At 45.4% G+C, this 46,156-nt stretch carries 43 protein-coding genes; 31 read left to right on the top strand and 12 right to left on the bottom strand.

What is annotated here, in order from left to right:
* Positions 1–215 precede the first annotated feature (215 nt).
* The 17 genes from ASV53_RS05080 (at position 216) to ASV53_RS05000 (ending at position 15,478) form a co-directional block, all read left to right on the top strand.
* On the top strand, positions 216–1,400 hold the full coding sequence (locus ASV53_RS05080; protein ID WP_094956330.1) for a phage protease: 1,185 nt from the start codon (positions 216–218) through the stop codon (positions 1,398–1,400).
* Positions 1,400–1,786, top strand: coding sequence for a hypothetical protein (locus ASV53_RS05075; protein ID WP_094956329.1), 387 nt, complete (start codon positions 1,400–1,402; stop codon positions 1,784–1,786). Before ASV53_RS05080 ends, ASV53_RS05075 begins: the two co-directional genes overlap by 1 nt.
* A gap of 46 nt (positions 1,787–1,832) precedes the next feature.
* The gene (locus ASV53_RS05070; protein ID WP_094956328.1) at positions 1,833–2,732 is read left to right on the top strand and encodes a Mu-like prophage major head subunit gpT family protein; all 900 of its coding nucleotides are present in this window, start codon (positions 1,833–1,835) and stop codon (positions 2,730–2,732) included.
* Positions 2,733–2,803: 71 nt separating this feature from the next.
* Entirely contained in the window at positions 2,804–3,265 is a 462-nt protein-coding gene (locus ASV53_RS05065) for an HI1506-related protein (protein ID WP_094956327.1), read from the top strand.
* Positions 3,266–3,270: 5 nt separating this feature from the next.
* Entirely contained in the window at positions 3,271–3,699 is a 429-nt protein-coding gene (locus ASV53_RS05060) for a gp436 family protein (RefSeq protein ID WP_094956332.1), read from the top strand.
* Positions 3,699–4,142: a phage tail terminator protein gene (locus ASV53_RS05055; RefSeq protein WP_094956326.1), complete on the top strand. Its 444-nt coding sequence runs from the start codon at positions 3,699–3,701 to the stop codon at positions 4,140–4,142. Before ASV53_RS05060 ends, ASV53_RS05055 begins: the two co-directional genes overlap by 1 nt.
* Complete coding sequence (locus ASV53_RS05050; protein ID WP_094956325.1) at positions 4,132–5,064, top strand: phage tail tube protein; 933 nt, start codon at positions 4,132–4,134, stop codon at positions 5,062–5,064. Before ASV53_RS05055 ends, ASV53_RS05050 begins: the two co-directional genes overlap by 11 nt.
* Before the next feature lie 57 nt (positions 5,065–5,121).
* Positions 5,122–5,454: a hypothetical protein gene (locus tag ASV53_RS05045; RefSeq protein WP_094956324.1), complete on the top strand. Its 333-nt coding sequence runs from the start codon at positions 5,122–5,124 to the stop codon at positions 5,452–5,454.
* Positions 5,370–5,798 (top strand): hypothetical protein, encoded by a 429-nt coding sequence (locus ASV53_RS25390; protein WP_189337827.1) that lies wholly within the window; start codon positions 5,370–5,372, stop codon positions 5,796–5,798. The genes ASV53_RS05045 and ASV53_RS25390 overlap by 85 nt, the downstream gene beginning before the upstream one ends.
* On the top strand, positions 5,791–8,733 hold the full coding sequence (locus tag ASV53_RS05035; protein ID WP_094956322.1) for a tape measure protein: 2,943 nt from the start codon (positions 5,791–5,793) through the stop codon (positions 8,731–8,733). The genes ASV53_RS25390 and ASV53_RS05035 overlap by 8 nt, the downstream gene beginning before the upstream one ends.
* 13 nt (positions 8,734–8,746) lie before the next feature.
* Entirely contained in the window at positions 8,747–9,589 is an 843-nt protein-coding gene (locus tag ASV53_RS05030) for a hypothetical protein (protein ID WP_094956321.1), read from the top strand.
* On the top strand, positions 9,589–10,491 hold the full coding sequence (locus tag ASV53_RS05025; RefSeq protein WP_094956320.1) for a hypothetical protein: 903 nt from the start codon (positions 9,589–9,591) through the stop codon (positions 10,489–10,491). Before ASV53_RS05030 ends, ASV53_RS05025 begins: the two co-directional genes overlap by 1 nt.
* Complete coding sequence (locus tag ASV53_RS05020; protein ID WP_094956319.1) at positions 10,488–12,131, top strand: hypothetical protein; 1,644 nt, start codon at positions 10,488–10,490, stop codon at positions 12,129–12,131. The genes ASV53_RS05025 and ASV53_RS05020 overlap by 4 nt, the downstream gene beginning before the upstream one ends.
* On the top strand, positions 12,118–12,867 hold the full coding sequence (locus ASV53_RS05015) for a phage BR0599 family protein (RefSeq protein ID WP_094956318.1): 750 nt from the start codon (positions 12,118–12,120) through the stop codon (positions 12,865–12,867). The genes ASV53_RS05020 and ASV53_RS05015 overlap by 14 nt, the downstream gene beginning before the upstream one ends.
* 36 nt (positions 12,868–12,903) lie before the next feature.
* Complete coding sequence (locus tag ASV53_RS05010) at positions 12,904–13,116, top strand: hypothetical protein (RefSeq protein ID WP_094956317.1); 213 nt, start codon at positions 12,904–12,906, stop codon at positions 13,114–13,116.
* The gene (locus ASV53_RS05005) at positions 13,097–13,303 is read left to right on the top strand and encodes a hypothetical protein (RefSeq protein WP_094956316.1); all 207 of its coding nucleotides are present in this window, start codon (positions 13,097–13,099) and stop codon (positions 13,301–13,303) included. Before ASV53_RS05010 ends, ASV53_RS05005 begins: the two co-directional genes overlap by 20 nt.
* Before the next feature lie 3 nt (positions 13,304–13,306).
* Positions 13,307–15,478, top strand: coding sequence for a phage tail protein (locus ASV53_RS05000; RefSeq protein ID WP_094956315.1), 2,172 nt, complete (start codon positions 13,307–13,309; stop codon positions 15,476–15,478).
* Positions 15,479–15,612: 134 nt separating this feature from the next.
* On the opposite strand, the gene ASV53_RS04995 is transcribed toward ASV53_RS05000, so the two are convergent.
* Positions 15,613–16,983 carry an MATE family efflux transporter gene (locus ASV53_RS04995; RefSeq protein WP_094956314.1) on the bottom strand — a complete coding sequence of 457 codons (1,371 nt, stop codon included), beginning with the start codon at positions 16,981–16,983 and terminating at the stop codon, positions 15,613–15,615.
* A gap of 177 nt (positions 16,984–17,160) precedes the next feature.
* Positions 17,161–18,987 carry a sensor domain-containing diguanylate cyclase gene (locus tag ASV53_RS04990; protein ID WP_094956313.1) on the bottom strand — a complete coding sequence of 609 codons (1,827 nt, stop codon included), beginning with the start codon at positions 18,985–18,987 and terminating at the stop codon, positions 17,161–17,163.
* Between the two features lie 237 nt (positions 18,988–19,224).
* On the opposite strand from ASV53_RS04990, the gene ASV53_RS04985 reads away from it, so the two are divergent.
* Positions 19,225–19,833 carry a riboflavin synthase gene (locus tag ASV53_RS04985; protein WP_062691146.1) on the top strand — a complete coding sequence of 203 codons (609 nt, stop codon included), beginning with the start codon at positions 19,225–19,227 and terminating at the stop codon, positions 19,831–19,833.
* An 87-nt stretch (positions 19,834–19,920) separates the two neighbouring features.
* On the opposite strand, the gene ASV53_RS04980 is transcribed toward ASV53_RS04985, so the two are convergent.
* From ASV53_RS04980 to hutC, 8 genes are all read right to left on the bottom strand, one after another.
* Positions 19,921–20,124 carry a CPXCG motif-containing cysteine-rich protein gene (locus ASV53_RS04980; RefSeq protein WP_062691128.1) on the bottom strand — a complete coding sequence of 68 codons (204 nt, stop codon included), beginning with the start codon at positions 20,122–20,124 and terminating at the stop codon, positions 19,921–19,923.
* A 483-nt stretch (positions 20,125–20,607) separates the two neighbouring features.
* Entirely contained in the window at positions 20,608–21,261 is a 654-nt protein-coding gene (hxpB, locus tag ASV53_RS04975; RefSeq protein ID WP_094956331.1) for a hexitol phosphatase HxpB, read from the bottom strand.
* Positions 21,262–21,351: 90 nt separating this feature from the next.
* Positions 21,352–22,218 (bottom strand): fructosamine kinase family protein, encoded by an 867-nt coding sequence (locus ASV53_RS04970; protein WP_094956312.1) that lies wholly within the window; start codon positions 22,216–22,218, stop codon positions 21,352–21,354.
* A gap of 296 nt (positions 22,219–22,514) precedes the next feature.
* The gene (gene hutH / locus ASV53_RS04965; protein ID WP_094956311.1) at positions 22,515–24,062 is read right to left on the bottom strand and encodes a histidine ammonia-lyase; all 1,548 of its coding nucleotides are present in this window, start codon (positions 24,060–24,062) and stop codon (positions 22,515–22,517) included.
* A 20-nt stretch (positions 24,063–24,082) separates the two neighbouring features.
* On the bottom strand, positions 24,083–25,786 hold the full coding sequence (gene hutU / locus ASV53_RS04960) for a urocanate hydratase (protein ID WP_094956310.1): 1,704 nt from the start codon (positions 25,784–25,786) through the stop codon (positions 24,083–24,085).
* A 232-nt stretch (positions 25,787–26,018) separates the two neighbouring features.
* Complete coding sequence (gene hutG, locus ASV53_RS04955; RefSeq protein ID WP_239928733.1) at positions 26,019–27,059, bottom strand: formimidoylglutamase; 1,041 nt, start codon at positions 27,057–27,059, stop codon at positions 26,019–26,021.
* On the bottom strand, positions 27,049–28,284 hold the full coding sequence (gene hutI / locus ASV53_RS04950; protein WP_094956308.1) for an imidazolonepropionase: 1,236 nt from the start codon (positions 28,282–28,284) through the stop codon (positions 27,049–27,051). The genes hutG and hutI overlap by 11 nt, the downstream gene beginning before the upstream one ends.
* A gap of 269 nt (positions 28,285–28,553) precedes the next feature.
* Positions 28,554–29,258: a histidine utilization transcriptional repressor HutC gene (hutC, locus tag ASV53_RS04945; protein WP_094956307.1), complete on the bottom strand. Its 705-nt coding sequence runs from the start codon at positions 29,256–29,258 to the stop codon at positions 28,554–28,556.
* Between the two features lie 228 nt (positions 29,259–29,486).
* On the opposite strand from hutC, the gene ASV53_RS04940 reads away from it, so the two are divergent.
* From ASV53_RS04940 to btuD, 13 genes are all read left to right on the top strand, one after another.
* The gene (locus tag ASV53_RS04940) at positions 29,487–29,873 is read left to right on the top strand and encodes a carboxymuconolactone decarboxylase family protein (protein WP_094956306.1); all 387 of its coding nucleotides are present in this window, start codon (positions 29,487–29,489) and stop codon (positions 29,871–29,873) included.
* A 70-nt stretch (positions 29,874–29,943) separates the two neighbouring features.
* Positions 29,944–30,336 carry a VF530 family DNA-binding protein gene (locus ASV53_RS04935; RefSeq protein ID WP_062691123.1) on the top strand — a complete coding sequence of 131 codons (393 nt, stop codon included), beginning with the start codon at positions 29,944–29,946 and terminating at the stop codon, positions 30,334–30,336.
* Positions 30,337–30,392: 56 nt separating this feature from the next.
* Positions 30,393–30,695 carry a N(4)-acetylcytidine aminohydrolase gene (gene yqfB, locus ASV53_RS04930; RefSeq protein WP_062691144.1) on the top strand — a complete coding sequence of 101 codons (303 nt, stop codon included), beginning with the start codon at positions 30,393–30,395 and terminating at the stop codon, positions 30,693–30,695.
* A gap of 188 nt (positions 30,696–30,883) precedes the next feature.
* Positions 30,884–32,812 carry a threonine--tRNA ligase gene (gene thrS, locus ASV53_RS04925; protein WP_062691122.1) on the top strand — a complete coding sequence of 643 codons (1,929 nt, stop codon included), beginning with the start codon at positions 30,884–30,886 and terminating at the stop codon, positions 32,810–32,812.
* Positions 32,813–32,815: 3 nt separating this feature from the next.
* On the top strand, positions 32,816–33,367 hold the full coding sequence (gene infC / locus ASV53_RS04920) for a translation initiation factor IF-3 (protein ID WP_083540973.1): 552 nt from the start codon (positions 32,816–32,818) through the stop codon (positions 33,365–33,367).
* A gap of 94 nt (positions 33,368–33,461) precedes the next feature.
* Positions 33,462–33,656 (top strand): 50S ribosomal protein L35, encoded by a 195-nt coding sequence (gene rpmI, locus ASV53_RS04915; protein WP_036832349.1) that lies wholly within the window; start codon positions 33,462–33,464, stop codon positions 33,654–33,656.
* Positions 33,657–33,699: 43 nt separating this feature from the next.
* Positions 33,700–34,053, top strand: a complete 354-nt coding sequence (rplT, locus tag ASV53_RS04910) for a 50S ribosomal protein L20 (RefSeq protein ID WP_048897216.1) — start codon at positions 33,700–33,702, stop codon at positions 34,051–34,053.
* Positions 34,054–34,342: 289 nt separating this feature from the next.
* Entirely contained in the window at positions 34,343–35,326 is a 984-nt protein-coding gene (gene pheS, locus ASV53_RS04905; protein WP_062691143.1) for a phenylalanine--tRNA ligase subunit alpha, read from the top strand.
* Between the two features lie 18 nt (positions 35,327–35,344).
* The gene (gene pheT / locus ASV53_RS04900; protein WP_094956305.1) at positions 35,345–37,732 is read left to right on the top strand and encodes a phenylalanine--tRNA ligase subunit beta; all 2,388 of its coding nucleotides are present in this window, start codon (positions 35,345–35,347) and stop codon (positions 37,730–37,732) included.
* 685 nt (positions 37,733–38,417) lie between these two features.
* On the top strand, positions 38,418–38,714 hold the full coding sequence (ihfA, locus tag ASV53_RS04895; RefSeq protein WP_094956304.1) for an integration host factor subunit alpha: 297 nt from the start codon (positions 38,418–38,420) through the stop codon (positions 38,712–38,714).
* 227 nt (positions 38,715–38,941) lie between these two features.
* A complete protein-coding gene (locus tag ASV53_RS04890) occupies positions 38,942–39,997 on the top strand; it encodes a succinylglutamate desuccinylase (RefSeq protein ID WP_094956303.1) in 1,056 nt (351 codons plus the stop codon).
* A 224-nt stretch (positions 39,998–40,221) separates the two neighbouring features.
* Positions 40,222–41,214 carry a vitamin B12 ABC transporter permease BtuC gene (gene btuC, locus ASV53_RS04885; protein ID WP_062691117.1) on the top strand — a complete coding sequence of 331 codons (993 nt, stop codon included), beginning with the start codon at positions 40,222–40,224 and terminating at the stop codon, positions 41,212–41,214.
* Positions 41,215–41,222: 8 nt separating this feature from the next.
* A complete protein-coding gene (gene btuD / locus ASV53_RS04880) occupies positions 41,223–41,987 on the top strand; it encodes a vitamin B12 ABC transporter ATP-binding protein BtuD (RefSeq protein ID WP_094956302.1) in 765 nt (254 codons plus the stop codon).
* Between the two features lie 104 nt (positions 41,988–42,091).
* Here the strand turns inward: btuD and ASV53_RS04875 are convergent, their stop codons facing one another.
* Both ASV53_RS04875 and ASV53_RS04870 read right to left on the bottom strand, forming a co-directional pair.
* Positions 42,092–43,780: a methyl-accepting chemotaxis protein gene (locus ASV53_RS04875; RefSeq protein ID WP_094956301.1), complete on the bottom strand. Its 1,689-nt coding sequence runs from the start codon at positions 43,778–43,780 to the stop codon at positions 42,092–42,094.
* Between the two features lie 210 nt (positions 43,781–43,990).
* Positions 43,991–45,649 (bottom strand): putative transporter, encoded by a 1,659-nt coding sequence (locus tag ASV53_RS04870; protein ID WP_094956300.1) that lies wholly within the window; start codon positions 45,647–45,649, stop codon positions 43,991–43,993.
* Positions 45,650–46,156 lie beyond the last annotated feature (507 nt).

The following is a 46,156-nucleotide window of genomic DNA, read 5'->3' as shown; positions in this document are numbered from 1 at the left end:
TTACATTGTAAATCAATTGTGAAACTCATTTTTTGAAGTAAGCAAGAATATTATATAACAGGCCATTAGTGTTGTTGAATTTGATCTCTTTCGTATTGAGCATTCAGATGTTTATTGTTTGAATTTAACAGCTTTTCCTGTATGGCTATGTATCTTCTTTATTTCCCGAACTTCTTCCACCACGCCCCCTAGGCAAATAGCGCCACACTGGCGCTATGAAAACATCAAAACGCACTCATATCGCTCAGGCAGTTTTATCTGCCAACCTTACTGGTAATCTTGCTGTACTAGTTGCTGACTTAAACCAGTCAGAAGACGGCTGGCATCAGCTGCTACCTGCGGGTAAATTCAAGGCCCGCGACGGTCGCCCCCACGATACCGCCGATGGCTATTGGCACCTTAATGCCGATATTGCCGCGCAGATGATAGCGGCCACCAAAGCCACAGCCCCCAAAGTCCTGATTGATTACGAACATCAAACCCTCAATACCGCAGAAAATGGTCAAAAGGCCATTGCATCAGGCTGGCTAAACAGTGACGTCGATATCGAGTGGCGTGAAGGGCAGGGTTTATATATTCGCCCCGACTGGACCAATACCGCTAAAGGCCATATTGACGCCAAAGAGTACGCCTTTCTTTCTGCTGTTTTCCCCTACAACAAACACGGTCACCCGTTACTGCTGCGCATGGCGGCTATTACCAATGATCCCGGTGTCGTCGGCATGGAATCACTGGCAGCCCTGTACGCAGAAAAGACAGCTGACTTCAATCTCAGATTGAATGCCCACACCGCCGATATCGGCACCGAAATTAACCTATACGGTCAAACGGAGGATCGTAATGTGAATGAACTACTGAAAAAACTGCTCGGTAAGTTAGGTATCACCCCAACAGAAGACACCTTAACCGAAGAGCAAGGGCAGGCCGCATTAACAGCCCTCGATGCCCTGCAAACCAAGGCGACCGAAAGCAAGAATCTGAAAACTCAGGTGGCAGCATTAACCGCAGATAAGGGCAAAGCTGTCGATCTAACTCAGTTCGTCACTATCGATGCCTATAACGGCGTGGTCGGTGAACTGGCTGTTTTAAAAGCGGGTACAGATTCAACAGGTATTGATTCCGTGATTAAAGCCGCGAAAGACAAAGGCCAGATTGTTGAAGCAGAAACCGACTACTTAAAACAGTTTGGTGAACAACAAGGCGTTGTTGCGTTGTCGGCAATGCTTGAAAAGCGCCCAGCCATTGCAGCCCTCACTTCGCAACAAACGGCAACCCAGCAAACACACATCTCTAAACAGACCAAGAACGATGACGATCTAACAGCAGAAGAGCTGGCAGTGCTCAAGGCATGTGATCTTGATAAAACCGCGTTCTTGGCAGCGAAAAAGGAAAACAGCTAATGGGAACAGCAAAACGAACGGGCACCCGTCGTGATTATCCGATCAAAGGCGGCCAGTACATTGGCGGTAATGCAGTGGTGATGTTGGCAGCAGGGCTAGCCATCGGTTTTGCCAGTGCCGCGCCTGCCAACATCTGTGCTGGTGTGTCGAACCTCGGTGTAGACAACACCACAGGTTTTGATGGTGAAACCCGTATTGGTGTCGAGGTTGGTGAGCATAAGTTTCTTAACAGCGGTGATATTGATAATGCCGATGTGGGTTCAGATGCCTTCTTTGTTGATGAAGGCAGCTTGTCCATCAGCAGTGATACTAATGCGCGCCCTAAAGCTGGGGTGATCACCCAAGTAGAAAGTGACGGTGTGTGGGTGTGGTTGGGAATCAAATAGCTGGGCGTGAAATAGCACAGACATAAATAGTGTTGGAGTGAACAAAGTGGATATTAATCAAAATAATTTAAGCGCCCTTTATACAGCGGTTAAAACTGCGTTTAACACCGGTAGCGGCAGCTATAAACCGTTGTGGCCGCAGTTCGCCACCATGGTGCCGTCATCGACCTCGGCGGAAGCCTATACCTGGCTAGGTCAGTTTCCCCGATTGCGTGAATGGGTAGGTGACCGTCAGGTCAAAAAACTAGCCAGTCATGATTACACGCTCAAGAACAAAAAGTATGAATCAACCGTGGGTATTCCTGCTGAAGCCATTGATGACGATGCCTACGGTGTGTTTATGCCGCTGTATCAAGAAATGGGTTACGCCAGTGCATCACATCCTGACGAAATGCTGTTTGCCCTAATGGCAGCAGGCTTTACCACCAAATGTTATGACGGTCAGTACTTCTTCGATGCCGACCATCCAGTAGTGAACTCAGCAACGGGTAAAGAAGAATCTGTGTCGAACATGCAGGCAGGTTCGGGAGCCCCGTGGTTCCTGCTTGATACCCGCCGACCTTTAAAACCGTTCATTTACCAGAAACGAAAAGACTATCGCCTTAATGCAAAAACAGATGCAGGTCAGTCAGATCATGTGTTCATGGCGGATGAATATCTTTATGGCGTCGATGGACGTGGTAACTGGGGGCTCGCGTTCTGGCAGCAAGCCTTTGCATCTAAAGCGGCATTAACCGACGCCAATTTCGACAGTGGAATCGAAACCATGATGGCCTTCAAATCAGATGAAGGTCGACCGTTGGGAATTATGGCTAACGTGTTGGTGTGCGGACCAAGCAATCGCAGTGCCGCGAAGAAGGTGCTGGAAGCAGAAAACAAAGCGCAGGGCGAATCGAACACCAACTACAAAGCCGTTGAGCTGGTCGTGGTGCCTTGGTTGGCGTAACTCGTCGCACCTGAAGGTGGGTTTAGGCCCACTTTCATCCTTCTTGATTTGAATATGGAGATCACAATGTCATGGCGCAGCAAACTGTTATCGCTAAAAAGCTGGTTGTTCAAAGTCTTGCACATGGCGGCTATCGCCGCGCAGGCATGGCGTTCAACACAGGTGAAAACGTACTGGAGCCGAACACCATCACATGCTCCCAGTTGGCCATGCTCGAAGCTGACCCGCGACTTGCTGTGTCGTGTGCCGAAGCAAGTTCGCCAGACGGTGCGTCAGGGAACCTGGTTCAAGGAAGTGTATCTGGCGGTGTAACTGACCAGCAGACCAAAGTTCAAATTAACGAGCAAATCACGCTGATTTCAGCGATTAGCCAGCTTGACCCTGAAAACCCTGACCACTTCACCACAGGTAATAAGCCGCAGGTCGATGCGCTATCAAAGCTGGTAGGTCATTCGGTTACCGCCAGCCAGCGCGATGATGCCTGGGTGGATTATCAGAAGCTGGCTGCTGAGCAGGCTGATAACGCGGAGTAATGGCGATGTATTGCACCCGAGATGACATGATTACCCGCTTTGGTGAAGAGGAACTGACCGAGCTGACCGACCGTGATGGCAGTGCTGGTGGCATTGTTGACACCGTGCTGAACCAAGCGGTGGATGATGCCAGCGCCACCATCGATGGCTATCTGGGTGGCAGATATAGTCTGCCACTCCATATTGTCCCTCGGGTGTTAACAAGAACGGCCTGTGATTTGGCTCGTTACTACCTTAATGATGACGTGCTGGGTGATGAACACCAAGTAGCCAAGCGCTATAAAGATGGCATCAGTTATCTGGAAAAGGTGGGACGCGGCATATTGCAGTTGGGTTTAGACAGTAACAATGCCAGAGCCGAGAGCAACAACACCGCCACCATTACCAGTGCAGGCAGTGTGTTTAGTCGCGGTCATGCGAAAGGGTTTATCTGATGGCCGATCTTATCAAATTAACAGTAGAGAGATTGAAATCAACGGTTGAAGGCAAGCCGCCCTGGATTGACGTATATGAACTTGATTCGTTGACGCAGCTGGACTTGAAGCGCAGCAAAACAGTAAGAACCCCATCGCTGTATGTGTTTCAAGTGGGTGATTCTCCGCAGCCTGATGTGCGTGGCTGCGGTGCTTACCTGCAAACCGTCACGGTAACCGTGGGTGTGGTGATTGTTGATGCCAGCAGTAACAGTAAGCCACTCAACTGGAAGCCGCTGCGCGATGAACTGAAAAAACGGCTGTTTGGCTGGTCAGGGGATGACGAGTTTGAGCCGTACTGGCTGGGTAGTGGTCGGCTACTGGCTGTAGAGAGCGGGCGGGCGACATGGCTCGATCAATTTGTAACGGAATATACCGAGGACCAAAACAGTTATGGCTCGTAAAGAACGAAAAAAAATCATCGGCTTTGTGCCCGAAACAACCTATGGCGTCGATGGGCTGTCGGCTGAAAACATTGCCAATGGTGCGGTAATGAAGCATGTACTGGGGCGTGAGTTTTCTATTACACCGCTCGCGGGTGAATCTCAGGCTCTGGAATATGACGATGGCACTTTGGGTCAGTCAGCTGAAATCATGACCGAGGTGTATGTCTCGGTTGAATTTACGGTAGATTTGGCTGCATCGGCACATCCGGCCAAGGCCGCACCGTGGGGCGATCTGATGGCAGCCTGTTTGCGTCGGGTCACCGAAAATGCTGAAAATAGCCAGACCGTTTACAGCATCGATGACGATGCAACAGGTAGCCTAACACTCTATTACTACCAGTCGGGCACCTTACATAAAGTCGTTGGCACAAGGGGCAGTCTGGCGTTTAATGCGGCGGCAAAAGCCTTCGGTGGGATCAAGTTTGCCTTTACTGGTCTGCATGTACCGGCAGAGGCGCAGGCACATCCCGCACCCGATTTTTCGACCTGGCTTACACCGCTAAAAATTGGGGTACAGCACTCCAGTTTCACCATCGATGGCACTGCCGCTAAGCTCATTTCTCTTGAATATGATCAGGCCAACCAAGTGCCGTATCAGGAATATGTCGGTCATGAAGAAGTGATGATCACCGACTACCAGCCGACCGCCACCATGGTGATTGAAGCACCGAAGCTGATAGAGCTGGATGTGTTTGCATTGGCGCAAGCTGGTGAAGAGCACGAATTGGTGTTCACTAATGGCTCAATCGGTAATCAGGTGGTTTGGCAAAGCCCACGAGTGCAACTTGGTCGCCCAAGCTATGGCGAGCAAGACGGCACCCAAACCTACAGTATACCGCTGCGCATTATCTCTAATGCCGACCAATTTATTACCCGATAGACAGAAGCTAGGAACTAGCTTCTAGTCTCTCGTTACTCGACCCTAAGGAAAATCCTCATGTTCAAACTTGTAGCAGAAAGAAAAGTAAAAGCATGGCCTGTCAGTATTAATGTGCCAGTAGATGGTGGCAAGGTGGAAGCCTTCGACATGACGCTCGATTTTAAAATAGTAGACAGCAAAACCTTTACCGAACTGAGCCGTAAAGGGGATGTGGAACTGTTTACCGAGGTGATCACTGGCTGGTCGGGCATTGCTGACGAAAGCGGTGAATCATTGGTATTTACCCCAGAAAACCTCAAAGCGGCTTGTTTAAATCAGCATTTCACAGCCGGAGCCTTATCCGCATACATGAAAGCCATGAGCGGGCAGGCCAGCAAAAAAAACTCCTAGACGCAGTACGGGAAGCGATTAAGCGCCAGCCCGTCACTGCGAAAGATGAACAAGATTGGCAACAAGAGCTGACTTGTTGGGGGGTAAGTCAACCCCCTGAACCTACAACGAATGATGACACCAGTGAAACGATCGAAGTGTGGCAAGAGCATGCCGACGTGCTCGAATGGTGGCTCACTATTCCCGCGTTTCTGCGCTGGAATGGGGTGTGTTGCTTAGGCATGGATGTCTGTCAGGTCAAAGCCGACGCTGAATTGTCTGGCCGTGGTATCAATCCCGATGATTATCAAAAACTCAAATCAATCGCCAGCGTCATGGCCGAGGAACTGAACCAGCGTGAGTAAAGATCTGAAATTTACCCTGCGCTTTGACGCAGAAAACAAGCAGTTCGTCGGTCAGGTTCGCGGCGCAGACAATGCGGTAGCGGCATTAGGTAACCAATCTGCCACCACTGGCCGTCAAATGCGCACTATGAATCATCAGTCGGATGCGCTTGAAGGGCAGATGTTGTCACTGCGTAATCAACTGTTTGGTGCGGCTGCGGGGTTCTCTGCCATTGCGGCTGCCCAGAAGGCAACCGACCGACTGGGTGCCTATCAGGATATCCGTACCCGTATAACTGCGTTAGTCGGCAGCCAACAAGCGTGGATTGATACTGAACAGTATCTGATTGAGGTCAGTAAAGATCACAATAAAGCCATGCTTGAAATGGCGGGCAATTACGCACGTGTCGCTTCGGTAGAAGATGCGGGCATGATCACCAAACAGCAGACTATCGCTATTTTCGAAGGCATGAGCAATGCCGCTAGTACTTATGGTGCGACGAATGAACAGCTCAATCAGAGTATGTTCGGTCTACAGCAAGCGATGGCGAGCCAGACTGTTCGTGCCGAAGAGCTGAACCAAACCACCGAGCCATTACCAGGGCTGCTAACCAAAATGGATAAAGCTGCTGGGCTGGCATCGGGTGGGTTTCGCAAACTGGTCAATGATGGAAAAGTCACCTCTGATTTCTTTGCTGAAACCTTGGTTAAAGCGTTAGAAAGCTATGATGGCGCAGCAGCTAATACAGCAGGCAACATCAATGCGCTATACGGTGATTTAGCGACGGCCTATACCCAAGCCGTTACCGCCTATGAACAACCGATTTCCGATTCTTTCACTCCCGTTATATTAGGGCTGACCAGCAGCCTTGACGTTTTTGCCGACAATGCCGATCTGGTCTCAACGGCTGTCGGTGTAACAATGGCGCTTGCGATGGGCAGGGGAGCGGCAGCAGTCATGAATATGACAACGGCGCAAATGTCGAAAATTGTGGCCTCTCGTGCCCATACGGCAGCGCTTATTCAAGATGCTCAAATGACGGTTCGCCACACTCAAACCACGATTTTGGCAACTCACGCTGAAATCCGTCATCTTGAAATTCAACGTAAAGTAGCCGTGGGTGCTGTAATGGCCACAAAAGCGGAAGAACGATTAGCCGCAGCCCGAGGGCGTTTAGCTATCGCTACGGTAACACTCAAAAATGCACAGCAAGCCGCTGCTGTTTCGGGCCGAGCATTGGGCATTGCGCTCTCATTACTAGGTGGGCCAGCCGGTATCGCGATGATGGCAGTTGCCGCTCTTGGGTATTTTGCGTTATCAAATCAAACAGCGGCAGCCGAAACCGATCATCTATCCGACCGTATCGATCACCTGTTGGGTCGTATGAATGCGTTACAGGTAAAGCAAGTTGAAAGCGTATTAGCAGAAGCACAAGCCAAACAAGCCTTGGTGAGCGCAGAGCTTGAAACATTACATGCGCGCAAAGGCACGAATGATCTTGATGAGCGGTTGAACAAGATAGAGGCTCTTCGCAAGCAAGAAGTGTCTTGGCGAGAAGATGTGCTTGCGCTTGAAGACAAACTGTATGAGTTGCGGAATAAGCCTGAAGATAAACCTAAACCTGAAAAAAAACGGGATGACAAAACTGATAATCAGGCACAAAAGCAGCTTACTTTAATGCAGCGTCAACTGGCGTTATTTGGCAAGAAAAGCGAACTGGCTAAGGTCAGTTACGACTTAGAGCACGGTGCCCTCAAAGCGATTAATGGCAAGCTGAAAGAACAGTTGCTGCTTGAAGCGCAAAAGCTCGATAACAAAGCCGCCGAAGCTCAGAGACTGCAACAGGCCAAAGCGCTGAACGATGCAGGGAAAGACCGCTTAACGCAAATGCAGCAGCAAATCGCACTTCATGGCATTACGAGTGAAGTCGCTAAATTGCAGTATGAAATCGAGCATGGCGCACTCAAAGGCATTAATGAAGAGCTGGCGAAGAACTTGCTGTTAGAAGCAGAACTGCTGGATAAGAAACAGGGGCAAACGCCTAAAAATACTCGCGATATAGAGGCATTCTACGCCGAATCAGACGAGATCAACGGTGCATGGCTGATGCGTCTGGCCATGCAAGCCGACATGGAAAATGAAGCCAAAATCCGTGAAGACTATGCCTATAACGACAGGCTTGCGCGTCTTTCTCAATCATTTCAATACGCTTATGCACAAGCCCAAGAAAACCAGCAGCTACAAGATGAACTCGAACGTGAATATTTTGCTAATCGGGAAATACTGCGGGCTGACCATCAAGCCAATTTAACCGATATTGAGAAACAGGCCACTGATGAACGGTCGGCGTATCAGGCGCAAGTTGCCGAATCGACCCTAACGTTTACCCAGCAGCAGCTCAGTATAACTACCCACTTTTTAAAGCAAGCGGGTGAAGAGCAGGGCGGTTTGTATCGGTTGCTGTTTGCGGCCCAGAAACTGGCGGCGATCCCTTCCATGGTAGTCGCAACGGAAGAAGCGGCCACCAAGGCATTAAGCTTCGGACCACCGCCAGTGGGCATGGCGTTATCAACGGCAGTTCGCACCATGGGTTATGCCTCAGTGGGAATTGTTGCCGGTCAGGCGTTGGCAGGGCAGGCACACGATGGCATTCGCCGAGTACCAGCCAAAAATGAAGGCACGTGGATGCTGCGCAAAGACGAGATGGTGCTAAATCCGAAGCAGGCCGATAACTTTCGCTGGATGGTCACCATGATGAATCAAATGAAAACCATGCAAAGTGAACAGCAGCAACAACAGGCGATGCAGCACGGTGGAGCACCCAACGTCAACGTAGCAGCCCCGCCAGTACATGTGGCTTTTCTTGATAACCAAGAGCAATTGAACGCTTATTTACGCAGTGACATGGGTGAGCAGGCGGTGGTGAGAATAATGAAGCGTAACCAAACGAGCTAATTAAGGATTCGATATGGCATGGGAAACAGGGACGGCGAATGGGCACCGCGATTTATTATTGAAATTGAAATCTTTTTCACAAGCGAATGGTTGGAAAGTTGAGCGATGGGTTTATGACCCTTTGGGGCTAGGAAGTGATGAATTAATTGTTTCTTCTAATGGCCCTAGTGAGCAAGAGTATTTTATCTGTGGATTTAAAACACAATCAAGTGTGGCCGCAGATTGCTATAACTGGCAGTTGGTTGCTGGACCGTTGTTTTCAGGTGGATCTGAATTTGATAGCCAGCCAAATTCAACCGCGATTCAATATATGTATCTTTGGCAAAATGAACTGAGGTACTGGTTCGTTATAGATAAAGCGCGAATTGTGGTTGTTGCACAGGTTTCAGGCACGACTCACGTTATTTATAACGGCAAAATACAAAACTATTGTTCTCTTGGTCATTGGCCTCGACAAGTTGGTTGTTATGGCGAAGGGGTGAATGCAAATGGTCGATGGTCAAGCCAAGGTGATGAATATTCTACATTTCAGTGGATTAGAAATGCGGCACAGCAAACATTATGGATCGATAGTTCTTTTATAACTCCGAGTATGGTTTACCCGAATATGTCGGTTTCAGGTTTATGTCGCAATGGTTGGACATATTCTGAAGGGGCACACTGGCTTATACCAATGACATTACTGCATCATGAACATGGGGCAATAGGTGAGTTTATAGGGTGCTATTACATTGATGGGCATGACACATCTTCACTGCAAACAATAAACAGCTTAGATGGTTTAAATACATTATTGGTTGTTCAAAATATATATCGAAATGGCTACAGGGATTTTATGGCGTTGGAGTTAGCATAATGGCGTATAAAGTAGCACGTTGTGCAAAACCGGAAGATCTAACGCGAATATTTCAGGAATTCTTTATTGATAATCCAATGCTTCCATGGAAATTAGTTCGTTCTGGAGATAATGAACTAGGCAAGGTAGTGGTTGAAAACACGAGTATTAAACTTGCTCTTGGATGGAATGCGATAACATCCTACCGAAAGGGAATAAATTTTCATCTTGGAGAGAAGTATTCTGGAGGTGCTTGGCCTGGTATCTCGTCGATGAAGATGGTGCGACAAGATTGGGGGTCAGGAACTGTAGCTTGGCCTGCTGATCTATATTTTATAGCGGAGGATGATTACTTCATTCTTACGGTTAGAAATGTAGGGAATAACCGATGCCACAATTACGGCGGTGGCTCAACGATTGGTGTCGGTAAAGGTTATGCAGGCTTTGATGGTAAATGGGCTGCAGCTGATTGGTTTGACAACAATGTGGGGCTATACGGTATTTTTCTTGGTGGCAAAAAGCGTCATTATGGTGGTCAGTACGTTAATAATTGGTATATGGATAACGGTAGTGGGCACTGGCAGGCCGCTGGTGGAGGGAGTCCAGAATTATTACCCCCTATTGCAGGTGTTTGGAACATATCAAGCGATTATGGTGAAGGTGTACACCCGCCGTATGATGTTGAGAAATTTGTCTTTAAGCAGAGTGCCACGACAGTCTTTCTACCATGTCTAATGGGTAAACGAAATAATGGCTGGAGACCTGCGATGGATATTCCGTATCTAAGGCTATGTTCAATGGCGTTAGTGGGCCCTGGCGATATCGTTGAATACCAAGGTCAACGTTGGCGAATCATTCCAAGAAATAACTATCAGGATGCCAATATTGGTTTTGCGCTTTTAGAAAGTACGCCTGCAATATGACTATTAATGGTTTTTATTATTCTCACTTTTGGAATGAGTTATACGAAGAGCCGCCATTTCCAATTCCATTACCCATTACGGAATGCTCTTCATGGTTGGTCGGTTTTAATGACCACAACGCAAAAGCCATCGGGACGATAACAGCGAAAAATAAAGGGTGGCTTGCTGATTCCTTTTGGAACCGCGATTTCAAAAACAGTTTATTTATTACTCCTCACTATACAGATCTTAAATTTGTCGCCAGCCCATCAGAACACCCTATCGAAATTTGGAGCAGTTACACCAAACCGATAGATCTGTCTCAATTAGTCAAATCAAAAGATAAAGGCTTAGAGCTAATTGGGCCACATCCTATTCAAGTATTGGCTGCTTATGGCGGTCATTGGAACTATACACTCAAGGTGTCACTAGACGTTGAACAGGTAATTGATGCCAATTATCAGTGGCAGTTTAGTGCAGGCGCAACAGTACTGCTGAACGTGGTGGGCAATCGTGTTTCAGTGTGGCCATACCCGCCCATTTATCCTGTTACCGAATCTTGGCAATGGTTTAGTGCCGTGATTGAAACCCGTGCCAGTGAACAGCGATTGTGTAACGCAGATAAACCATTGCAACACATTGATTACACCTACAATTTGCCGAATCTGGCTGCGGCAGAGCAAACCGCTCGTTATGCTGCACAAGGAAAAGAGCGGATGGTTGTGCCCGTTTGGAGCGATGCCACATCGTCCGTCAGTGCCAATAAGGGCGATATGGTTATCTATACCGATGTCTCGTCGCGCTCATTTCAAGCGGGTGGCATGGCGCTATTGTATAAAAATGAGCGCAGCTACGAGGTGGCGTTTATTGATCAGGTTAATGATGGAAATCTGTTGTTATCAAGGCCGTTATTGTTTGCACATTCCAATGTTATTTTACTCCCCGCGATGAGTTGCATGGCAACGGAAGGTGTCCGTTCAAGCCGACAGGGATCGCGAACAACGCAGAAAATCACCTTTATTAACAGCAAGCCGCTGGAGCTACCGGAATTAAGCCTTTCTGGTTTTGACATGGTTACTGAATATCTGGGTGCTTCGGTGATTGTACAGCGCAGCAAAGGCGTGTCGGTGGCTGATGATATGGCCTTTACTTGGCGCGAGAAAACCACAGCCAGTGGTCATCACATCATGGATGTCGAACAAGACTACGGCCGACACTCTACCACTGTTGAAATGATTGCCAGTAATCGTGAACAGGCGTGGCAACTAAAACAATTTTTATATCAATTTAAAGGGCGTTTAAACGCGTGTTGGTGGGTGTCGTATCATCGCCAAATTCGTATTGCGGCACTCTGCAATCGCAAGCGAATTGTGATTAAGCGAGTCGGTTTGGTCGAATTTGGCGGCAGGCATCTGTACCTGAATTGGCATGATGGCGTGCAGATGGTGTATGCAAAATCTCTTGGTTATGACCAAGAGGGTAACGAGGTGATTGATCTAGGAGGAGATGACGATCGAGAGGTTACCCCTAGTGACTTACTTGGCGGGCACATTATGCGCTTGATGCGACCAGCGGACGATAAGGTAAAAATAACACACCAACCGCGCCAGCTCTTGTCTGTATCTATGCCAATGATCGAGGTGCCCGATGGCAGTCATTGAACTGTATAAAACTGAAGTTCACAACGAGGTGTGGCGTTATACGTCGCATCAAAATGACGTGTTGTATGACGGTATGAATTGGTCTGCCCATGCCATCGAGCGTGGTAATGGTATCGAGCAATCAGATAATCCGTTACGTGCTGATACTGCTTTTGAGGTGGCTGCGGGTAGTGAATTGGCAAATTTAGCACTGAACCCTCCGCTCAATGTTGCCCCTAAAATCACCATCCTCCGTTCGGAAGATGGTCGGCAGTTTTATACGGTGTTTGCTGGACGAATAATGGCAGGGGTTTGGAATGACGGTTTTGTTAGCGTCGAGTTAGAGGCGGTACATACCGAATTGCAGATCACTGGATTGACAGAAACGGTTACCCCGCAGTGTCGTTATTCGCTGGGTAGCCGTAAGTGTGGGCATATTGAAAGTACCCGAACGGTAACGGTGACAGCGGTGGACGGTAACCTCGTTACCCTGACCGAGTCATTGCCGTTGGAATATAACTACGGTCGTCTTAAGCATGGACATAACCATCATTATATTGATACGCAACCGAATGTTAAGACACTGCGCCTTCTGCACCCCGCAACATTTACGGTAGGGGATCAAGTTGAAGTGAACCGAGGTTGTGACCGCACCTTGGCGACATGTCATTCGCGTTTTAACAACGCCATTAACTTTGGTGGTGCGGTAAATCTGCCGACCAAAAACCCCTATATTGGCGATCCTATCGACCGCTAACACTAACGCTAACGATATATTCACAAGGAGATTGTGATGATTTGGGTAATGGCCATCATGATGGTGGCATCGCTGTTTATTAGTTATCGAGCAATGAATCAAACCCATACCGCCCCAGATGCGCAAGAGCCTAAAGCGCCCGTCATCGAAGAGGGCAAACCATTGGGTGTGGTTTTTGGTCGGGTGAAAATCACGAGTGGCAGTGTTTACTGGTGGGGGGATTTATCGAATGAAGAAATCAGAAAGTAATCGTATTTATCCTAAAGATTTGGCCCCGCTTGGTTACTGTTGTTCAGGGGCGCGTGGGGTATTTGATGCTTATGGGTTGAGCTGGACAGAAGCTCTAAAGCACGGCGCAGATTGTGATGCTTTGCTGGCGCTGGGTGATCCGGTGGTGACAGCCATGGTCGTTAAGTTTAAGCAGGGTAAGGAGTAACCCATGGGCAGTAAGAAAAAGCAGGTTGCAGGCCATCGCTGGTTTTGGGGGCAGCATCTCGTGTTATGTCATGGTCCTGTCGATGCCGTTAGGCGGATATGGTTTGGCGAAAAGGTAGGTTGGCCGGGGAGTGTATCGAGCAATTCGCGTATTCATATTGATCAGCCAACCCTGTTTGGTGACCGCGATCAGTATGGTGGTATTGTTGGTGATATTGATATCTGTCTGGGCCATGCCAGCCAGATCGTAAATAATTATTTAGCTCATCATTGTGGGCAGGTGGTCAACGGGCAGAAGGTGGTGAGTGCATTTCGTCACCTGACCGCCTTGGTATTCCGTAAACCTGAAATGGGTAATTCCAGCTATCCCGCCCCTGTGGCTGTTGAGGTTGAACGTATTTCTACAGGCTGGGATGGCAACGAAATTTGGTATGTTACAAAAGCAGCAATCGGTAATGGTCTCAATGGTGCCCATATTGTTCATGAGTTGATTGAGTGCCCAGAGTGGGGAACGGGTAACTCTAATATTGATAACAAAGCGTTTGAAGCGTGTGCGAATACACTATACGCCGAAGGTTTTGGTCTTAATGCACATTGGGTAAAGCAACAGCCCGTCGAACAATTTGTAAAAGATATTTGTCGTTATTTAAACGGTTATGTCTTTACTGATGAGGCCAGTGGCCTCATAACCATGCGGCTTGCCCGCGATAATTACGATACAAGTAAAGTGCCAGCATTGACTTCGAAGGTCATCAAAACGGCAAAAAACATACGCCGTCGAACTCAGGCTGACATTATTAATACGTTAACATTGACGTATACCGACCCTACAACGTACGAAAAGTCAGCGGTTACAGTGATTAATTCGGCAATGGTACATGCTGTCGGTCGCACAATAGGTGAAACCGTTAATTTCCCAATGATTCATGATGCACAGTTAGCCTACAGAGTCGCAATGCGTGAGCTAAAGATGCTATCAGCACGATTGATGACGACCGAACTTTATTGTGACACGACGGCATCGGTTTATCAGCCTGGTGATGTAGTACGGGTGGTGTATCCACCCGCAGGGTTAAACCACATTATGCGAGTGCAGAAAAAGCGCCGAGGCAGTATGGCGCAGCCTGAAGTAAAGTTGGAATTGATGGAAGATATTTTTTCAGCAGCAACCGGAGACTATATACCGCCGCCACCGAGTGGCTGGAAAGACCCAATTACAACGCCAGTGCCGATCACCATTCAGCAGGTGGTTGAGTCTCCTTATTGGCTGTTGGCTACTAGCCTTAATCCGTCAGAGCTGGCAGCGCTAAATAAACATAGTTGTTTTGTTGGCTGGCTAGCCCGTAAACCGTCTGGCGATACTATCGGTGCTGATCTGTATTACAACAACTTTGACCGTTGGATTTACAGTCATCGAGCCTCTTTTTCGACTAGCTCAATGTTGGCCGAATCGATATCACCAATGGCAACGCAACTTAGACTGATTGACAGTAACCTGCTGACCATTGAGTTACCCGCAGTATGTCAGCTGGGTGGTGAATTAGTGGTGGTTAAAAGCATTGTTGATGGTGTGGCAGAGGTTGAGCGAGGTGTACTTGATACGATACCCGCTGAACACGCGGCAATGATAGTAATTGCAGCCTTAGATGGTGACGCATTAGATACAGAGTTCACCACGGGTGAACAGGTGAGTGTGCGAGGTTTAACCGTGACAGCGCGAGGGGCATTACCAAAGGACGATGCGGCTATTATTACCACCGAACTGGTAGGGCGCGCAGCAAAACCACTCTGCGTGACAAACGTAAAACTGAATGATGAACACTGGCCTGACACCATCACTATACCGGTTAACGTTACGTGGTCACACCGCAACAGAATCAGTCAGGTCGTCGAGCCGCAACACTTAACGAATTGGTACACAGGCGGAACTCCTGAGCCAGACACGACCACACAGATATCGGTAATGGATGCTGACACTAACGCAGTACTCTATCAAGGCGAGACGACCGAGACTGAATTGCTATTGGATGAAACCCTAATACCGGCACTAACCCAGCGATTAACCATCACCCTAACCGCCACCCGAGAGGGTAATGAGGCAATGCAGCCTTTCAGCCATACATTCAATGTGGTGTTTACACCTAAAGCTGAAGTGTTTAAAAATTCGGATATTTAAACACCATAAACAGAGAAACCGCTTAAATTGACAAATACCCATTGCCAATCTAAGCGGTTTCCTTTGTCATGACGCGCGGCGGGCTACAGCCGCCTTATTGATGTAATTACTAAGATGTTTTTAGCAAAAGCTAACTAACGTGTAGCCATCGCTAACTGTAAATCTTCAGGTTGACGCTGTAACCAACGTAAACGAGAGCCAAGCATAATGGCTGATGATGTTAAACCAAAGATGATGCCAATCCAGAAGCCATGTGGTCCCATAGGTTCAGTGATTAAGTGGGTCATACCTAATGTGTAACCAAGCGGCAAGCCAATTAGCCAGTAAGCAATAAAGGTACGTACAAAGATAGCGCGCATGTCTTTGTAGCCACGCAATGCACCCGCAGCCACGATTTGAATCGCATCGGTACATTGGTATACCGCGGCTAGAAGCAATAGTTGACTGGCAACGAGAATGACTTCTGCATTATCACTATAAATCGCAATGATTTGTTCGCGGAATATCACGGTTAAGATTGCGGTAGAGATTGCCATAATGAAGGCAGTCGCTAAGCCGCAGTAGCTGCTGACTTTAGCACCTAATAAGTTTTCTTCACCCAGTTGGTGACCAACGCGGATGCTTACGGCTGCTCCTAGGCTCATTGGTAGCATAAACACCAATGAAGAGAAGTTCATTGCGACTTGATGCGACGCAACCATGACTGCGCCGAGAGGAGCAATCATGATAGCAACAACAGCGAATAGTGATATTTCAAAAAACATCGATGCAGCAACAGGGAAGCCCATTTTAAATAAACGCGTTAGAGCTGCTAAGTTAGGCTTGTGCCACGTTTCGAATAACTTTGCGGCTTGAAGGCGTTTATTCAGTTTGATGTAAACTAACATGGCAAAGAACATGAGCCAGTACACAATGGCGGTTGCGACACCACAGCCAACACCACCCAGCGCGGGCGCACCAAACTCACCGTTAACAAAAATCCAGTTAAGTGGAATATTTGCACCTAAGCCAATGAAACCGATGATCATTCCCGGGATGGTTAATGACAGTCCTTCAGTAAAGCTTTTAAGTGTTTGGAACATTAAAAAGCCCGGGACAGCAAACATCACAGCAAACATATAGCCATTTGTTTTTTCAGCCAAAATGGGTTCAACATCCATATAGTCAATCAGCGTACCTGCATTGTACAGGACGAGCATGATGGGTACAGAAACGAGCAGTGCTAAGAAAAAACCATGTTGGACTTGATAAGGGATTTGGTCTTTTTTTCCTGAACCATTAAGTTGCGCCACAATAGGCACTAGCGCAATAAGTAGGCCGACACCAAATAAAATGGCAGGAAGCCAAATGCTGGATGCGACAGACACCGCTGCCATATCGGTTGCGCTAACACTACCCGCCATTACTGTATCAATAAAACCCATAGAGGTTTGAGCAACGGAGGCAAGCAGAACGGGGATAGTTAATTTGAGTAAACGACGTGTTTCTCGTTTGTACTTGTGCATGGATATACCTGAATTCAAGCGCTATCTGGAGGATGCCAGAAAGCGTGTGCATTATAATGGCTTCCGTGCTCATTTCACCCTTTTCTACAAGAGTTTATTGGAAAACAGCATAGTTTGTTTTCCGCAGTGATAAAAATAAGAGCGTACAAGTTTGGCTAACAGATATGTGGCGTAGAACTAAGACTGTGGTGATGTTTCTGATAAGAAAATGACACGGTCTTTACCCGCTGTTTTCGCTTTAAATAGCATTTTATCTGCTTCAGCGTAGACATTTTTTTTATCTAAGGTCGAATGGGTAACACCAATGCTGGTGGTTATTTGAATGCTATTACCATCTAGGGTGATAGGGGTGTTTCTGACGCACGCAAGAAGCTGTTGCGCGTACCGATGAATGTTGAGTACATCATGGTCATTTACGTAAAGCGCGAACTCTTCACCACCAATTCGGCCAAATAATGCATGGGTTCCAATACAAGACTGACACACGGAGCAGAAGTGTTGTAAAACACGGTCACCAGCCAAGTGGCCATAGGTATCGTTGATTGACTTGAAGTTATCAAGGTCAAGCACCATCAGCCACCCAGTATTGTTTTTACTACGTTGTTCAAACAGCTGCCAAAAATGTCGACGGTTAGCAATTTGAGTTAATGGGTCAAAGTTTGCTAATAATTGCAGCTGAACATTGGCACTTTGCAGCTCAGACGTGCGATCTTGTACTTTACGTTCAAGCTCTTGGTTATTGTAAGCTAATAAGTTATTTAAACGTGTAGTCTCTTTTTGTTCGTCTTTAAGCTGGCAAATTGTTTCTTGAAGGTGTTCAGCCATGTTATCGAATGAGCGAGATAGCTCACCTAATTCATCTTCTCGATCGAGCTGGGTACGAGAACTCCATTGCCCCAAAGTAATTCGCTTTACCGTTGCTTGCAATTGATTGATTGGTTTTAAAATGTAACGTGTGCCTTGAGAGCCGAAAACCATTGCAAGTAACATGGCAATGATTGTAAAAAACATGGCGTAATATTTTGCATTGATAAACTCACCAATAAAATCACAAATAGGAGAAATCAGTAAGATCGTTAAGTAACGGTCTTCCCCTAATTTATATTTGGTGTGGGCAGACATCCATGTGCTGTTTTGTAGCGGGTATTGATTAACTTCAATGGTATTGCTTGGAGGTGTGCCGTAAATGTTTTCCCATATTATATTAACAATGGGTGTTAATGGTGTACCAAGGTTCATCAACGCGGGGAGGCCTTTGTCAGAACTTGCGATGATGGCACCCTGATCACTAATCAGCAAAATACGGCTGTTTGGGCTTAAGATGTTTTTTTGCAATTCATGCTCGAGCGTTGATAACGTTAGATCAAGGCCCCAGACACCTAAAAAGTTACCATTATTATCGTATAGCGCATTAGCAAGGCTCACACCAAGAACATTCTCTATCGCACCAGGGTAGATATCACTCCAAACGGGCCCTTTTGACTTTACGGCTTGTTGAAACCATTGGCGAGTGCGAGGATCAAAATGGGCATTTGTATTGATCACTTCAGTACCAATACCTGCAGAATCTGTACTATAGCTGGTGGTTGGCCCTGCTTGATCGTGGTCAGATTCGATGCGTACAAAGTTGCCAAATTCATCACGCCCAAGGGATAGCAAATGACCGTCAGCTGAGGCAAAGTAGAAATAATCAATTTCATCATGATGTGCTAATACATTTGCCAAGTACTTTAATAAATTATCACGTTGTTTCACGACAGCAGGTAGAGATTGTTGCTCGGTTATTTGATGTTGATAAACGAGGTGCGCTTCGTCGAAAAAATCATCTAAATGACTAGTGATAACTTGGTTTGACTGGCGAAATAGTTGCTGAACACTGTTTTGCAAAATTTGTTCAGAACTTGAGTACCACATCAGACCAATAGGGATGGCTGTCAGTAAAACGAAGATTGAAAGGGTCAGTTGGATTCTAAAGCCCAGATTTTTGGTGTTAAGCTTCACCATAAGAATATATCCAACCTGTAGTAATATAGTGGCTTCATTACGAGTTATTCGTAATGGCTATTTTGAGGGAAGCATAATATAACTGATGTTAATATTTCAAACGTTAATGCATCAATTGGTGTCTAATCTTCTAAAAACCGCACTTTTAGTAAGAGTTTAGGTGGTTTATCTTGACACTAAGTATGGAATGTTATGCAGGATATGTTGCATGTTAAGTACGTATTTGATGAGGAAGTTATGTTTACAGGCATTGTACAAGGTACGGCACCGATTGTAGAAATAAGTAAGAAAGAGCGCTTTCAAACCCATACCATTCGTTTAGATAAATCTTGGCTATCAGGGCTTGAGATTGGTGCGTCTATTGCGCATAACGGTTGTTGTTTAACAGTAACGCAGATAGATGGTGACTTAGTCTCTTTTGACTTGATGCAAGAAACGTTAAAAGTGACGAATCTTGGTCTATTGAATGACGGCGATCGCGTTAATATTGAACGCGCTGCTAAGTTTGGTGATGAAATTGGTGGGCATTCAATGTCGGGGCACATTATGTGTATGGCGACGGTGTCTGAGGTGATCAAAACACCGAATAACTGCCAGATTTGGTTTAGCTTACCAGCTGCACAAACAAAGTATGTGTTTACGAAAGGTTATATCGGTATTGATGGGATTAGTTTAACGATAGGTGATGTGGTCGATAATACGTTTAACGTGAATTTGATACCAGAAACGTTAGCACGTACTAACCTAGCTTGGCGAGGCGTGGGTGACATGATCAACATTGAGATAGACCCACAAACACAAGCCGTAGTTGATACCGTAGAGCGTGTACTAGCAAACAAAGCTTGAGTAAATTTGCACTGCTGTACTGACAAAAGCCCAATGCGTTCGCTTTGGGCTCTGTCGTACTAAGGAGCCAACAATTTTACGTTTGTCTTAGAAAATCTGTTCATCATCAGCATCGATGAAAAGGTTGATTGTTTTATGTAGCTCATCAATCTGCATATTAAGGTGGATTGTATGGCAGCAGGCTGGGCAGTCATCGTAAAATTCTTGGCTACCACCACTGGTATCTAGTGTAATGTGAATATGGTGTCCGCAGTGTGGGCAGCTTGCCGATTGTTCAGAATATTGTTTCATTATCTCGCTCCTCAATATGCCATGGCATATATAGCATAAGCATCCGTTGCTTTTGCACTTTCCAGTTTATTTATATGTAACATTGTGTAGCCAGAAAATACATCTAATCTATGTAGGGCGAAATGTTTAAAATCAATAGATTAGGTGCAAATGTTTTGCTGGAATAAGCACATCGCACTCTATGAGTAGTGTGAAGCACTTTACTACTGTTACTTCTATTACTTACCTATATTATTACTCTAGCGTCTGGTGATTCTTTATGCCTAAAATTAACTACAAAGTTTGATTTATTAAGAAGATTCAGTGCTTGGTGTAAAGCTGGATCGCAAAAGTAAGTTTTTTTTCTGGTATATGAAAGGATGATAAAAGATTGAAAGTTTCAGTAGGTGTTAGAAGTGAAACAAAGAGGAAAGTATCGTTCGGATAAATTTGATCTTGATGCAAGATGTTAAAATCTTGCACCAAACTGTGACGATTAAGTATTTACAGTATTGTAAATAATTGCTGATTTACTTCGTGAAGCGATGAAAGTTTACTGTCAGCAATGGCCCAACGCGGGTCGTCGGCCACTACATGTTCAGGAACAGCAACCCCTTTCATACGGGCAGCTTTTGCTGCAAGTACACCATTGAGCGAATCTTCAAAAGCGACGCAGTACTCTGGAGCAACACCAAGTGCATCAGCTGCGTTGATGTAAACTTCAGGGTGAGGTTTGCCAAAGCGTAAGTGCTCTGCAGACACCACAACTTCAAAGGTGTCTTCTAATGATAGGGCTTTTAATGTGGTGGTTATTAAGCGCATCGGTGAAGATGATGCCACCGCTAGCTTTAGATTCAATGCTTTACAATGTGCGAGGGTTTCCAATACACCGGGCATCATAGGTTTATGCTCTGCAACCAATTCTTCTACGCGAGTGACAAGTGCCGCAGTAACCTCTTCACAGCTAGGGCCTTGCCAAGGTTGGCGAGAAAACCACAATTCTACGACCTTATCGACGCGTAACCCTGTCGTTTCTAAGGTATCTTCTTGTTTGATTTGCACGCCAAGATTTTGAAATGTTTCTACCTGAGCTTGTTGCCAGAAAGGTTCGGAATCGACCAATAGGCCATCCATATCGAATACAGCAGCTTGTAACATCATTATTTGTGTTCTTCGTTAGTCTAAATGGAAACATCGCCTGTTTGTATAAACAGGCGATAAGAGAAAAGTGAGAGTATGTAGGTGAGCTTAGTCAGTCAAGCCGAGCTTATTAATTATGTGCTCTGCTTGCAGTAGATAGTCTCCGCCGAACAGGTTGCAATGATTGAGCACATGATAAAGGTTGTATAAATCACGACGTTCTTCATAGCCAGCATCAAGTGGCCATACAGATGCATAACCTTCATAAAAACGACTAGGGAAACCACTGAAGAGTTCTGTCATGGCGATATCACATTCACGATCACCCCAATAGGTGGCGGGATCAAAAATAATTGGCCCTGTAACACTTAATGCGGTGTTGCCATGCCATAAGTCACCATGAAGTAGCGATGGTTTCGGTTGGTGTTGTACTAAGATCTCGATGACATTGCTTGTTATGGTATCGATATTGCCGAACTTGATCCCTTTTTCTTCACAGAGCTGTAATTGCCATGCAATGCGTTGTTCAGCAAAAAAACGGCACCATTTGCGTCGCCATTTATTAGGCTGAGGGGTAAGTCCAATGTAGTTGTCAAAATCAAAACCATATTCAGCTTGTTCGCCCCACAGGTGAAGGTCTGCGAGTTCTTTACCTAAGGTAAAAGCGGATTGATCATCGATGGGCTTGGTTGGTAGATAATTAAGTACAAGGAAAGACTTATCGCGACTCACGCCCATGTGAACGTAGTTAGGGACATCAATGCTGTTTGATTCAGCTAACAGACGAAGACTTTCGGCTTCGCTTTCAAAGATGGGTAATAGCTCGCGATCATTAAGTTTAATGAAGAAACGTTCTTCACCGTCGCTGATGCAATAGCATTGATTAATGTCACCGGCCTCGATCGGTTGGTGTTCACTAATCTTAAATGGTCGATCAAGTATTTCTGAAAGCTGGTGAGAAATTGCTTGCCACATAGCATCCTCCACGGCAATTCGATCAAGACAATAAAGATGACAATCCTAATTGCGTACGGGAAAGTCATACGTTTCATCAACATCTTAGACCATTTATCGTGGTAATAACCGTGCTTTTATCAAGGTTTTACAGTCTTATTTCAATGTGCGTGATTTTTATTGGAACGAACTTTAGACGTAAAACATGGGCAAGTGACTGACTCGTAGCGATAATTGAGAAATGAGCAAAAAAAGAAGGTGGAAAAACCACCTTCTGTTAGGACAAGATTATTATCAATTATTTAGGCGGATTATATTTACACACTAGGCAGTAATTGTGCTGGCATTAGTGTGTTGTACTGTGCTTCGAGCAATAAAGTATTGGCTTTTTCAATATCAGGTGCGAAATAGCGGTCTTTATCGTAAAAGCTGACACGCTCGCGTAATATTGCTTTTGCCTCTTCTATGCGTGGTGAGCTTTTATGGGGGTGACGGAAGTCTATCCCTTGCGCTGCGGCTAACAACTCTACTGCTAATATACCACGGGTATTGGCAGCCATTTCATTTAGGCGGCGTGCTGCAAACGTCGCCATCGAGACGTGATCTTCTTGATTAGCCGAGGTTGGTAGGCTGTCGACACAAGCTGGGTGTGCCAAACTTTTGTTTTCGCTGGCCAGTGCCGCAGAGGTAACTTGCGCAATCATAAATCCAGAGTTAACCCCGCCATTGTTGACTAGAAATGGTGGTAATTTACTAAGGCTACTATCGATTAATAAGGCCATACGGCGTTCTGATAAACTGCCAATCTCTGCAATGGCTAGCGCGAGGTTATCGGCTGCCATTGCAACTGGCTCTGCATGGAAGTTACCGCCAGAGATAATATCGTCATCGTCGGCAAAGACCAGCGGGTTATCAGAGACAGAGTTGGCTTCGACTTCGAGCACACTAGCGGCATGGCGGATTTGTTGTAAGCATGCGCCCATAACCTGAGGTTGACAACGCAGTGAGTAGGGGTCTTGGACTTTTTCACATTGTTGATGCGATTGCCCAATCTCACTGGAGATGTCCAGTAAATGACGGTAAGCCTGTGCAGCGTCCATTTGGGTTCGATGGCCTCTTACACGGTGAATTCGAGGATCAAATGGACGTCGACTGCCTAATGCTGCTTCAACTGACATCGCGCCACACACGGTGGCCGATGCAAACAGATCTTCTGCTGCAAACAGACCTTCTAGAGCAAATGCCGTTGAGGCTTGTGTGCCATTCAATAGGGCTAAGCCTTCTTTTGGCGCCAGGGTTATAGGTGCAAGCCCTGCATACTCTAGTGCGGTTTTACCTGATACGACTTCTCCTTTGATTCTGGCTTCACCTTCACCCAGTAAGACTGTACTCATGTGAGCGAGTGGGGCAAGGTCACCGGATGCGCCCACTGAGCCTTTTTTCGGAATACAGGGGTATATTCCCGCGTTGACTAACTGCATTAGCGCATCCACTACAAGCGGGCGAATACCAGAATAGCCACGCGCTAGGCTATTGATCTTCAGCACCATCATAAGACGTACTGTTGCGTCGTCCATGTACTCACCAATGCCAGCGGCATGTGACAACACGATACTGCGTTGGAGTGTTTCTAAATCTTCCACCGCAATGCGCGTGTTGGCGAGTAAGCCAAAGCCAGTGTTTATGCCATAGACTGTTTTGTCTTCATCTATTACACGTGTTACTGCTTCAACGCTGGTGAGCATCTCAGGGTAGGCTGATGAATGTAATGACACGTTAATCGGGTGACGGTTCACATCACGTAACTGATTAAGGCTGAGCTTGCCTGGCACTATTTCAAGGTTGTAGGTGTCAATCTGATGCATGGTGCTTTCCTTTGCCGTTATCATGACTGTGAGTGTGTGCTAGGAGATAGCATAGGTAGATCTAATTCTTGTTCTTGGGCACATTGTTTTGCGATGTCATAACCTGCATCGGCATGGCGCATAACGCCTGTGGCGGGATCGTTATGTAACACGCGTTTAACTCGTATGGCGGCATCATCGCTGCCATCACAGACTATCACCATGCCTGAATGCTGAGAGAAGCCCATGCCAACACCACCACCGTGGTGGAGCGATACCCAGGTTGCCCCAGAGGCGGTATTCAGTAGTGCATTAAGCAACGGCCAATCCGAAACAGCATCAGAACCATCCATCATGCCTTCAGTTTCGCGGTTTGGACTGGCGACTGAGCCTGAATCAAGGTGGTCACGGCCAATGACAATAGGTGCTTTAAGTTCGCCATTTCTGACCATTTCGTTGAATGCGGCGCCTAAACGTGCGCGGTCTTTCAAACCAACCCAGCAAATACGCGCAGGTAAACCTTGAAACTGAATGCGCTCGCGCGCCATGTCTAACCAGTTATGTAGCTGTGGATTGTCTGGGATCAGCTCTTTTACTTTCTGATCGGTTTTATAGATATCTTCAGGATCGCCTGATAGCGCTGCCCAGCGGAACGGGCCCACACCTTCACAAAATAAAGGTCGAATATAGGCAGGAACAAACCCTGGGAAATCAAAGGCATTTTCTACGCCTTCTTCAAATGCCATTTGGCGGATGTTATTACCATAATCGACAGTCGCTGAACCGTTGCTTTGCAGCGCTAACATGGCTTTTACTTGAACTGCCATCGACTGTTTGGCCGCTTTTACCACGGCAGCTTCATCTTTTTGGCGCATTGTTGCTGCGTATTCTAAGCTCCAACCTTGTGGTAAATAGCCGTTAAGTGGGTCATGTGCTGAGGTTTGATCTGTCGTTGCATCGGGTGTAATACCACGATTAACGAGCTCTGAATAAACATCGGCGGCATTGCCTAATAAGCCAACAGAAACTGGTTTACCCGTTTGTTTTGATTCTTCAATGATGGCTAACGCTTCATCGAGGCTGGTGGCTTTACAGTCGACATAGCCCGTACGAAGACGATAATCAATTCGGCTTTCATCACATTCAACAGCAAGCATAGAGAAGCCAGCCATGGTGGCAGCCAGTGGTTGGGCTCCGCCCATACCGCCCAAGCCGCCTGTTAAAATCCAGCGCCCATTAGCGACACCGTCAAAGTGTTGTTTTGCCATTGCAACAAAGGTTTCGTAAGTGCCTTGGACGATCCCTTGGGATCCAATGTAGATCCAGCTACCTGCGGTCATTTGACCGTACATCATCAAGCCTTGTTTATCGAGCTCGTTAAAGTGTTCCCAGTTGGCCCAATGCGGAACAAGGTTGGAGTTGGCGATAAGTACACGAGGTGCATCTTTATGGGTTTGGAATACACCAACAGGTTTACCTGATTGCACTAAAAGCGTTTCGTTATCTTCTAGTCGTTTAAGTACTTCAACGATTTTGTCGTAGCATTCCCAGTTACGGGCTGCACGGCCGATCCCACCATAAACAACTAACGCGTGAGGATGCTCGGCAACATCAGGATGAAGGTTGTTCATCAGCATTCTAAGAGGGGCTTCTGTTAACCATGATTTAGCGTTAAGTGATGTCCCTGTCGGGGCGCTAATAGTTCGGTTTTCATCTAAACGAGATGTTGCTGAGTGGTGCGTCATTTTGCTCTCCTTGCGGTATCTACCCATGGGCTAGTGTTTATGTAAATGCCTATGTAAACGCCTATGTAAACGCTTGTGTAAACGGGTATGAACGATGCTAATTTAGTTTGTGCTGTTGATGTGTTGCTAGATTTTGCTGTGTTTCATTAATTCACAGTTTTTATGAATCGACAGTGTGTTATGAATCGACAGTGTCTTGTGAAATCATGGTGTCTAATGGATAGGTTGCGCCTTAACGAATAGATTGTGCAATCAGCCATGTCAGCCTTGCAGCTAACCGCGCAGTTTGATTATCGATATCAAAGCGAGGGTTTAGCTCTGCAATGTCGGCAACAAGTAATTTGTTTTCGTGTTGTGCATTTTTTGCAGCAAATATGGGTTGTAACAACGCCTCAAAAATATCGAGCGGGATCCCTCTGGCAGCTGGTGCACTAACACCAGGTGCTACAGAAGCTGGGAAGGCATCCATATCAATCGTGAGGTAGAGGTAATCACATTCAGCAATAAAGCCCTGTAAAATTTCAATGCCTTGTTTTAACTCAAAATAGTTGAGGTTGTGATCTTCAATATAAGTTACGCCAAGTTCATCCGCTTTATCGAACAGTGCCTGTGTATTGCTGGCTTGATTCACGCCAATGCAGGCGTAATGAAATGGCCAGCTTTGCAGTTCACAAAAGCGAGCGGCTTGATGAAAAGGTGTGCCTGAGCTTCCAAGGTTCCCACCTAAGGCTGCTGGTAGGCTCCTTAAATCAAAATGCGCATCAAAATTAATAATGCCAATGCGCGGTACGTGTTGGGGCGGATAGTCAGCCGATGATATCTCGTGTTGCTGAGTTTGCTTTTGTTGGATGTATCGGCCTAAACCTTGAAAAGTCCCCCAAGCGACTTCATGGCCACCACCAAAAACAATCACTTTGTGTTTTTGGCGCAGGGCTTGTGATACATCGTTAGCTAATCGCAACTGAGCTTGTTCAAGGTTACCGTCATCGCAATGGATATCGCCGCCATCATAGATAGGTTCTTTATGGTGCCAAGCTAGGTTTGCCAGAGCTTTACGAATCACCACTGGGGCATCATAAGCGCCAGTTCTCCCCTTGTTGCGGCTTACGCCCTCATCACACGCAAAACCTAATAACATGATGCCTTCATCGTTGGCGTTATCGGCTGGCTGTACTTGATGGTGCCAACGTAAACCACGATCGCCATCTTCAGCGTCATTTCGGCCTTGCCAAGGGCTCATGTCTATCACTGCGGTACGCATATCAATCGGCATAAAAGAACTCTCCATCAACAACACGGGCGAGCAAATCCGGTACGCCAATGCGATACGATAATTCAGTCGGGTGTTCTAGCTGCCATATAGCCAGATCTGCATCCATACCAACACGAATTTGCCCTCGACTTTCCCCTAACCCTAGGGCTTGAGCTGCATGACAGGTTACACCTCGCAGGCTTTCTTCTGGTGTGAGTCTAAAGAGGGTACAGGCAAGGTTCATCATCATGCGCATTGAGGCGATAGGTGAAGTGCCTGGGTTAAAGTCACTGGCAATCGCCATTGGCACTTTGGCCTTGCGAAGTGCATCTATAGGAGGATATTGGGTTTCGCGAAGGAAATAGAATGCACCGGGTAATAAAGTCGCTACCGTTCCGGACTTTTGGAGTGCGGTAACACCAGCATCATCCAGGTACTCAATATGATCAACGGATGTTGCCCCCATTGATGCAGCAAGTTGGCTTCCACCTTGATTAGATAGCTGTTCAGTATGGCCTTTAATCTTCAATCCATGTGCAAGTGCAGCAGCATACACACGCTCACATTGTTGATTGCTAAAGCCAATGTTCTCGCAAAACACGTCGACAGCATCTGCTAACTTCTCAGCTGCGACAACGGGAATTATTTCAGTGCAGATATGATCGATATAGCCATCGGCATTATGTTGATACTCTGGAGGAAGGGCATGTGCTGCCAACAATGTGGTGCTGACTTTTATGTCTTCAAGTTCGCCAATGGATTTTGCTACGCGTAGCATCTTTATTTCATCTTCGAGGGTCAGTCCATAGCCAGATTTAATTTCAATACTTGTTACGCCGTCACGTTTTAATCCTTCCAACCGATCAATAGCTAATTCGTAAAGCTCGTCTTCGCTTGCAGCTCGGGTGGCTTGAACTGTAGCAAGAATACCGCCACCCGCTTTAGCGATAGTTTCGTATGGTACACCTTGCAAACGTTGTTCAAACTCATTGGCGCGATTCCCCGCGAAAATGAGGTGAGTATGACAATCAATAATACCCGGAGTGACCAAGGCTTGTTGGCAATCAATAACATCAGGATGACCATGAAGATCGACATGATCTGATGATCCGATATAGCTGATCTTACCATTGATAATGCCGATCACTGCATTGTCGATAATATGATAGCCATTGTTTTCATCAGCGGACTGATTTGCTATTGGCTGCATAGTAACGAGCTTTAGATTAGTAAGAACACGATCCATGGTTATCCCACAATGTTATTAATGTATATACAAATAAATAGACAATTTTCTCACTGAACTCAAGATGAGATGTAAAAGAAATGTGATCGTTATACTGAGTTCAGAGAGTGTTAAGCTAGTTTTGTGAGCAAGATCAGTAGGAAATATATAAGTCGCTGTCGATGAATTCAGTTTAAAAAATGAATAAAAGTCATTGTGGTGTTGGGGGGAGAGTAAAGGAAGAGAAAGCGATGTTTCCACTTCGCTTTCTTTTTAAGGTTTAATGGGGCTTAGACTGCGTTACGCGAGCTTAATTTATATTTATCGCCTGGATGATAAAGTAACGCGGTACTGATCAGGTTTTTATTGCTCCAGGTTCGTCTGTTTAGCAATAAACAAGGGGTTGAATCTAGCATCTTGAGCAAGGCTGAAATACGTTTTGGCGGTAAAATTGCCTCGACGGTATGCTCTATATCACTCAATGGGCATGTTTGAACAAGGTACTCGTTGGGTGTTTGCTGCGTGAAGTCTTGATCCAAGTATTGCGGAGCATAATCAGGGTTTACCCAGCGTTCTTCAAGCTGAATAGGGGAGTCATCCTGAAAGTGCACAATTTGGGTGAAGTACAATGCTGTGCCATGCCTAACGCCTAGCCGTAACGCGGTATCGTCTGTTGCGGCGACTTTTTGCTGACTGATCACTTGGCTAGAATATTGGTGGCCGCGCTCAGTCACTTCTTTAGCGATGTTAGTGATAGTCATCAGCGGAGACTCGGCTTTTTTATGGCACACAAATGTACCACGCCGTGGAGTACGCTGAAGTAAACCTTCTGATACCAACTCTTTGACAGCTTTATTCGCTGTCATACGACTAACATTGAACTGTTCAGATAGCGCAATCTCAGTCGGGATTTGATACCCCGGCATCCATTGGCGACTCTGTATATGATCTTTTAAGTATTGCTTAATAACTAAGTAACGTGGAGATTGGCTCATTGCTATAAGTCCATATTTGCCTATACAAATAAAAGCAACTTTTATGTGTGATTGCAAGTTTAGCGAGTAGGCTTCGAGCGGGATTATTCTATATTTGCGCTTGAACGCAACAACGAAGGTGATGTTTTGGGGGGGATTAACATAAGTTTTGCAAGCCTATGTGATAGGTGACGCTAGCAAATGATGGTATTTTATTTGTTTAAAATCATACAAGTAGGTTTATAGACTATGACAAGTAGATACGAATCTGGTTTGACCAAGCTAAATGAATTAGCACCTGGCGCGGCAGATAGCATGATGGACACTTTTCGTGACGTTTGCCCTGATTTAGCAAAGTATACGATTGAGTTTCCCTTTGGTGAGGTTTTACAACGTGATGGTTTAGATTTTCGTACGCGTGAATTAGCCACTATTGCTGCATTGACGGCAATGGGAAACTGTCAGCCACAGTTGAAAGGGCATATTAGCGGTGCGTTAAACATCGGCTGTACTCAGAAAGAAATTACTGAAGTGATTTTGCAAATGTCGGTTTATGCAGGCTTTCCTGCTGCAATTAATGGTATGACAGCAGCTAAAGAGGTGTTTGAGTTATTGGATGATCACGACGCAGAGTAACGCCATATATAGTGAATACCATACTATTGTGCGATGATTACGCCTTATATCTGCTTTTTTAGGAATAGCAATGTTAGAAGAACAACAAAACAACCCACTTCACGGCCTTAAATTAGAAACGCTACTCACAGAGCTTGTCGACTTTTATGGCTGGGAGATCCTTGCAACTGCTATGCGTTTTCATTGCTTTACAAAAAATCCTTCAATCGCGAGTTGCGTTAAGTACTTTCGTAAAACTGAGTGGGCGAGAGAAAAGCTAGAAGGCTTCTATTTATCTCGCTTTAAGCGCATGCCGCGTGCATCTGACGAAGAGTATGCTTTACCGCCTCGTAAACGTACGTTTGCAAACGGTATTGAGCCTCGTGAACCTATGGTATTAACGGTAGAGTCGATTGAATTGTCGCAAGCGAAAGCCGCTTCTGCTTATAAAGACCGTTCATCACGACCTTCTCGCCGTCGTTAATCCTCGCTTGTTTTGCTTTATATTAAGGATGTACTGTGAATAGTATTCCAACAGAAATGACCTTCTTTGAACGTTTTGAAGTGGACATTTTGGCTAAAAAGAAAACCATCACTATTCGCGATGAATCTGAAAGCCATTACCAAGTTGGTTCAGTCGTGGACGTGTCTACATACGAAGATGGTCGTTGGTTTTGCAAATTAAAAATCGACGCGGTAACGCCCGTTTTGTTTTCTGAACTAACAGATTTCCATGCAGAGCAAGAAAATATGACATTGCCAGAACTGAAATCTGTCATCCAAGATATTTACCCAAACATAGAGTCTCTCTATGTGGTTACTTATCAACTTGTTGAAGCATGATTATAAACAGAGGCTTTGCAATCATTATCTAGCCTCTGCTATTATCGCGAACGCTTTGTCTCACTATATCGCTCTGTATTGCGGGGTTGGTGAAGCAAAAGCCTCTTAATTTAACTCATCAAAGCTTTCAAAGGCTTTACAACTGACATGTGCTACTTGGTGTGTGGCACCACTGTAAGGAATATTCAATGCCTGTAATTACTCTTCCTGACGGCAGTCAACGTCAATATGACAATGCTGTATCAACTATGGACGTAGCGCTTTCTATCGGTCCTGGCCTTGCTAAGGCTTGTATTGCTGGTCGTGTTGACGGCGAACGTGTTGACGCTTGTGATCTAATTGAAAATGATGCTTCTTTAGAAATCATCACAGCGAAAGACGAAGATGGTCTAGAAATCATCCGTCACTCTTGTGCGCACCTTTTAGGTCATGCGATTAAGCAACTATATCCTGAAGCAAAAATGGCGATCGGCCCAACGATCGACAACGGCTTCTACTACGATATCGATCTTGAGCAATCGCTAACCCAAGAAGATGTTGATGCTATTGAAAAGCGCATGCTTCAACTTGCGAAAACTAAGTATCAAGTCGTTAAGAAAAAAGTGAGCTGGCAGGAAGCACGTGATGCGTTTGAATCACGTGGTGAAACCTACAAAATGGAAATCCTAGACGAAAACGTATCACGCGATGATCGTCCTGGCCTTTACCATCACGAAGAATACATCGACATGTGTCGTGGCCCACACGTACCTAACATGAGCTTCTGCCAGAACTTTAAGCTTCTGAGCGTAGCGGGTGCATACTGGCGCGGTAACAGCGATAACAAGATGCTGCAGCGTATCTACGGTACTGCATTCCAAGACAAGAAGTTGCTAAAAGCACACTTAACGCGTCTAGAAGAAGCAGCAAAACGCGATCACCGTAAAATCGGTAAGCAACTTGACCTGTTCCACATGCAGCAAGAAGCGCCGGGTATGGTTTTCTGGCACCACAACGGTTGGACTATCTTCCGTGAGCTAGAAGTATTTGTTCGTGAGAAACTAACAGAATACGATTACCAAGAAGTGAAAGGCCCATTAATGATGGACCGTGTACTTTGGGAACGTTCTGGTCACTGGGACAAATACGCTGAAGCAATGTTCACGACGAATTCAGAGAACCGTGAATATGCTATCAAGCCAATGAACTGCCCAGGTCACGTGCAAATCTTCAACCAAGGTCTGAAGTCTTACCGTGATCTTCCACTACGTATGGCTGAGTTTGGTGCTTGTCACCGTAACGAACCATCGGGTGCACTTCACGGTATTATGCGTGTTCGTGGCTTTACTCAAGATGATGCGCACATTTTCTGTACAGAAAGCCAAGTACAACAAGAAGTTACATCTTGTATTAAAATGGTATATGATACGTACCAGACATTTGGTTTTAACAACATTGTTGTTAAGCTATCTACACGTCCTGAAAAACGTGTAGGCTCTGACGAAATGTGGGATAAAGCTGAGGCTGACCTAACATTCGCCCTTGAGTCAATGGATATTCCATTTGAGATTCAAGAAGGTGAAGGTGCATTCTACGGTCCTAAGATCGAGTTTACGCTTCACGATTGTTTAGATCGTGCATGGCAGTGTGGTACAGTTCAGCTAGACTTTGCATTGCCAGAGCGCTTAGGTGCAACATACGTGGGCGAAGACAACGAACGTCATACCCCAGTTATGATTCACCGTGCAATTCTTGGTTCACTAGAGCGTTTCATCGGTATTCTTATCGAAGATTATGCAGGCTTCTTCCCAACATGGTTGGCGCCTCAGCAAGCTGTTGTGATGAATATTACTGACAGTCAGTCAGAATATGCTCAAGAAATTGTAAAAAAACTGCAAAAATGTGGAATTAGAGTCAATGCGGACTTGAGAAATGAGAAGATTGGCTTTAAAATCCGCGAACATACTTTGAAGCGAGTGCCTTACATGCTTGTTTGCGGCGACAAAGAAGTCGAAGCAGGCGAAGTAGCAGTTCGAACTCGCAAGGGTAAAGATTTGGGTAAAATGAAGATTGATGACCTTGTTGCATTCTTGCAGCAAGAGATTAGCAGTCGTACGCTTAATGTTTTGGAGGACTAAGGTATTAAAGGCGGAAGAAGAACTCAAGCACCAGTTAAACAAAATGCGCACCGTTTAAACGGTGAAATCCATGGTGTTAGCGAAGTGCGTCTAACGGGAATTGATGGTGAATCAATTGGTGTTGTTTCATTTGTTGAAGCGACTCGTATTGCTAATGAAGCCGGTGTGGATTTAGTTGAAATCAGCCCGAATGCCGAGCCACCAGTTTGTCGTGTGATGGACTATGGCAAGTACCTGTTCGAAAAGGCGAAGGCTGCTAAAGAGCAAAAGAAAAAGCAAAAACAAATCCAGATCAAGGAAGTTAAATTCCGACCTGGTACAGACGAAGGCGATTATCAGGTAAAACTACGCAACCTGACTCGCTTTTTAGAAGAGGGCAACAAGGGTAAAGTCACACTACGTTTCCGTGGTCGTGAAATGGCCCATCAGAATCTTGGTATCGAGCTTCTGAATCGTATTAAGGCAGAACTAGAAGACCTAGCGGTCTGCGAAAGCTTCCCTAATCGAGTTGAAGGTCGTCAAATGACGATGATGCTTGCCCCTAAGAAGAAGTAATTACGGCATTAAAGTAGCTAAAAGCGCTGCTCCGGCAGCGCTTTTGTTCGCCTGATTACTAGTTTATTAACTATCAACAATGCGGAGTCTCATCATGCCTAAGATGAAATCCAACAAAGGCGCAGCTAAGCGCTTTAAAAAAACAGCTGGTGGCTTTAAGTTTAAGCACGCTACAAAACGTCACATCCTGACTAAACGTACTACTAAGAACAAACGTCAGCTTCGTCCAAACGCTATCCTTCCTAAGTGTGAAGTGGCAGCTGTTGCACGTATGCTTCCGTTCGCTTAATCGTTTTTAGTTTTATTTTTATTATTTTAGTTAGGAGTCTCCTATGCCTCGCGTAAAACGTGGTGTACAAGCGCGTGCACGTCACAAGAAAGTTCTTAAACAAGCTAAAGGTTACTACGGTGCACGTTCACGTGTTTACCGCGTAGCTTTCCAAGCTGTTACTAAAGCTGGTCAATACGCTTACCGTGACCGTCGCAACAAGAAACGTACTTTCCGTCAACTTTGGATTGCACGTATCAACGCTGCTGCTCGTCAAAATGGCATGTCTTACAGCCGTCTAATCAATGGCCTTAAGAAAGCATCTATTGAAATCGATCGTAAGATCCTTGCTGATATCGCAGTATTCGACAAAGCTACTTTCACAGTACTTGTTGAAAAAGCGAAAGCTGCACTGTAATTTCAGTCCAGTTTGATTTTGAAAAGGAGAGCCTCGGCTCTCCTTTTTTTATACCTGAGATTCCTTCCCCGTAGCGAAATTCATACTCAGTACTGCTTCTGAATTCAGTCCGTCTCTCAGAGAGATAGCGAATAATCTTTCAATCTATACCTATCAGGGTATTTTTTTAAACAAACAAACCTATTTCTTACAAATCAGTTTGGTTTTAGACGCTTGTTTCTTTAGTATGTATCGTTACGCGAATTTATATCTCCCTTATGGACGCCACCTGTGGGTGGATGAGGAAATGATGCAACATCTAGACGAGATTATTGCCGACGCAACGGCAGCTATTGAGCAGGCTGATTCTTTAGTCGCTCTGGACGAAGTCCGAGTTCAGTACCTAGGTAAAAAGGGTCACTTAACCCTTCAACTACAACAACTAGGTAAACTACCACCAGAAGAGCGTCGCACTGCTGGTCAAGAAATCAATAAAGCTAAGCAAGCCGTTCAAGGACTGCTAGTGGCTCGTAAAGATGCCCTACAACGCGCAGAACTAGAAACAAAACTTGCAGCTGAAACGATTGACGTGACTATGCCTGGCCGTCGTATTGAAAACGGTGGTATTCACCCTGTTACTCGTACGATCGAACGTATTGAAAGCTTCTTTGGTGAGCTTGGCTTTACAACTGAAGCTGGTCCTGAAATCGAAGATGCTTTCCACAACTTCGATGCATTAAACATTGCAGAAGATCACCCAGCACGTACGGATCACGATACTTTCTTCTTTAACCCAGATTTGATGCTTCGTACGCACACATCTGGTGTTCAGATCCGTACATTGGAAGCAAGTCAGCCGCCACTACGTTTTATCGCACCTGGCCGTGTTTACCGTAACGATTACGATCAAACACACACACCAATGTTCCACCAAGTGGAAGGTATGCTAGTTGACGAAAACGTGAACTTTGCACAGCTTAAAGGTGTTCTGCATGACTTCCTATGCAACTTCTTTGAAGAAGAAGTGGAAGTACGTTTCCGTCCATCTTACTTCCCATTCACTGAGCCTTCTGCAGAAGTAGACGTGAAAGGCAAAAACGGTAAATGGTTAGAAGTACTTGGTTGCGGTATGGTTCACCCGAACGTACTTCGCAGTGTAGGTATCGATCCTGAGAAATACTCTGGTTTCGCATTTGGTATGGGCGTTGAGCGCCTAACTATGCTTCGTTATGGTGTAAACGATTTACGTGCGTTCTTCGAGAACGACCTTCGTTTCCTAAAACAATTTAAGTAATCCAGAGGTTTAATCACTATGAAATTCAGCGAATCTTGGCTTCGTGAGTGGGTTAGCCCTTCGGTTACGACTGACGAACTAACTCACCAAATTACAATGGCTGGCCTAGAAGTAGACGACGTTCTACCTGTAGCAGGTTCATTTACTGGCGTTAAAGTGGGTCAGGTTGTTTCTTGTGAACAACACCCTGATGCAGACAAACTACGTGTGACTAAAGTTGATGTTGGTGCTGAAGAGCTTCTAGACATCGTATGTGGCGCGTCTAACTGTCGTCTTGGTATTAAAGTCGCGGTTGCTACTGTTGGTGCAGTACTTCCTGGTGATTTCAAAATCAAGAAAGCGAAACTACGTGGTCAACCATCTCACGGTATGCTTTGTTCATTTTCTGAGCTGGGTATCGATGTTGAGTCTGACGGTATTTTAGAATTAGCAGAAAGTGCAGTACTAGGTACTGATTTCCGTGAATTCCTAGGTCTAAACGACGTTACTGTTGATGTTGATCTAACGGCAAACCGTGCTGATTGTTTCAGTATTCGTGGTCTTGCTCGTGAAGTCGGTGTTCTAAACCGTGCTGACGTGACTGAGCCTGCTGTTGACGCTGTTGCAACATCGATTGAAGACACAGTTGCTATCGAAGTTAAAGCATCTGAAGCTTGTCCTCGTTACCTAGGTCGTGTTGTTAAAAACGTGAACGTGAAAGCTGAAACGCCACTATGGATGCAAGAAAAACTGCGTCGCTGTGGTATTCGCTCTATCGATCCTGTTGTTGATATCACTAACTTTGTTCTACTTGAACAAGGTCAGCCTATGCACGCATTCGATCTAGCGAAGATCGAAGGTGGTATCGTAGTACGTATGGCAGAGCAGGGTGAGAAACTGACTCTTCTAGACGGTACTGAAGCTGAGCTAAACGCAGACACACTTGTTGTTGCAGACCACACTAAAGCGCTAGCAATTGCTGGCATCTTTGGCGGTGCTGATTCGGGCGTAAACAATGAGACTCAAGATGTTCTTCTTGAGTGTGCATTCTTTGCACCTGACCACATTCGTGGTCGCGCACGTAGCTACGGTCTACACACTGACTCTTCTATGCGTTTTGAGCGTGGTGTGGATTTCGCACTACAGCACAATGCAATGGAGCGCGCGACTCAACTGCTAGTTGAAATCTGTGGCGGTGAAGTAGCACCTGTTGTTGGCGTTGAATCTGACGCTGATTTACCTAAGCCAAACACAGTTGCGCTACGTCGTACTAAGCTAGATAACCTACTAGGTCACCACATCGAAGATGCTGACGTTGTAGAGATCTTAGAGCGCCTAGGTCTAACAGTTGAAACAACAACTGAAGGTTGGACTGCGACTGCACCAACATGGCGTTTTGATATCGCAATCGAGCAAGACCTAATTGAAGAAGTTGGTCGTATCTACGGTTATGATAATATTCCTAATCAAGCACCTGTTGCTGCACTAAACATGAATGATCATAAAGAAGCTAACCTACCGCTTAAGCGCGTACGTGATCTTCTTGTTGACCGTGGTTACCACGAAGCAATTACTTATAGCTTCGTAGAGCCAGAGCAACAAACTCTGATTGTTCCTGGTGTTGAGCCACTAGTACTACCATTCCCAATTTCAGCAGACATGTCAGCAATGCGTCTTGGTCTAATCCAAGGCTTGCTAAACACTGTTGTTCACAACCAGAAGCGCCAGCAGCCACGTGTTCGTTTATTTGAATACGGCCTACGTTTCATCCCTTGTGAAACAGCTGAAAATGGCATGCGTCAAGAACCTATGCTTGCTGGCGTTATTGCTGGTAACCGTAGCGAAGAGCACTGGGACATTGAGAGCAACACTGTTGATTTCTTCGACCTAAAAGGTGACTTGGAAGCGGTTCTTGAGCTAACAGCTAACGATGTAGCCTTTGGCTTCAAGTCAGCGAAGCACCCGGCACTTCACCCTGGCCAAACAGCAGCAATTGTTGTTGATGGCAAAGAGGTTGGTGTAATTGGTACAGTTCACCCAGAACTTGAGCGTAAGTTTGGCCTTAACGGTCGTACTGTCGTATTCGAAATAGAGTGGAGTGCTATCAACTCTCGTGAACTACCAGAAGCCGCTGCTGTTTCTAAATTCCCTGCAAACCGTCGCGATATCGCGGTTGTTGTAAGCGAAGATGTTGCTGCTGGTGACGTTGTTGAAGCTTGTCGTGCACACGGTGGTGAACTACTAACAGGTGTTAACTTGTTTGATGTTTACCGTGGTAAAGGTGTAGAGGAAGGTAATAAGAGCCTTGCTATCGCACTTTCACTGCAATCAACAGAGCGCACACTAGAAGAAGCCGATATTGCAAATGCAGTAGAAGCAATTGTTGCAGCGCTTGCTGAGAAGTTTAATGCGTCGCTACGCGATTAATACTTTACGCTAGGTTACCAGTAGGCAGCCAAAGCGAGAGAATAGTTTTAGAGGGTGACTTGTTTATCAAGTCACCCTTTTTTTATTCCGAAAATTTACGCTATAGGGATATAAGGTATCGCAACAATTGAATAGACGTTGAGTTTTGATTGTTTTTTGTATCAATATTCCTGAGGCGGATACGGGGGCGGGTAGTATTGGGGATTAAAACATATTACTTAGCTCCTAATAGAGCGTTGTAAGCGTTCTATATAAGTCTTTGTTTTCGAAATGCAGCTAAAAATAGTGATTTTTTTTGATCTGTTTCTCAAATTCTCTAAGAGATTGATAGTTGGTTATTTTTGCTGTTTTCTGTATGTAAAGTGGCTGATAATGCTATATGTTGCTGATTATATAGCATTTATTCTCGGTTTTGTGGTTTGATAAGCATGGGCGAGCGTATTGAAATTAAGCATTATTTTGCGAATTAGTCTGTTATTTTCACGTTTGCATAGTGAAAAAAGTTGGCGAAAATCAGCAAGTTGGCTTAAACTTGACTACAGTTGAGCTTGAGCAAGACCTTATCAAATTGCAATCGAGGGTTTACGCACTCTGATTAGGTTTCAAGTCAACAAACCCATTAACAGTGATACATAACTTGAGTTATGTACGCTATCCATTCAACTTAGTCTTGAGGGAGTTATCTATGGCGCTCACAAAAGCCGATTTGGCTGAGAACCTGTTTGAAAATGTGGGATTAAGCAAACGGGACGCCAAGGATACGGTGGAAGTCTTTTTTGAAGAAATCAGAAAAGCACTAGAAAACGGCGAGCAAGTGAAGTTATCTGGCTTCGGTAATTTCGACCTTCGTGATAAAAATCAACGTCCGGGACGAAATCCTAAAACGGGTGAAGATATTCCAATTTGTGCGCGTCGTGTTGTGACTTTCCGTCCTGGCCAAAAACTAAAAGCGCGTGTTGAAAATATCGAGATCGAAAAATAACAGCTTTTAGCGATGAATACTGAGTAACCCAAACGAACGTGAAGATTCGTTTGGGTTTTCTTTTATCGGGCTGATGCTTTTAATACTAACCCCCATTCCAACCCCTTTAATTTTACTGCTTCTCTTTTCTTGCTAAATCACACCTTAATGTTGCGCTTGTTTACTGTTGCTTAACATTCTTGTAATGTCGATATGTATGATATGTCGAATAAACAAGGAGGTTGTCGATGTCATCACTAGATCGGGTCAAGGCTGGAGAGTTTTTATCTGCAACGCTTGATATGGACAGTGTGTTTGTTGGCGGTGAATGGCAACTACAGTCAGGCGTTTCTTTTCAGCTACGTTCACGTGGTGTCTTAATTATAGAGCCTAATGTTATATCAAGGTTTACGAAAAGCATTATTGTATCTGCAGGGGTGCATGGTGATGAAACGGGTCCTATAGAGCTACTACAACAACTCAGTGGCGAGATACTGAAAGGTTTATTTGAGCCTGCTCATCGCCTTCTCTTCATTATTGCGCATCCTGAAGCGACGTTGGCGCATACCCGCTTTATTGCGGAGAATATGAATCGTTTATTTGCTCACCGTAATGAACCGAATAATATCGACCGTAAAATAGCGAATACTCTTCAGCAAGAAGTCGATCACTTTTATCAGGGTAGTGATATAGCTGATGTACAGGACGGTGTATCACGCTGGCACTTAGACTTGCATAGTGCAATCCGAGACTCAGCCCATTATACATTTGCGGTTAGCCCTTATAGTGCTTACCCAACACGCAGTAATGCACTATTTGCCTTCCTAGAACAGGCGGAAGTTGAAGCTGTATTATTGTCTCGCGCCGACTCACCGACCTTTAGTTGGTACAGTGCATCTAAATATGGTGCGCAAGCGTTAACAATGGAATTAGGGCGGGTTGCTAAATTAGGCGAAAATGATCTTGAGCGTCTTAGTGCTTTCGATTGTGCATTACGTGTACTGTTACAACATGAAGAACAACCTTATAGCTGGCAAGGTAGCAAGCTTATTGTATATAAAGTGACGCGTACGATTACGAAACTAAGCGATGACTTTAATTTTAACTTTCCTGCTTCTCAGGCCAACTTTACTTTTTTTGAGCAAGGCTGCTTACTTGGACAGGATCAAGACAAGCAATACTTTTCATTAGAAGGGGGTGAAGCGGTAGTGTTCCCTAACCCCAATGTCGCGCTTGGTCAGCGAGCTTGTTTGCTGGTACAACAAGCCGCTGTCACTGCTGAAGGGCAAATTAAAGTCGTTTGATCAGTCGAAGTCAGCGATAGCCGTTAACTATTGTTACGTCATTAGCTGTAGATGTTACTGTCTGAGCTGTAGAGACGCTTGTCAGTAAGTTGGTTTCCAAATGAATACGTTATAGCAATAGCTTTCAGCGTGTAACACCTTGATAGCACGAGTGCTTCGCTCGTGCTTTCCATTTTGTGGCTTTAATTGTATTGTTACGCCATCATTTTATTACACGTCGGCCCATGCAACTTAACGACCTTATACACCGCCAGCAATTACGCTGGAAAGCATGTAGTTTTGTTATTGTCTTACTTCTATTACTGGCCTCTTTTTTTGCTTTGTCCGTAGGTGAACTTTGGATTTTGCCTTGGGCACCCAGTGGCGATCTTGAAGCGCAATTACTCTATCAGTTACGTTTCCCACGATTGTTAGCGGCATTAATGATAGGGGCAGCTCTAGCATCGTCTGGTGCGGTACTACAAGTGTTACTAGGAAACCCTTTAGCAGAACCAGGTGTGCTTGGGATCTCTGGTGGGGCTAGTTTAGCCTTAGTTTTATTACTCTTTTTTGCTCCCGTCGATCCTACAGCCAGCATGACGATGAGTGCCGCTATGTTTGGGGCACTGACATTCACCTTGATTTTAGTTGGGCTGTCGCGTGGTGGTCGGGTCTCAACCGCGAAGTTATTATTGATAGGGGTTGCACTCGGTATTCTATCGGGCGCAGTGGTGACTTGGGCGTTCTACTTCAGCACCGACCTGAGTTTACGTCAGCTCATGTATTGGCTGATGGGCAGCGTTGGCGGAGTAAGTTGGTCACAATTGTCGATTGGTATGCTCGTCGTGCCAGTATTACTTTGGTTGTGCACTCGCGGAAAACAACTCGATGTATTAATGCTTGGCGAGGTACATGCGAAACAGCTAGGTTTAGATGTAGTTAAACTGCGCTGGAAGCTAATTATGGTTGTTTCGCTATTAGTTGGGGCATCGGTAGCCTTAGGCGGAATTATTGGCTTCATTGGGCTTGTGGTTCCTCATCTACTACGTCTAGCACTTGGTACAGAGAACCGTTATCTATTACCGCTGTCGGCCTTGAGTGGTGCGCTTTTGCTCGCTTTTGCTGACACGATCTCACGGATAGCCTTGTCATCTGCTGAACTGCCTGTTGGCGTAGTGACAACGACGATTGGTGCGCCAGTTTTTGTTTGGATGCTGCTGCGTTCTCATATTGATTAAGTGATGCTATGACAATTATTAGTGCAAAAAATCTCGCGATGCCACCTCGGTTGTTACCTGTCTCTTTTTCGTTGTCAGCTGGAGAGATTTTACATTTGATAGGCCCTAATGGCAGTGGGAAAAGCACGGCGATTTCATTGTTATCGGGCTTATTTTCTGCTGATGGTGATATCCAGTTTTTAGGGGGGAATATCGGAAGTTATGATTACCCATCACTAGCGCAGCGTCGCTGCTATTTATCGCAGCAAGATCGTCCTGCTTTTTCAGTCGCTGTGTACCATTATTTAGCGCTGGCGACGTCAGCGTTAGTTAATGTTAACGCGGTACAGTTACAAGTAGCCATTAATGAGATCTGTGATGCGTTAGGGATCAACGACAAACTGAATCGAAATATTCAGCAACTATCCGGTGGTGAGTGGCAACGTGTCCGTTTAGCGGCAGCTTGCTTACAAGTATGGCCAGCCATTAATCCCGATGCAAAACTACTGCTATTAGATGAACCTGCAGCAGCGCTTGATATTGGGCAAGAAGCGGCAATGTATCGATTGGTGAAGAAAATTGCGCGGCAAGGTATTGCGGTTATTATGGCCAACCATGACCTTAATCGCACGCTTACAGAAGCTGATCAGGTGATTTTACTGAATAACGGTTCTTGTGTTGCGAAAGGAACACCAGACGAGGTAATGACCGCAGAACGGTTAACTGATATTTTTGCAACCAATGTATACCGCACCGAAATAGAAGGGCGTAGCTGCTTGTTGTTTAGAGACTAAAGCTGATTATAAATAGCGCAAGATACAATGAAGGCAACGTGATTAGCGTTGCCTTTTTTATTGGTTATTTTTCTGTGTAAACCTTACATCTAAGACAGAGAGGGTTAGCTTGTTTTGAATTGCCCAACCAGCTGTTTTAGCTCTTCGCCCGCTTCATTTAGTTCAGAAACAACATGTTCAGAATCACTATTGGATTGAATAAGATGACTGACAATATCTTGTATTGAAATCATATTTCTGTTGATTTCATCGGTTACTGAACTTTGCTCGGTTGCTGCTGTGGCGATATGGCTGGTCATATCATTGATAGCTTCGACAGCGCCAGTCACAGAAGAAAGGCTTTCTGTAATCGAGTTAGCAGCACCGACTGCTTCTGTACACGTATTTTGGCTGTGATCCATTGAACTAACAGCATGAGCAACAAGCGCATGTAATTCATCAAGCATCTCTTTGATTTCTTTAGTGCTTGTTTGCGTACGGCTGGCGAGGCCGCGGACTTCATCGGCTACCACAGCAAAACCACGACCTTGTTCACCGGCACGAGCTGCTTCAATGGCGGCATTCAGTGCTAGTAGGTTGGTTTGTTCTGCAATTTCACCGATAACTTTTAATACATTATCAATTTTCTGTGATTGTTGGTTTAGTGAATCAATATGTTTTGCTGCTTGATCAACTTCATCGACCAAAGCTGTTATTGAAGCAACCGAGGTATCAACACGTTGCTGTGCAAGCTGTGAATCTTGGCTGGCATTGCTGGTTGCGTTGGCCACTTCATTAGCATTGATCGCCACTTCACTGGCTGCAGAACTCATTTCTGTCACGGCGGTGACCACTTGTTCTGTTTCGTTATTGTGGTCGTGAAGTTGCTGCGTTAGACCTTGTGTTTGTTGATGGATACTCCCAGCAGCGCGACCAACATTTTCTGTTACATCAGAAACTTGTTTAATGATGGTTTGTAGCTTGGCAACAAAGCGGTTGAATGCATTGGCAAGGTCAGCAATTTCATCTTCACCTTGAACATTGAGACGACGGGTTAAATCACCCTCACCATCGGCAATGTCATTTAAGGTATCAACCATATTTTGTACTGGTGTTGTAATGCGGTTGGCACTAAACAGCACTAAAATAATGGTAATAATAGCTAGGATAACTGAGCTGATTAGCACTAGCTCAAAGCGCTCTTGCGTAGCGAGTTCAGCCGTTGCACGGTAGGTTGCCACTTCCTCTGTAATATCATCAATGTACAAACCAGTACCAATAAACCAGTTACCGTTATTTACGCCAGCAGCATAGCTTAACTTAGGTTGTGGCTGTCCATTTGCTGTTTTTGGATAGCTGTATTCAACAAAACCACCACCATTACGTGAGGCGCTAATTAAACCTTGGATATAAGCAACACCATTTACGTCACGGGCATTGATACTATTAGAGCCGTGCTTATTGGGTGCCGTTGAATGCACAATATTGGTGCCTTTCATGTCATAGATGAAAAAGTAACCTGAGTCTTCATCAGCAAAGCGGATAGGAGAGAGAAGCGTACGGATTTTATCAATCGCTTCTGTTTTGTTTGGTGTTGTTTGAAGTATGTTATCAACAGAGTGCTTGATGATCGTTGTTGCATCTTCAAGCTGAAATTTCCGTTCTGAAATGAGTCGTTCTTGATAGTGAACCACTTCATCATTTAATGCATTTTGTTCTAACGTTACGATCAATCCAATTGCGACTGCCAAAGTGACAAATAGAGGGAGCAAACTGAGCAATAAAAGTTTGCTCTTTAACTTCAATTTCTTCATAACAACACGCCTAATTATAGTATTTATGATTCCTATAGGAATGAAATATGCATTCCTAGTATCTATATCGTCATAAAAATGCTTTGCTTTATAGTATGTTGTTTTGTTTTTGTGAGTTTGATGAGGCTAATCGACTGATGGGATGAGTGTTTGTGTAACAAAGACGGCCAGTTATCTAGGCACTGGCCGTCTTTGGTCACATTTTTGGCGTTACATCGTCCACAGAAGCAGAGCGAGGATCTGTGGCGACAAAATACGTAAGCACATAACGAGTGGATATACCGTTGCATAAGAGAGGGCTGCAGCGCCACTGGTACTGTGGATATTATTCGCAAAAGCTAACGCGGGTGGATCTGTCATTGAACCAGCAAGCATGCCGCAGATTGTCAGATAGTTTAGCTGGCCGAATAAGCGAGCAAGCACACCGACGCTGATCAATGGAATTAAAGTAATCACCATACCGTAACCCATCCAACTAAGCCCATCACCGTTGACGAGTGTTTCGACAAAGCCTCCGCCAGACTTTAAACCTACGACGGCAAGGAATAAAACAATACCAATCTCACGTAATGCTAAGTTAGCGCTTGGTGGCATGAACCAATAGAGTTTGCCAATACTGCCTACTCGAGCAAGGATAAGTGCAACGATTAATGGGCCGCCGGCAAGGCCCAACTTTATTGCTGCAGGAAATCCCGGAAGGTAGAAAGGAATAGAACCTAATAGCACGCCTAAACCTATGCCGATAAAGACAGGCAGCATCTGAACTTGTTGAAGCTTTTGATGCGCGTTACCAACAATACCACTGACGGCTTCGATCGCCTCGTGTCGACCCACTAAATTCAGAATGTCACCAAACTGTAAGGTGGTTTGGCTAGTCGGTACTAGTTCGACACCAGCACGGTTTAAACGAGAAACAACGACATCGTATTTTTCTTTTAGCTCTAAATCATGGATTTTCTTACCCAGTACGATTTCATTGGTGACCACTAAGCGCTGTACACGCAGCTCAGTACCGCGTGTAGACAGCGAGGCATCGACTTCCTCACCTATCACTAATTGCGCTTTTCTAAGGGCGTGTTTTTCGCCTACAAGATGCAGTAAATCGTTAACTTCAATTGTAGAATCTGGTCGAGGAACATTGAGGTGCTCCCCCCGTTTTAATCGTGAGCATACAATGTCACCATCTGTGAGTGCTGGGACATCTTTTAGCATTAGCCCGCTAAGGTTGGTGTTTTTCACAGCGACATTAATGGTATGAAGGGTTTGCTTTCTTTGGCCGTTGTTCGCTTCAAACTCATCAGCTTCTTTATCTATATCGACTCGAAAAGCTAAACGTAGCATCCACATGGTGAGTAAAATACCGCAGATCCCAAATGGATAAGCCACAGCATAGCCCATACCCGTCAGATCAAGCATGTTCTCTTGTGCGCCCAATTCGCTCAATATTTGCTGTCCAGCCCCTAACGACGGTGTATTGGTTACCGCCCCCGAGAAAACCCCGAGAATAATAGGTAAGGGAACGTCGAAGATTTTATGAAGTGCAATGGCGACTAGGCAACCCATAATAACAATAAGCGCGGCAAAACCATTGAGCTTTAAACCAGAGCTACGTAAGGAGGCAAAGAAGCCGGGGCCGACTTGAATCCCAATTGTATACACGAACAGGATCAGCCCAAATTCTTGGATGAAGTGCAGGGTATGTGAATCGAGACCGATGCCCCATGAGTCAGTAAAGTGACCAACGAAAATGCCGCCAAACAGCACACCGCCAATCCCTAAACCCACACCATAGATCTTCCAGTTCCCAATCCATAAGCCCAGCACAGCAACCAGCGCAAGAATGCTGATCGATAGTGCAATATCACTCATGATGAGTCTCCATTTTAGTAAAACAATCCGTTTAAACTTCGTTGGGGATAGCGAGTATTCGCGAACAGCGAAAAGGGCTTGCGCCAGGGGTAGTGAACTGGGACTCAGTAGGCACTGATTTCGCGGAGGCGAAAGGAGTAAGTAGGGAGTAACGCCGATCTACAGCTGGTGTGTCCTAAGCTTAAATTTTTGGCTAACCATTTGTTAAGTGATAAAAGTCAGTGGGTTGCCTGCTACCGTTAAAGTTAATAAACAATAAATACCTTAAAAAAAGCGCAGTGTTAAGGTTTGTCATACATATGTGTGGTGGTCGGCACAAAGGAAGTAATGTTTTGTTACATTTTGCGAGGGCGGCATGATTTCACGATGACAACATCGTGGGTTAGTAATGACTTTTTCTGTAAATAGCATAAGTTTAGTTGTCGTACTGCTACTCAATTATCCACAAAATGGAGCGAGTAGGGTATGTCGACATGTAACTGATGGCGTAACTGAATCGTATTTTTG

This window comes from Photobacterium sanguinicancri, from assembly GCF_002265265.1.
Taxonomy (GTDB): domain Bacteria; phylum Pseudomonadota; class Gammaproteobacteria; order Enterobacterales; family Vibrionaceae; genus Photobacterium; species Photobacterium sanguinicancri.
The sequence above is the reverse complement of the archived record's forward strand: the minus strand, read 5'-3'. Positions and strand labels throughout refer to the sequence as shown.

Coding starts and splice junctions, on each gene's coding strand:
- ASV53_RS05080 (WP_094956330.1), top strand. CDS start 216: ATGAAAACATCAAAACGCACTCATATCGCTCAGGCAGTTTTATCTGCC.
- thrS (WP_062691122.1), top strand. CDS start 30,884: ATGCCTGTAATTACTCTTCCTGACGGCAGTCAACGTCAATATGACAAT.
- ASV53_RS04870 (WP_094956300.1), bottom strand. CDS start 45,649: ATGAGTGATATTGCACTATCGATCAGCATTCTTGCGCTGGTTGCTGTG.
- btuC (WP_062691117.1), top strand. CDS start 40,222: ATGCAACTTAACGACCTTATACACCGCCAGCAATTACGCTGGAAAGCA.
- pheS (WP_062691143.1), top strand. CDS start 34,343: ATGCAACATCTAGACGAGATTATTGCCGACGCAACGGCAGCTATTGAG.
- ASV53_RS04980 (WP_062691128.1), bottom strand. CDS start 20,124: ATGAAACAATATTCTGAACAATCGGCAAGCTGCCCACACTGCGGACAC.
- ASV53_RS04940 (WP_094956306.1), top strand. CDS start 29,487: ATGACAAGTAGATACGAATCTGGTTTGACCAAGCTAAATGAATTAGCA.
- ASV53_RS04935 (WP_062691123.1), top strand. CDS start 29,944: ATGTTAGAAGAACAACAAAACAACCCACTTCACGGCCTTAAATTAGAA.
- ASV53_RS05030 (WP_094956321.1), top strand. CDS start 8,747: ATGGCATGGGAAACAGGGACGGCGAATGGGCACCGCGATTTATTATTG.
- pheT (WP_094956305.1), top strand. CDS start 35,345: ATGAAATTCAGCGAATCTTGGCTTCGTGAGTGGGTTAGCCCTTCGGTT.
- ASV53_RS04990 (WP_094956313.1), bottom strand. CDS start 18,987: ATGGTGAAGCTTAACACCAAAAATCTGGGCTTTAGAATCCAACTGACC.
- ASV53_RS05075 (WP_094956329.1), top strand. CDS start 1,400: ATGGGAACAGCAAAACGAACGGGCACCCGTCGTGATTATCCGATCAAA.
- rpmI (WP_036832349.1), top strand. CDS start 33,462: ATGCCTAAGATGAAATCCAACAAAGGCGCAGCTAAGCGCTTTAAAAAA.
- ASV53_RS04890 (WP_094956303.1), top strand. CDS start 38,942: ATGTCATCACTAGATCGGGTCAAGGCTGGAGAGTTTTTATCTGCAACG.
- yqfB (WP_062691144.1), top strand. CDS start 30,393: ATGACCTTCTTTGAACGTTTTGAAGTGGACATTTTGGCTAAAAAGAAA.
- ASV53_RS05055 (WP_094956326.1), top strand. CDS start 3,699: ATGGCCGATCTTATCAAATTAACAGTAGAGAGATTGAAATCAACGGTT.
- ASV53_RS05050 (WP_094956325.1), top strand. CDS start 4,132: ATGGCTCGTAAAGAACGAAAAAAAATCATCGGCTTTGTGCCCGAAACA.
- hutU (WP_094956310.1), bottom strand. CDS start 25,786: ATGACGCACCACTCAGCAACATCTCGTTTAGATGAAAACCGAACTATT.
- ASV53_RS04985 (WP_062691146.1), top strand. CDS start 19,225: ATGTTTACAGGCATTGTACAAGGTACGGCACCGATTGTAGAAATAAGT.
- hutH (WP_094956311.1), bottom strand. CDS start 24,062: ATGCATCAGATTGACACCTACAACCTTGAAATAGTGCCAGGCAAGCTC.
- ihfA (WP_094956304.1), top strand. CDS start 38,418: ATGGCGCTCACAAAAGCCGATTTGGCTGAGAACCTGTTTGAAAATGTG.
- ASV53_RS05065 (WP_094956327.1), top strand. CDS start 2,804: ATGGCGCAGCAAACTGTTATCGCTAAAAAGCTGGTTGTTCAAAGTCTT.
- ASV53_RS04875 (WP_094956301.1), bottom strand. CDS start 43,780: ATGAAGAAATTGAAGTTAAAGAGCAAACTTTTATTGCTCAGTTTGCTC.
- hutC (WP_094956307.1), bottom strand. CDS start 29,258: ATGAGCCAATCTCCACGTTACTTAGTTATTAAGCAATACTTAAAAGAT.
- ASV53_RS05015 (WP_094956318.1), top strand. CDS start 12,118: ATGGCAGTCATTGAACTGTATAAAACTGAAGTTCACAACGAGGTGTGG.
- hutG (WP_239928733.1), bottom strand. CDS start 27,059: ATGCCGATTGATATGCGTACCGCAGTGATAGACATGAGCCCTTGGCAA.
- ASV53_RS04970 (WP_094956312.1), bottom strand. CDS start 22,218: ATGTGGCAAGCAATTTCTCACCAGCTTTCAGAAATACTTGATCGACCA.
- btuD (WP_094956302.1), top strand. CDS start 41,223: ATGACAATTATTAGTGCAAAAAATCTCGCGATGCCACCTCGGTTGTTA.
- ASV53_RS05000 (WP_094956315.1), top strand. CDS start 13,307: ATGGGCAGTAAGAAAAAGCAGGTTGCAGGCCATCGCTGGTTTTGGGGG.
- ASV53_RS04995 (WP_094956314.1), bottom strand. CDS start 16,983: ATGCACAAGTACAAACGAGAAACACGTCGTTTACTCAAATTAACTATC.
- rplT (WP_048897216.1), top strand. CDS start 33,700: ATGCCTCGCGTAAAACGTGGTGTACAAGCGCGTGCACGTCACAAGAAA.
- ASV53_RS05045 (WP_094956324.1), top strand. CDS start 5,122: ATGTTCAAACTTGTAGCAGAAAGAAAAGTAAAAGCATGGCCTGTCAGT.
- ASV53_RS05025 (WP_094956320.1), top strand. CDS start 9,589: ATGGCGTATAAAGTAGCACGTTGTGCAAAACCGGAAGATCTAACGCGA.
- ASV53_RS05010 (WP_094956317.1), top strand. CDS start 12,904: ATGATTTGGGTAATGGCCATCATGATGGTGGCATCGCTGTTTATTAGT.
- hxpB (WP_094956331.1), bottom strand. CDS start 21,261: ATGTTACAAGCTGCTGTATTCGATATGGATGGCCTATTGGTCGATTCC.
- ASV53_RS05005 (WP_094956316.1), top strand. CDS start 13,097: ATGAAGAAATCAGAAAGTAATCGTATTTATCCTAAAGATTTGGCCCCG.
- ASV53_RS05020 (WP_094956319.1), top strand. CDS start 10,488: ATGACTATTAATGGTTTTTATTATTCTCACTTTTGGAATGAGTTATAC.
- ASV53_RS05060 (WP_094956332.1), top strand. CDS start 3,271: ATGTATTGCACCCGAGATGACATGATTACCCGCTTTGGTGAAGAGGAA.
- hutI (WP_094956308.1), bottom strand. CDS start 28,284: ATGGATCGTGTTCTTACTAATCTAAAGCTCGTTACTATGCAGCCAATA.